The following is a 57,671-nucleotide window of genomic DNA, read 5'->3' on the forward strand; positions in this document are numbered from 1 at the left end:
ATGTGGCGCGGCCAGATCAGCTTCGAGTCGCCGATGCTCTTCGCGCTCGGCTTCATGGTGACGTTCCTGTTCGGTGGCCTCTCCGGCGTGCTGCTGGCCGCCCCGCCGATCGACTTCCACGTCTCCGACTCGTACTTCGTGATCGCGCACTTCCACTACGTGCTGTTCGGCACGATCGTGTTCGCGGTGTTCGCCGGCATCTACTTCTGGTTCCCGAAGATGTTCGGCCGGATGCTCGACGAGCGCCTCGCGAAGATCCACTTCTGGCTCACGATGATCGGCTTCCACAGCACGTTCCTCGTGCAGCACTGGCTCGGCACCAAGGGCATGCCCCGCCGCTACGCTGACTACCTGCCCGGCGACGAGTTCACCTTCCTGAACACGTTCTCGACCGTGGGCTCGTTCGTGCTCGGCATCGCCACGCTGCCGTTCGTCTACAACGTGTGGAAGTCGTACAAAGTCGGCAAGCTGGTCACCACCGCCGACCCGTGGGGTCACGGGAACTCGCTGGAGTGGGCGACGACCAGCCCGCCGCCGCTGCGCAACTTCGACCGGATGCCGCGGATCCGCTCCGAGCGGCCCGCCTTCGACCTGAAGTTCCCCCACCTGGCGGCTGGGGAGCAGTCGATCGCCGGGCCGCCGGAGGGCGGTGCCCGGCCGCTGACCAGCGAGTCCGACGGTGGGGCCCGCTATCAGGAGGACATCGCCACCGACCGCGACCGCTGAGAAGCACCACCGGCCTCAGATGTCGTGCGCCCACCAGTTGATGTCCGGCAACTCGATCCACATGTCCGGCTCCCCGTCGAGTGACCGGGAGTCGGGCAGCCGCAGGCCCGCCGACGAGCAGCAGTACGCAACGGCCCGGCCACGGAACAGATAGGTCCGCAGGATCTCGCCGGCCGGGTCGTCGGCCGCGGACCAGCCTCCACCCGGATGCAGGTCCCAGCCGACCACCACGCGGTCCCGGAAGATGCTGCCCTGGTTGCCGCTCTTCGGGTTCGCGTACATCCCGAAGGTCTCGGTCCCGGCGGAGAGACGGCTGTTCACCCCGGGCATGCTCGCGCCGTAACCCCAGCGCTGGCTGACCACGCAGCCGCCCGGCACCTCGGTCACGCCGAGGATCCGCATCTCGTCGTCGTCGGCGTCGTCCGGCTCCTCGAAGTCGGTCAGCACCTCCGCCTCGAGGCGCCGGACCACCGAGGCCGCGTCGAGGCCCCGCACACAGGCGACGCTGAGCCCGTCCCAGTAGAAGTCGCCGAGCACCTGGATCAGCCGGCGCGCCTCGGCCACGGCCGCCGCCTCCTCGCCGGTCAGCCCGGGTTCTCCCGGTGGCGGCGCGAAGAGGCCGCCGGCCGGCCCGGCCAGGCTGAGCCGGCCCGGTGACCAGCCGCCCATCATCGGCCGCCACGGGTCGGCGCCCGCCACGACCAGCGCCTGCGCCACCTCGGGCTTGTCGGCCTGCACCGCGACCCACAGCGCGGTCCGGCCGTCCAGCACCGCGTCCACGTCGCTGCTGCGCCGGGCCAGTTCCGCGACGACCTCGGCGGTGCCGTACTCAGCGGCCAGGTGCAGCGGCCCGGTCAGCCCGATCCGCGCGTCCGGATCGGCGCCGGCCGCCAGGCTGTCCCGGATCTTCTGCAAGTCGTCCCAGAAGCCCCAGGAGCTTCCCGGCCATCCCCCGTCAGTCATGTCCATCGATGATAGGGATCCCCGCACCGGCGCGTGGCCCCGCCGGACCGGGCCGGTGCCGCCGATCCGACGTAGCCTGGATCCGGTGAGCACCACGACCGCCGTCTTCGACGACCGCTTCGCCCGCGAGCTCCCCGAGCTGACCCTCGACTGGCAGGCCGGGAGCTTTCCCGAGCCACGTTTCCTCGTGCTCGACGAGGACCTCGCCGCCGAGCTCGGCCTCGACCCCGCCCATCTGCGGCCCACCGACCTGTTGACCAGCCCGCACCCGGTGGCGCAGGCGTACGCCGGCCACCAGTTCGGCGGCTACTCCCCGCGTCTCGGCGACGGCCGGGCCCTGCTGCTCGGCGAGGTCGGCGGCCGGGACGTGCACCTCAAGGGCTCCGGCCGCACGCCCTTCGCCCGCGGCGGGGACGGCCTGGCCGCGGTCGGCCCGATGCTCCGCGAGTACGTGATCAGCACCGCCATGCACGCGCTCGGCATCCCGACGACCCGCACGCTCGCCGTGCTGGCCACCGGTGGCACCGTCTACCGTGAGTCCCCGCTGCCGGGGGCCGTCCTGGTTCGCGTCGCCGCCAGCCATCTGCGCGTCGGCAGCTTCCAGTACGCGCGCGCCACCGGCGATCTCGGCCTGCTCCGCCGCCTGGCCGACCACGCGATCGCCCGGCACTGTCCGGAGACGGCCGGCGACTACCTGGCCTTCTTCGACGCGGTGGTGACGGCGCAGGCCCAGCTGATCGCTCGGTGGATGCACGTGGGCTTCATCCACGGCGTGATGAACACCGACAACATGACGATCTCCGGCGAGACCATCGACTACGGCCCGTGCGCGTTCCTGGACGCCTTCGACCCGGCCACCGTCTACAGCTCGATCGACCACGCCGGCCGCTACTCCTACCGCAACCAGCCGGCGATCGCCGCCTGGAACCTGGCCCGCCTGGCCGAGTCGCTGCTCCCGCTGATCAGCGACGACGAGCAGCGGGGCGTCGCCCTGGCCACGGCGGCGCTGGAGAAGTTCAAGCCGCAGTACCAGCAGGCATGGACCGCCGGAATGCTCGCGAAGCTGGGGCTGCCCGCCGACGCCGAGGCCGGGGAGCTGATCGACGAGCTGGTGACGTTCATGCAGGACGCGAAGGTGGATCACACGTCGTTCTTCCGTACCCTCGCCTCGGCAGAGACCAGCGAGGCCGCGCCGCCGCTCCCGGCCGGATGGATCGCCCGCTGGCGTGCCCTGGGCCCCGACCTCGATGCCATGAACCGGGTCAATCCGGTTTACATCCCGCGTAATCATCTGGTCGAGGAGGCGCTGGCCGCCGCCACCGCCGGCGACCTCCGCCCGGTGCACCGTCTGGTCGAGGCCCTCGGGTCGCCTTACCAGGAACGACCCGGCCTGGAACGCTACGCCGAGCCGGCCCCGAAGGCCTTCTGCGACGGCTACCAGACCTTCTGCGGAACCTGATCAAAAGCCAGATTTCGTACGAGACAAACAGGGTCCCCTGGCTACCCGCTTTTCTGATCGCGACACCGGGCCGCAGCGCGGCCGCCGGGCTGAAGCGGGTGGTCACCCTCAGCCCGGCGGCCGCCGCGGTCAGGCCCGCATGACCGTGGCGATCGGGATCCCGGCCGCGCGCAGCGCCGGGACGAACCCGCCGAGCACGCCCGCGATGATGCCGGCGATGATGCCGGCCACGCCCGCCTCCCAGGGGAACTGCACGTCCCGCAGCATCGGCTCGGACTGACCGACCAGCATCGACACCACTTTCAGCCCGGCCACGCCGGCACCGATCGCCGCGCCCGCCGTCAGCAGGCCGGTCAACAGCGTCTCCGCCAGCACGATCCCGGCGAGCAGCAGGCGCGGTGTGCCGACCGCCCGGCGCAACGCGAACTCCTCCACCCGCTCGCCGACCGTCGCCAGGCCCACGTTGAGGATGCCGGCGACGCCGATCAGCAGCACCAGGCCCGCCATCGACAGGAAGATCAGCCGCATCAGCGACAGCTGCGACTCCATCTGCTTGTACGACTCGACGGTCTGCACGAACGTCTCGACGCCGACGCCCTTGAGCTTGCTCATCAGCACCTGCTCGACCGGGCTGTCCGGGCTGAGCAGCACCTGCATCTGCGCGCCGGCGTTCGGGTCGGCCATGCCCGCCGGTGACAGCCAGTTCGACAACTCGTCGAGCCGCACATATGCCCGGGGCTGGTAGTCGCCGTCCTCGACCACCCCGATGATCTGCGGGGTGAGGTTCGCGGTGGCGCCCTTGAGCCGCATCTCGGCGGGCACCTGATGCCGCTGGAAACCCTTGGCCGCCTCCTCGTTGATGACCAGTTTCGGGGCCAGCGCCGGCACCGAGTCGAACGTCAGCCACTCGCCGGACGACGGGCGCAACGGCCGGAAGGTGCGCAGCTCGCCGGTGAGCGCGCTGAGTCGTACCTCGATCGCCGCGCCTTCCGGCCCGGTGCTCGTCGGCTCGCAGTCGTTCGGCCCGGGACCGTAACAGATCGTGCCGCCGCCCCAGTCCTCGTCGAACGGCGAGGCGCCCTCGTTGACCGGCCGCACGTTCGGCTCACCGATGATCGCCTGGGTGGTGAGCATCGCGACCGCGTCGTCGCGCCCTTTCACCGTGTCGGTGACGATGGTGCCGAGCTTGTCGTTCGGCATCACCTCGACCAGCTTGGTGCCGTCGAAGCCCTGCGTCATCTCGGCGTCGGCGAGCAGCGCGCGCTCGGCGATGCTGGCGCCGGCCTGCACGGTGACCACGGCGAGCACACCGAGGAAGAGGCTCACCATCGACAGCAGTGTGCGCAGCTTGCGCGCCCGGATGCCCTGGATGCCGATGATCAGCGCGGACCGGTAACTGCCGGAGAGCCGCCTCATACCCGCACCTGCTCGGTCAGCACACCGTCGACCAGGTTCATCGTCCGGCCCATCCGGGCGGCGTGGTCCCGGTCGTGGGTGACCAGCACCAGGCAGCAGCCGCGGGCGGTCACCGACATCAGCGCGTCGATCACCGCGGTGCCGGTCTCGGTGTCCAGCGCACCGGTCGGCTCGTCGGCGAGAAGCACCTGCGGGTCGCGGACCAGCGCCCGGGCGATCGCCACCCGCTGCTGCTCACCGCCGGACATCTTGGCCGGCCGGCTCTTCGCCAGATGCGCGATGCCGACCTGCTCGAGGGCCTCCATGACCTGGGCGCGGCGCTGCCGTCGCGGTAGCCAGCCCTGGCCGTTGACCAGCGCCATCGCCACGTTCTGCGCCGCCGTCAGGTGCTTGAGCAGGAAGAACCGCTGGAACACGAACCCGAAGTGCGAGCTGCGCAGCTTCGCGGCCCGGCGCTCCGGCAGCCGGCTGATGTCCTGGCCGCCGAGCAGATAGGTGCCCTGGTCGGGGCGGTCGAACAGGCCCAGGATGCTGAGCAGGGTGCTCTTGCCGGACCCGGACCGGCCGACGATCGCGACGCTCTCGCCGGGCAGCACGGTCAGGTCGACGCCGTCCAGGATGGTCCGGGGCTGCTCCTGGCCCTTGAGCACCTTGGTGATCCCGGTCAGCTCCACGAGCGGTGTCACCGGGGCCGTCATTCGGTCGCCCCCGGATCCGGCTGAACCTCGGCCTCGGGCAGGTTCGGTCCGGGCACGGCGATCGTCTCGTCGCCCTTCAGACCCTTCTTGATCTGTACGACCTTGCCGTCGGTCAGGCCCAGCTCGACGTCCACGGTCCGGCGCGTCCGGTCCGCACCGACAATGTCGACCTTGCCCTTGCCCTGCGTCCCGGCCACCGCCTCGACCGGCAGCACCATGGCGTTCTTCGCGCTGTCGGTGACCAGGTCCAGGGTGACCGCGGCACCGTTGATCAGCTTGACGTTCTTCGGCGCGGTGCAGACCAGCCGCAGCCCGGTCTCCTCCGAACCCTGCGGCCCGGCATCGGCCGGCTCGGTGCTCTCGGTCTCCGGCGCCGGAGCGGCGGACGCGCCCGCGGCGGGCTCTTCCTTCTTCTCCGGCGGCGGCTCCGGGACGGTCCCCGCCGGCAGCGCCGCGATCGTCCCGCGCGGCCGGCACTTGAACGGTCCCGGACCGTTCTTGATCTGAGCCTGCACCGACTTCACCGCGCCGGAGATCCGGTACGCCTGCGCGCTGTCGATCTCGGCCACGATCCCGTAGCCGGCGTGCCGCGCCGAGACGATCGGCATGCCCTCGGTGACCCGGGCCCGGTCGTCCATCAACCGGCCCGCCATCGTCGAGTTCGCCGGGATCCGCACCTCGTTGGGGTGGCCGTCCTGCCACACGGTGGCCACCCAGACCGGGTCGTCGTCCGCCGACTTCGACGGCTTGAAGTCCCGGTAGCGCACCTCCCCGTCGAGCGGCGACACGATCCCGAACACCGGGTTGATCGTCACTTTCCCGGCCAGGCTGATCTTGTTGCTCAGATCCTGCTTGGTGGGCTGCACGGTGGTCAGCACCGTGCCGCGCTGTTCCAGTCCCGGCGTCTGCGGCGCCTCGTCACCGGAGGAACACCCACCGGAAGCGAGAGCCACCGCCGAAATCACCGCCCCTATGCGGGCCAGCCTGCGTTGATCCACGGTTTCCTCTCCCGACGCGGTCCCAGAGCGCCACGGCCGTCAACGATGATCTCCGATCGGCGACGCGGCGCAGGAGACGGTACAGGTTCGACGCAACCCCCGCGTATCCCGTCTTCGTGTCACATACCCCACCTGCCGCTCCGCCTCGCTCTGCGCCGCCCAGCCCCGCGCCCCGCCCGCGCCCGCTCAGCCCAGCCGCCCGCCCCGCCCCGCACCCCGCCCGCGCGCTCTCAGCCCAGCCGCGCGCCCCGCCCTGCACCCCCGCCAGCCCAGCCGCGCGCCCCGCCCTGCACCCCGCCCGCGCCCGGTCAGCCCAGCCCGCGCGCGCCCTCGCCCCGGGGCCGGACGCGGCCCCGGCCGACTCCACGCGTGCGCAACAGCCGTGGGGACCGGCTCGTGCCGTCAGGACGCACCACGCTCGGAGGGGCTGCAGTTCGAGCGGGCGGTGATCAGCCACAGTCTGCCTGTGCACGGCGGGCCGGCCACCCGGAGGTGCCGCGGTGAGAAACGGCGAAGGGAACGCGACCGCCCCACTCCCCGGCCGGGATGCGCCGGGGGTGGGGCGGTCGCGTTCTGTCAGGCGCCGGAGCGCTGCATCTCCACGCCGATGGCCACGGCGTCGAAGTCGTCCTCCAGCACGCTGATGTCTTCGACGGCCTCCCAGCGGGTCATCGCGCCCCGCGAGTCGGTCTGGAAGACGTAGCACCGGCCGGCCTCGCCGATCAGCACCCCGTACTGGTTGTCGTCCTCCCCGCTGATCAGGCCGGCCAGCAGGGTGTCGTCGAGCTCCAGGCCCTGCGCGGTCACGATCCGCCGGATGTCGGCGAAGTCGCTGTCCTCGCGCATCAGCTCGGTGAGTTCCTCGACCTCGAGGCGCTGTTCCTCAATCGTCATTTCAATCCCGTCACGAGCGGTATGCCCTTCGGCAGCAGTCTCTTCTGGCACCAGGAGCAGGCGGGCCGGGTGGCGCCCATCGCGTCGATGTGCCCGCCCATCGCCTTGGCGGCCCGGTAGAGGTGCATCTCGGCGTCGTTGATCCGCGGCAGCAGCGCTGCCAGACCCCGGGTCACAGGGTATCGGACGTTGATCGCGGTGCCCCGCAGCCCGGGCCGCACGTAACCCTTCACGCCGGCCTGTGCGACAAGCATCGCCGTCGATCCGTCCGGGAAGGTCACGTGCGCCGCCGCGAAGGTCGTGTTGGCCTTCTCCCCGGGCTTGAGCTTGCCCTTCATGTCGGCGATCTTGGCGCGGACCTTGTCGGCGGGAGTGCAGTTGTGGACCAAAACCGGCGCGTCGCCGGCGACCACGTAATAGGTCTCGGTCTCGCTGACCGTGAGGTTGTAGACGGTGGTGCTGATCGACCGCTCCGCCGACCGGGCGACCGTGACCTCGGCGCCCGCGGAGTCCCGCAGCCTCTCGCCGTCCTCCAGCTCGGCCGCCGGCACCCAGCCGCGGTCGAGGCTGTAGAACTTGTGTCCCGCGGTGGTGGTGAGTTGGGCGGGCGGGCCGCCGCCTCCGGCACCCGCACCGACCAGCGTGAGGTCGATCAGATCCCGGTCACCGGAACCCACCACGGTGGCGGTGACCTGCTGCGGCTCGGTTTCGCCGCTGCGCGGATCGGTGGCCTGCACGGTGTCACCGGGTTCGAGCTTCTCGATCGGCGCGGTGCTGCCGTCGGCCAGCAGGACCGCGGTGCCCGCCGCGAACGAGTTGGAGGTCAGCCGCTTGGCGTTGCCCTGCGCGACCTCGCAGCTCTCCCCGGTCTCGGTCTTGCGTTGCTGCGCCTTCTTGGCGTCGGCGGCCTTCTGCGACGTGGCCTTCGCCTTGCCGCCGGCGTCCTTGGCGCCCTTGGCCGCCTTCGCCGCCTCGTCCGCGTACTTCTTGCTGTCCGCGGCCTCGTCGGCGGTCTGGGTGGCCTTCTTGATGTAGCGCGGGATGGCGCTCAGGGCGTTCTTCGCCGATTTCAGCCGGCTGTACGAGTCGATCAGCCGCCGCCCCACGCCGATCGCCTTGATGGCGACCTTCGCGGCCTTGAACATCTTGCCCCACGGCACCGCCTGCAGCGCCGTCGAGATGCACGCGACGATGTCGCCCTCGGTGATACAGGCCCTGGCGTCGTTGAAGCCGACCAGGTCGAGGATCAGATTGACGATCTCGTCGCCGATCTGCTTCACGAAGCCCTCGGCCTCGTCCACGATCTTCTTGGCGTTCAGCCAGTCCGGGTTGTCGGTCTCCTGTTCGCCCTCACCGCCCGCCGGGGTGTTGGCGTCGGTGCTGGACGACGAGGCGGCCGGGTTGTTCATCCGGTGCTCGGCGGCGGTGACGCTGCCGTAGTAGACGCCGCCGGAGTCCGGGTCCTCGCCGCTCGGGTCGGTGAGCACGGTCGGCCGGGCATCGGTGTACGAGTACGTCGACACCGCCTGGTCGGTGGCCGGCTGCGCGACCGGGTCCTTCGCCGCGAACCGGCCGGTGCCCGGGTCGTAGCTGCGGGCGCCCATCGCGTACCGGTCGCCCTGGCTGACGTCCTGATAGGTACCGGCGAACTGCATCGGGTTGGCGGGCGCCCCGGCGGCGACCTGGGTGGTGCCGCGGTCGACCCCGAACGCGTCGTAGTCGTAGCTCCATTCGCGCGCGCCGGCCGCCGACACCACCCCGGCGACGCCGCCGAGGAAGTCCCGTAGGTAGGAGTGCGCGGTGAGCGAGTCGGCGCCGGGCACGAGCATCGCCAGGGGCTGCCCGAACGGGTCGTACAGGTAGTTGCGGGACACGCCGTCGCTCTGGCGTTCCTGGGCGAGCAGCGGGCGCTCGGCGTTGACGTCCCAGCTCCAGCGCTGGGTGAGCCCGGCACTGGCGGCGGATATCCGGTTGCCGGCCGCGTCGTACGAGTACGTCGTGGTCCGCCCGTCCACCGTGGACGAGGTGAGCGTGTGGTCGAGCGCGTAGGTGAATCGGTCGGAGCCCGCCTCGACCTGGTTGCCTTCCAGGTCGTACCCGAACGCCCGGGTGTTGATCCGGGTGCCGGTGACGCTCTCCCGGGTCAGCTGGTCCGCGGCGTCGTACTGATAACTGGTCGTGGTGTTCTCACCCGGTGCGACCCGGGTCATCTTCGTCCGGTTGCCGACCAGGTCGTACGTGTAGTCGGTGCGTTCGGCGACCGACCCGGCACAGCTCTGCGCGCCGAAGCACTCGGCGGTCAGCCGGTTCGCCTTGTCATAGGTGAAGGCGGTCGCCTCGGTGACCGTCGGCTGCCCCGGCTCGCCCTTGGTCTCGACGATCCGGCTCGGGTTGCCGACCTTGTCGAGCGTCAGGTCGAAGGCCGACAGCGTGGTGTCGCCCTTGGCCGCCTCGATCCGGGTCATCCGGCCGGCCCGGTCGTACTCCCGGCTCTCGGTGATGCCGGTCGACGCCGGGTAGGTGATGCCGGTCAGGTTGTCGGAGACGTCGTAGTCCAGCTGGTACTCGGCGCTGGACCCGCCGCGGGAGGCGGTCAGCGTGCGGACCCGGTCGCCCTCGTCGTAGGTGGCGCCGATCGTGGTGCCGTCCGGGTACGACCGCTGGGTGATCCGGTCGGTGCTGTCGTAACGGTAGGAGAACGTCTCGGCGCCGCGGGTGAACTCCGTGAGCCGGTCCGTGGTGTCGAACTCGTACGTCTGCACACCCGCCGGGTCGGCCGCGCTGACCAGGCGGTTCTTGGCGTCGTAACCGAAGGAGTAGGTGGTGCCGCCGGCGCCGAGCTGCTTGGTGATCAGCCGGCCGACGTTGTCGTAGGTGTACGAGATCGTCCGGGCCGGCCGGTTCGGGTCCGGCCGGCCCTCCTCGACGATCCGGGCGGTGACCTCCTCGACGAGGTTGGAGTCGGCGTCGTAGACGTACTCCCGGCGCCGCCCCAGCGGATCGGTGGTGACCGTGGCGCGCCCGGCCCGGTCGTACTCGGTGGACGCCACCCGGCCGAGCGGGTCGGTTCGCTTGATCACCTGGCCGTTGGCGTCGTAGCCGTAGACCAGGGACTGCCCGGTGGCGGCGTCCGGGCCGGTGACCGCGGTGAGCCGGTCGGCGTCGTCGTAGGCGTACCGGGTGGCGTTGGTGTTGGCGTCGATCTCGGCGGTGACCCGGTTGTTGGCGTCGTAGGTGACCCGCGCGACGTTGCCGAGCGGGTCGGTCACCGACGCCGGGTTCCCGGCCAGGTCGTAGGTGTACCGGGAGGTGTAGTCGCCCGGGTTCGCGCCGGTCGCATTGCCGCGCGGCTCGGTCACCGCCACCACGCGACCGTCGTCGTCGTACGCCGTGGTGACGACGCCTCCGGTCGGGGTGGTCTGCCGCACCGGGTTGCCGGCGTCGTCGTACTCGATGCCGGCCGCGCCCGCGCCCGGGCCGTCGCTGCCGGTCCGGCGGTTCGCGTCGTCGTACGAGTTGGTCAGCTTCTCGCCGCGCTCGTTCGTCATCTCGACGACGTTGCCGTTGTTGTCGTAGCGCACCGAGGTGCCCTGTTTGAACTGGTCGCGCTGCTCGGTCGGCCGGTCCAGGGGGTCGAAGGCGGTGTCCACCTCGACCCGCTGGCCACCGGAGCCGTACGGCCGGTCGGCGCGGATCAGGTTGCCGTTGTAGTCGTAGTGGAAGACCGCGGTGAACAGGTCGCGCTGCGCCGGGTTCGCGTTGCCGCGCGGCGAGGTCTCGGTGGCCACCCGGCCGTTGCGGTCGTACGTCCAGCTGGTGGTGTTGTCCTCGCCGTCGGTCACCGACAGGCGCCGGCCGCCCGGGGTGTACCGGGTGGCGGTGACGTTGCCGACCGGGTCCTTCACCTCGGTCAGGCGGCTTGCCTTGTCGTACGTGTACCGGCTGGCGTTGCTCAGCGGGTCGGTCTCGACGACCACGTTGCCGAGCTCGTCGTACGTGGTCCGGGTCGGCTGGGCCTTGCCCGGCTCCCACAGCTCGGTGATCTGGCTCTGGGCGTTGTAGACGTACCGGGTGCGGTAGGCGTCCTTGTTGCCGCCGGACACGGTGCCGCGCGGGTCCACCACGGACGCCATCCGGCCGGTGCCGTCATAGGTCATCTCGGTGCGCCGGGCGGTCGGCGAGATCTCCGCGGTGCGGTTGCCGTGGACGTCGTACTCGTAGCGGGTGACCTTGCCGCGCGGGTCGGTGCGGGTGAGCTGGCGGCCCCGGTCGTCGTAGGTGTACCGGTAGCCGGTGTTCTGCTCGGGGTCGAGCTGAGCGACCATCTCGTTGAACTGGTTGTACTCGTACTTCCAGGTCTTGCCCCGGCCGTCGGTGAACTCGGTGAGGTTGGTCCGGCCGTCGAACGTGCTGGTCTCGGTGAAGGCGAACGGCTCGGGAGCGGTCCGCGCGACCGGGCTGCCGTTCTCGTCGAACCGGGTCTCCTCCTGATTGCCCTTCGGGTCGACGACCAGGGTCTTGTTCAGCTTCCCGGTGTACCGGTGGTTGACGGTGTCGTTGCCGCCGTTCTGGCTGTAGAGCAGGACGTTGTTCTTGTAGCCGTCGGTGACGGCCACCCCGTCCGGGTCGGTGGTGACGGCCTTCTGCTCGGACGCGTACCAGACGAACGTGGTCCGGCCGCCCTCCGGGTCCAGCTGCTCGGCGACCCGGCCGGCGGCGTCGTAGGTGTTGCGGATCAGCTTGCCGCCGCGCGCGTCGGTGATGTCCGCCATCCGGCCGGCCGCGTCGTAGCCGTAACTGGTGACGTGGTTCAGCGGGTCCTGCGTCTTGAGCAGGCGGCCGTCCTGGTAGTCGAACTGGGTGGACCGGCCGTCCGGCAGGATGATCTTCGTGATCAGGCGCAGGTCGGCGCGCGACTCGAAGCGCACCACCCGCCCGGAGGCGTCGGTGATCGTGCTGAGCAGGCCGCCGGTGGTGTAGGCCAGGGTGACCCCGTGGCCGCGGGCGTTCTTGATCGACTCCAGCCGGCCCCCGGCGTCGAACCGCAGGACCCGCTGGTCGGGCGGGACGAGCTGCCAGCCGGAGCCTACTTTGCTCAGTCTGGCGCGTACCCCCGCGGGGTTGTCGAAAGATCCGTCCGCACCCGCGGTGTAGACCGCCTCGGAGCCGTCCTCGGCACGCACCCGGACCGCGCCGTTGTCGGCGGCGATCACCCGGATGTCGTAGGACGAACTCCAGCCGGCGCCGAACATGCCGGTCGCGGAGTTGCCGGAGGAGTAGTAGCGGGCGTGGTTGAACGGGATGCCGTAGGACGGGATCGCGAAGTCCTTCTCCACGCGCAGGTACGCGCCGGTGGCCGTGTTCACCGTCGCACCACGCAGCGCCTGCGCCGTCACCGTCGAGCCGAGCACGGTCGCGCACCCGCATCCCGCCGCCTGACCGGCCGGCAGCGCGGGCACGTCGTCGGTCTTGCGCGGTTTCGCCGGTGCCGAGGCAGCGCTGGTCAGCTCGGTGCCGTCCACCGCGATCTCGGTCACCGTGACCGTGTACGTCCGGGCCGGGTCGAGCACCCAGCCGTCTGCCGCGCCGAAGCTGCGGCACAGCAGCGCCGGACTGAAGCACCGGTTCAGATCGGGCTGGCCGAGCACGGCGGACCGCTGCTCGGCGCCCGACTCCGTGTCGGTCACCGTGGCGAACCAGCGTCCCCACGAGGTCGGATCACCCGGGTTGATCTCGGCGTCCCAGTAGACGACGAGCGACGTGTCGCCCAGCAGGAAACCGGGCCGCGCGATCGGCCGTCCGGGCAACGCGGCCTGCCGCGCCGCCACCCGGCGTGCCGCGGCCAGCGCCTTCTGCTTCCGCAACGCCTTCGCGCCGGCATCGGGCACGCCTGCTGGCCCATCGGCTTCGATCCCCGGTGGTACGGGCGGAGCACTCGCCCCGTCGGGCAGGCCGTGCCGCGGAGTGGCTGTGGCGGGCAGCGGGCTGTTCACCGGCCCCGCGCCGGGCGTGGCGACCGGCGCCGCCAGCGCGGGATCCAGAGGTTGCACGACCAGATAGGACGCCAGAATGACGCCGGTCAGGGCATGACAGAGCATGCGGAATCGACTAGACACGCGCACCGAGACACTCCCCCGTGTAGGTGTTGCGTTGCAGTCCGCGTTGGACGATGCTCCATCGACATCTGTCGACGCATCCCCCGAAGGGCTGATTGACTTCCCTGTATGGGATCGCTCCCAAATCAGTTTTGTCGTACCCCTCCGGCATGATGCGCGGCATGGATCGCTGGCTGTCCCTGGTGCCCGAATCGACCTCAGGCCGACCTTCCCCCGGCTTCGGTCCCGCTATCACCGACCGGACCATCCTGCGGCGGCAGTCGCCGCTGACCCGATAACGGAGCTTCCCTGTGCCCGACGCCCTTGTCCGCGACGAGACCATGACCGGCCGCGAGCTCGACTCGTGGCTGCTGCCCGACCTGCCCGACAAGATCACCGCCCGTGACCTGATCCGCCTCCGCGTCCGCGAGGAGGTGGCCCGGCTCAACACGACCGACGACGCCCCGGCCGAGGGGATCGACTGGGAGGCCGAGGCCGATGCGGCCTGCGCCACCTTCCGCAGCAACGGCTTCGTGATGCTCACCGGTGACCGTCAGATCGAGGACCTCGACGAGATGGTGGACCTGCGCCGGGACAACGAGATCGCGTTCATCCGCCGGCTTCCCGTGGTGGGCGGGTGATGCTCGGCGCCCTCTGATCCATTCACGCCGCGGCGCCCGCCCCGGCCGGTAAGGCTGCGGCGGTCGGACCGCGGCGTGGTGGGACCGGGACATGCCAGAATCGATGCCCCGGCCGTGGAGGTGTCATGGCGAGTCTCAAGGTCATTCTGGGCACGCTGGCGGTCGGCGCCGACGTGGGCGGGCGAGCACTCAGCGGGGCCTACGCCGAGCTCCGGGATGTGCTGCGGAGTCGCCTGTCCGGCTGGGAGACCGAGCACCAGGCCCTCGACGCGGTGGAGTCGGAGTCCGGCGTGTGGGAGGTGCAGCTCGACGGGGAGGCCCCCGGTCCGGGCAGCACCATGCCGTGACCCACCGGCCCGTCGCCGAGGGCGACGGGCCGGTGCTGTGCTTCGTGGGCGGCTATTTCTTGACGAGGTTGCGCAGGGCGGCCACCGCGGCCCGGTCGCTCACCTGGGCGTAGATCTTCTTGTCCGGGCCGACCAGCACGAAGTACGGGCAGGCCCGGTCGTCACCCGACATCGCCTTGTTGAGGAGCAGCTTGCCGGTGGCGGCCTCGTACACCCGCAGGCGCCAGCTGGCCTTCATCAGCGAGACGTTCAGATCCTTGGGGTCGTCGTACTTACATGTACGGATCTTGGCGCCTTCCTTCTCCCGGTCGAGACAGGCGACCATCTGCACCTTGGCGGGCGACTCCGGCGCCCAGGTGTTCTTCGCCGTGTTCGACAGCCCCTCGGAGAAGTAGTAGGTGCCGTTGTTGCTCCGCACGCCGTCACCGTCGTCGACCAGCAGAACCACCGGGTGCGGGGCCTTGCCGGCCCGCTTCGGCTGCTCGGGGTAGTAGACGTTCTCGTCGCACACCCGGTTGAGGTCGTAGACCTTGTCAGCCGGGTACGCGCTGGCCTCCGGCCCCTCGTCGGTGGGTTCCTCGTCGGTCACCTCGGGCTCACCGTTACCGATCGTCGGTTCCTGGCCGAGACCCCCGGTCGCGCCGGGCCCAGGATCGGCCGGGATGGTGACCCGCGGCTTCCCGGCGGTGTCGTCGGACGACCGCAGCGCGACGATGGTGCCCGCGGTGCCGATGCCCGCGATCAGCACCAGCACACCCACCACGATCGCCGCGATGAGCCCGCCCCGGCCGCGGCGGGGTGGCTGCGGCTGACCGAAGGGCGGCCCGAACGGCGGCTGACCGGGACCACCCGGGCCGTACGGCGGCTGGCCTTGACTGCCCGGGCCGTACGGCGGCTGGCCTGGACCACCCGGGCCGTACGGCGGCTGGCCGGAACCACCCGGGCCGTACGGCGGCTGGCCCGGCCCGTACGGCGGCTGGCCGGGGCCATGGGGCGGCTGGCCGGCGCTGCCGGGACCGTAAGGCGGCTGGCCCGTCGGCGGCGGGAACGGCGGGGGCCCGGCCGGGTTGCCGTAAGGCTGGCCGCTGGACGGCTGCCCACTCGCCGGGCCGCCGTAGGACGGGCCGCTTGCGGGTGCGCCGTACTGCGGCTGACCCGCGGCGGTCGGGTAGGGCGCCGGGAAAGGCGGTGGCGTGCCCACACCGGGAGCGGCCGACGGAAACGGCGGCGGGAACGGCGGAGTGGGCTGCTGACCCGTGGGAACCTGGCCGGGCGAAGCGAACCCTGGAGACGGCGGCGGAAAGGCCGGCGACGGCGGCGGGAACGCGGGCGCCGCACCCGGCTCGGTGATCCGGGCGGTCGCGTCGGTGGGCGGTGGAACCGTGCCGCCGGTGAAGCCCGGTTCGGTGAAGCCCGGTTCGGTGACGCCCGGGCCGAACGGACCGGCCGGAGGGAACGGGCCCGCGGGAGCCGGCGCCTGCCCGGCCGACAGAACGTCGGAAATCGACGCGGTCGGTGCCGCAGCCGGATCCGGGTGCGGCGTGGGCCGAGCCGCCTCGTCCGGTGTGCCGGGCGACGCCGGATCGTTCCCGCTACCAGTCATTTCTTTTCCTCCCCCGTCAACGCGAGGACCGACTGTATCGAAAGAAGTCACATCACCCTCACCCAGGGCCTCGCCATAATTCGGGCATGACCCCACCGAGGATCGATGCCGGCCCGCTGGTGCTGCGGCCCTTCCGCGGGGACGACATCCCGTGGGTGCACGAGGTGTCGCTGGACCCGGCGGTGCAACAGTTCGTCGAGCTGCCGTCGCCCTATCTGCGGGAGCATGCGGAGTTCTTCGTCGACCGGATGTGCATCGCCGCGTGGGAGACACGGGACCGGGCCGAGTTCGTGGTCGAGGACGCGGCGACCGGGAACCGCCTGGGCCGGGTCGGGTTGGGACTGACCAGGATCGGTCTCGGACAGATCGGCTATTGGATGGCACCGGAGGCGCGGGGACGAGGCGCGGCCACCGAGGCGGTGCGCGCCCTGTGCCGGTGGGCATTCGCCGAGCTCAACCTCGAAATCGTCGAGTGGCGTGCCGAGGTGGGCAACCGCGCGTCGCGCCGAGTCGCCGAGAAGGCGGGCTTCCGCGTCGAGGCCACGCTCCGGCGGCGGCTGCGGCACCGTGGCAGTCTGGTGGACGCCTGGATCGGTTCGCTGCTCCCCGAGGAGACCAAATGATCATAATCGCCGGCGAACTGCACGTCGACCCGGCCGACCGGGACCACTATCTGCGCGCCGTCGCCGACGTCACCCGGCTGGCACGGGAGGCACCGGGGTGCCTCGACTTCGTGCAGGCGCCGGACCCGCTCGACGTCGGCCGCATCAACGTCTACGAGCGGTGGGAATCCGACGACGACGTGCTCCGCTTCCGCGATTCGGGCGGCCCGGAGCCGGCCCTCCCGGCGATCAGGGCTGCGACCGTCAGCAAATTCCGGATCTCCGGCGTCGAAGCACCGTAGGCGCAGAACCCATGCTGCTGCGTACGGTTCACTATCGCGTCCTGAAGTCCTCCTGGGGTATCTGGATCGACCTGACCGCTCGGGCCTCGTTCACCGTCGGCGCCGAGGATCTGCGGGTGGCACCGGCATGGCCGCTGTGGCTCGACTTCGAAGGCCCAGCCGCGCAGCTCACCCAGCCGTTCCGCGAGGAACTGCGGACCGGACTCGCCGCGGTCGCGCCCGAACTGTGCGCCAAGGTAGGAGATCAGCCGGTCACTGTGATCGTCACCGAGGTCACCTCGCCCGAGACCGACTTCCAGGCCGAGGGTCTGGCGGTGGCGATGTGCCGCTGGACGGAAGAGGAGTTCGGCCTGCCGCACCGGCAGATCGAAGAGTCCTACGACCGGGCCACGAACCGCTACAACTTCACCTGGCGCTGAGCCCGCTCACCAGCGCCCGCCACAGGCGAACGCCACCGCGTCCCCGAACGTCTCACCGCCCGTGCCCGCTCCGCCGCCGCACCGCCCTCAACGTCTCGACACCCGGACCCGTACCGCCCTCAAACGTCTCGACACCCGGACCCGCACCGCCGTGATCGAGCCACCCGAACGTAGCCCGGCCGCCCGGACGTCACGGGCCGTCCAATTCGTCGATGTCGCCGAAGTCCCCGCCGTCGCCGGACTCGAAGCCGCCGCCGACGTCCTGGAAACCGTCAACGATCACGCCGCTCACCAGGAACGCGACGACCGCGAAAGCCAGGAACACCAAACCGAAGACGATCGTGACAACGAGCCGCCCACTGCCCGTGCGCGCCGATGTCACCTCGCTCGGCTTCTCCCGGTCGTAGCAGATCTCGATCTCACTCCCGACGATGTGCGACCGGAACCCGTCGAGATCGGCAACCGCAGCCGTCACCTCCTGCCCCATCGCAGTACGGAACGTCACGACCGGCCGATACGAAGTCTGCCCGCCCGACCACGACTCCATCTGGTTGTCGACCACGCGCGCGCTGACCCGCTCGCCGGTGGAGGCGAGCGCACGCTGCCTGTTCCACCGCATCAGCCCCACGACGATCAACGCGGTCCCCACCAGCGCGGGAACACCCACGACGAACGCCGAAACGACATACGGCAACCAGGACAACCCGTCGATCATGGCGCGACTGTAATGCACCGCCCACACCCCGTAGGCGCCTTCACCACCATGGCCGACGCCACCATGACCGACGCCACCAGCGGCGGGCCGAGTCACCACCGGCCGAGGGGTCCGAGCGCCACCGGCGGCCGAGCCACCCCGGCCGAGCGATCCGAGCGCCACCGCTCGACGTCGGCGCCAACCCCGCCGCGTCACCACGAGGCGACCGGGCTTCCAGGACGACGGTGCTGGCGTCCTCGCCGAGCGACAGCGCCGGCGCCGTCGTCAGGCGACGCCGGCGGCCGACGGTGATTGCCACCGGACCCGGTCGGACAGGCCTGCCTTCTCGAACGCGTCGGCGAGCTGCGCCCGGCCCTCCGTGAAGTGCGCCCAGCCGTCGTAGTGCACCGGGACGATCTGCCGCGCCCCGAGGATGACGGCTGCCTCGGCGGCCATGGCGCTGTCGAGGGTGAGCAGCGCGTCATCCAGGAAGTCCGCCCGCACGGCTCCCGCGAACAGGATCGCGGTGTCGACGGATCCGAACCGCTCGGCGATCTGCCGGACACGGTCGAGCGAGGCGTTGTCACCACTCACATAGACCGTGGGCAACCCGTCACCGGTGAGCACAAAGCCGGTCACCTCACCGACCAAGGGCTCCGACCCCTCGGGACCGTGCAGCGCGGGCACAGCCGTCACTCTCATGGTGCCACCGGCGGGCCGTCTCAGCTCGACCGACGCCCACGGGGTCAGACCGCGGGTGGCACCGCCCAGGCGATCCGCCGCACTTCTCGTCGTCAGGGTGAGCGGCACGCGAGAGAGAAAGGCCCGCCCCCCGTTATCGAGGTTGTCGGGATGCTGATCGTGCGACAACAGCACCACATCGATCGGGCCGAGCTCCTCCGCAGTGATCGCCGAGGGCGCCGTCTTGGTCAGAGAAACGCCCCTGAGCAGCGGATAGTCGCCGGGACGGTCGAAAGTCGGATCGGTCAGAAAGCGCAAGCCGCCGTACTCGAAGGCGGCGGTCGGACCGCCAAACACCCGGACGTCCATCACGATGCTCTCCTCACGGATAGAACTTCCTGTATCCGTGACGCTAGCGTCTTGTCACGGATGAGAGCAACCTCTAACGTGAGAGTCGTGGAAGAAGTGGTCTATCCCCCGACAGCGCCGGGCGCCGAGTCCTATCCCGCGCTGGACCTGGCGGACAGCGTGCTCACCGCGCCGGGTGGGCACGTGCTGGATCTGCTGGAGACACCGGAGGACGCCGCCCGCTGGCTGAGAGAAAGGAGCCTCGTTCCCGCCGACGCCCGCTTGCAGGACGTCTGCGCATCCCGTTTGCGGACCCTGCGAGGGCACGTGCGCACGCTCATCACCGCTCGCATCGAGCGGACCCTGCCGCCGCATGAAGCCGTGCACGCGATCAACGACGCCTTGAGCCGGGTTCCGACGGCTTCCGCGCTGCGCTGGGAGAGCAGTGCCGGCCCTTACCGGGTGACCCCGCACCCGACTGACCAGATCATCGACCATGTCTTGGGCGTGTTGGCCGCCGACACCGCCGACTTGATCACCGGCGATGACGCCGACCGCTTGGCCGCCTGTGTCTCCCCGCCGTGCACGCGCTACCTGCTCCGCAACGGCCGCCGTCAGTGGTGCTCGACCCGCTGCGGCGACCGGGCCCGCGCCGCCAGGGCTTACGCCCGGCGCAGCGCTCAATCATCTGACCCCTGACCCGGAGAAGCGGCGCGGTTCGTGGGCCCGCCGGTCCGCACGAACCCGATGAGCCGCGCGTCTCGATCCGGTGGTCACGGCGTGGGGGCCAGGACCAGAGCGCCGTCGCCGACGGTGAAGGTGCCGCTGGATGTTCGGGCGAAAGGAAGTGGTGCGGTCAAGGCGGTGGTGGTGAAGGTCAGATGGGCTGGGCCGGGCAGTTTGTGGGCGTGGAGCAGCCAACGGCCCTGACCGTCGGGCGCGGTGTAATTGATGAGCGCGTCGGTGGCGTAGCGGAGCAGCGTCAGCTGGGCGTGAGCGGGGAGGTCAGTGCTGTCGGGTCGGCGAGAACTGGGCCTGCCGTCGGCGAGACGGCGTTCGAGGTGGGGGCTTGCGGCGATCCACTTTTCGGCGAGGCGTTGGAACGCAGCGTCGCGGGACGAGCCTCGGGTGGTCGAGATGGATCGGAGATCGGCGCCCGCGTCGGTGAAGGCCCGGCTGAGTTCGGTCAGAGGGACCTTGCCCACGACGTGTGCGTAGCGGACCGCTCGGATTTCCATCATCGCGGTGTGGACGGCGAAGGCGGCGTTGGTTGCACCCGCCCCGAGGCTCGGGCCGCGGGGAGCATCACGACGGTCGGGACGGCGGGAAGGAGGAGTGCAGGCGTCTGCGGTACGGCCTGCTCGGGAGAGGTGCCAGTCGTCGTCCTCGATCCAGACCTCGGCGGACTCGGCGTGCAGCAGCGTGCCGGCGCCGAGCCTGATCTCCACGCCCGGCGGCGACGGGGCACCGGGAGGGGACGCTGGAGGCCGGACGAGCGGGTTGCCGGGTCGTGCGGCTCCGGGGCGGACATCGAGCACTGCACCAGTGGTGTCCTGGCTGGTGAAGTCGACTTTGCGGAGGTCGGTCATCGAGATCGTCAGCACGGGCGCGCGGAAGGCGTTCGGCGCGGCGTAGCGGCGGGGTGCCGTCAGCATGAGGACGGCGGTCAGGGTGTCTGCGGCGCGTTCCACGCGCACCGAGGACAGCACCGCCTGAGACAGGTCGTAATCCTCGGCCAGAGCGTCGGCCTCGGCCGCGGTCAGTGGCTGGAGGGTGGGCCGGACCAGGCCGCGGTAGTCGCGGTGGATCGAGCGGCCGGCGGTGGACGGGCCGAGAATGCGGTCCAGCCGAAAGCCGGCCAACCGACTGGCGCCGCCAACTCCGGCGACCTCAGCCCGCTCGGCCGCGGCGGCCGCTCGCGCCACTCCGGCCGCCCCGCATTCGGCGAGCATCCAGGAGCGGCGCTCTTCGCTGAATTCTGCCATCCATCGCAGGCAAGCGCGGGCCCGCCGCTCACGCAGCCAGCCGGGGCCGCCGGTCAGGATGCTGAACAGCGGGAACGTGTTGTTGTCCCACACGTCCGCCAGGCGGGCAACCTCGAGGCGGTCGAAACGGCGGCCGTCCTCGGCCAGTTCGCCGACTCGGGCGAACGAGCGGTCCAGCAGCATGGCGAAGGCCGGCAAGGCGACTTGTCGGTACATCGCCGCCACCCTAGTGACCGCTAACCACTGATGCGTGAATGTCCACAATTGACTATCGTCGGTGCGGTCCGATCGTCGGACGCAAAGGAGATGATCACCGATGCGACGCGGGACAGCTGTGCTGGCGACCATTCTTGCCGTGGGGCTGGGCACGCCGGGGGCGGCACATGCCATCGCCAACGGGGAGCCGGTGCCGGACGGGAAATATCGGTTCTCGGTCAAGTTGACGATGACGGGGATTCCCACCGCGGCCGGCGGGAAGCGCAACAGTGCCTGCTCGGGCGCCCTGGTGGACGCCGAGTGGGTGATCACGGCCGGGCACTGTTTCCGGGACGCCAACGGTGTGCGGGTGGAATACCCGGTCGCCGACCTGACCACGGCCACCGTGGGGCGCACCGACCTGACCGGCACCGGCGGGCACGAGGTCAAGATTGTGGCGGTGCGGCAGTCGCCGACCGCGGACGTGTCGCTGGCCAAGTTGGAGACCCCGATCCGGGACGTGCGGCCCATCCGGGTGGGGCGGCACGCGCCTGAGGTGGGCTCCGTGCTGCGGTTGACCGGGTACGGGTCGTTGACCAGTGTGAATCCGACCCCGGCGACCCGGCTGCAGACCGGCAAGATGTCGGTCGTGTCGGTCAGCGAGTCGGTCGTCGGGCTGAGCGGGCGGTCGCCGGAGCCGGACACCACCCCGTGTCCGTACGACTCGGGGGGCCCGTTCTTCACCCAGACGAAACGTTCCGGGCCGACGCTGGTGGCAGTCGTCAGCAACGGGCCGAGTTGTCCGCACACGGCGGTGGAGAACGCGGCGCGGACCGACAACATCAGCGGGTGGATCCGCGACGTGATCCGCTGACGCGACGGTTCGATCGGGTGGCCGGTCCGCCAGGCACAACGGCCGGCGCGGGCCGGCCACTCCATGCCCGGCTCACAACAGCGGCGCGGGCATCAGAAACGGGACCACGGGACCACGGCAGCGCGGCGCGGGACCGGCGATCACGCGGGCGGGCGGTCCAGCATCGCGAGCAGCTTCTCCACGGTGTTCCAGTTCCGCACGGTCACCGAGGGGCCGCCCTTGAGCTTGCCGAGGGCCTTCATCAACGGGCTGTTCTGCTGTCCGCCGGGCAGCCACAAGTACATCTCCGAGCCGTCGACCGCATATCGCTCGTCACCCCAGTCCGCCGGTGGCAGCGGATCCGGCAGCGGACCGTCGGCGAATGCCACCACGTGCCGGGATCCGTCGGTCGCCACCGGCCCGAGCGGGTTCAGCGCGACGACCCGCGCGATCTCGTCACGGCTCCGGACGATCACCTCGATCGGCATGCCGAAATGCTCCGACAACTCCGCCCCGAGCATCAACCCGAGCAAGGCCGAAGCAGACGACGCGGGCGCAGGGGCGGGTGCGGGCGCGGAGTCAGGAGCGGGCGCGGAGTCAGAGCCGGGGGCGGAATCAGAGCCGGGCGCGGAGTCAGAGCCGGGCGCGGAGTCAGAGCCGGGCGCGGGCGCGGGCGGCGACACCCCGTCCCAGGACAGCACCACGTTCCCGCTTTGCAGCAACGTGCCGACCTGCCCGTACCCCCGCTCGGTCAGGAACTCCCTCAGCTCGGCCATGCCGACCCGCCGCGACCGCCCCAGGTTGATCCCCCGCAACAGGGCCGCGTAGCGGACCATCTGTCCCTCCGAAACGCCAAAGATGCCGAAGACACCCAAGATTTCGGCCCGAAAGGCGGGCCGCGGGCCAAAACCGGACTTTCGTGTCGCACGATATCCGGGACAAGGGATCATGGAGGGGTGAGTGGCCGTACCTTCGGGATCCTGTCGCCTTTCGTCGGAGGCGACTATTACGGCGCGATCATCGAGGGGATCAACGCCGCGGCCGCGGCCGGCGGCGACCGGGTGATGGCGGTGCAGACGCTCGACCCGGGCGCGCACAGTGCGGATCGCAGTGGTCTGCCGGATTTTCAGCGGCCGCTCGCGTGGGAGCACTTGTCGGGGCTGGCGATTCTGCCCGGTGCGGTCGCCGCCGGCTACGCCACCGCCGCGCGCCGGGCCGGGCTGCCGGTGATCTTCGTGGCTCAGGACGCGGCGGACACCGGCGCGTCGGTGGTGCTGGCCGACAACCGGTCGGGGGTACGGGCAGCCGTCCGTCACCTGATCGAACACGGGCATGAGCGGATCGCGTTCGCCGGGTATCTGGCCCATTTCGATTTGCGGGAGCGGCACGAGGGCTACCGGGAGGGTCTGCTGGCCAACGGCCTGTCCCCCCGCCCTGACCTGCTGTTCGACACCGGTGACAACCATGAGAGCGGGGGCGAGGCGGTCGCCGACGCGCTGATCCGGGCCGGGATGCCGGCGACCGCGATCGTGCTGGGCACCGACCGGAACGCGATCGGGCTGATCGACCGGATGATCGCCGCCGGTTACCGGGTGCCCGAGGATCTGGCGGTCGTCGGGTTCGACGACATCGCGGACGCGGCCTATCTGCGGCCGGCGCTGTCCAGCGTGCGGCAGCCGCTCGACGAGGTGGGTGCGGCGGTGTTCGATCTGTTCGCCGAGCTTCTCGAGGATCCGGCGGCGCGCACCCGGCGCGTTCCGACGGTCTTTCAGCGGCGCAACTCGTGCGGGTGCCCGAGCACCGGGCTGCCGGTCTCGGAGCCGTACACGCGGGCGCTGTTCGGCCAGGTGCAATATCTGCAGAGCACCTTGAACATCCAGTACGAGCTGGGCATCGAGCTGCTCGGCACCCAGCAGCGTGACGCCCGCACGCTGGAGTGGCTGGGGCTGACCCCGGCGCTGGCCGGTTGTCTGGGGTTGTGGGACGACGCCGAGGAGGACCAGCTGCGGCTGGCCGGCGGGTTCCGGATCGCGGTGGGCGCGCCGGAGGCCGTGCTGCCGGTGGCGCAGTTCCCGCCGCGGGAGCTGTTCGAACTGGCCGACGGCGCGGCCGGGGACATCGTCTTCGCGGTGCCGATCCGCAGCCGGGCCAAGGACTGGGGGGTGCTGGCCGCGGTCGGCCGGATCCAGTCGACCACGCCGCCCGGCCGCGAGATGATGAACCATTCGGGGGCGCTGCTGGCGCAGTCGCTCGACTATCAGGTGATGATGGCGGCCCTGCGCGAGCAGGAGGAACGGTTGCGCACCGCGGCGCTGCGCGACCACCTGACCGGCCTGCCGAACCGGGTGCTGCTCGAGGACCGTCTCGCGCGGGCGGAGGCCCGGGCGGCACGCGAGCCCGGCTACCGGTACGCGGTGCTGCTGCTCGACCTGGACGGCTTCAAGGCGGTCAACGACTCGCTCGGGCACGCTGCCGGCGACCTGCTGCTGATCGAGGTGGCACGGCGGCTGACCGCCCTGCTGCGGCGCACCGACACGGTGGCCCGGCTCGGCGGGGACGAGTTCGTGGTGCTCATCGACGGGCTGGCGGAGCCGGACGCGTACCGGACGGTGTCCGCGAGCATCGAGACCGCGGTGGCCGAGCCGATGGTGATCGACGGCCGGGCGGTCCAGGTGGGGGTGAGCATCGGCGTCGCGATCTCCGGGGACGGCACGGTCGACTCCGACCATCTGCTGCGGGAGGCCGACGCCGCGATGTACCGGGCGAAGTCGGCCGCCAGAAGGCGCTGAGATCCGGCACAGGGTACGGTCGGCGCGTGCGACGGCTGATCATCACGCTGCTGGTGGTGTGCCAGAGCACGCAGAGTCTCATCTTCGGCGGGCTGGCGCTGTTCCTTCCGCTGATCCGCGCCGACCTGGGGCTGAGCTTCACCCAGGCGGGCATGCTCGCGGCGGCCGGCAACCTGGTGTACGCGCTGATGCAGGTCCCGTCCGGTTACCTGGCCGACCGGTTCACGCCTCGGCGTCTGTTCCTGATCGGGTTGCTCGGCACCAACGTGCTGGCCGCGGCGTTCACGGTGCTCAGGTCGTACGAGATGCTGCTGGTGAATCAGGCTTTGTCGGGGTTCTTCCGGGCCTTGGTCTTCGCGCCGGGTCTACTGCTGATCAGCCGGCAGTTCCCGTCCGACCGCAGGGCGACCGCGATGGGGCTCTACGTCGCCGGCGGCTTCTCGTCGAACGTCCTGCTCAGCTCGCTCGGCCCGCTGCTGGTCGGCCCGCTCGGCTGGCAGGTGCTGTTCGTGCTGTTCGCCGCGGGTGGCCTGCTCGCGCTCGCCCTCTACTGGCGGGCCGGGCGGGGCGACGAGCCGGCCGCGCCGAACGCCGCCCGGATCGGAGAGCTGCCCGCCCTGCTCCGGCATCCGATCGTCTGGCTGACCGGCGTCATCCAGTTCGCCCGGCTGGCCGTGGCGCAGGGCTTCACGTTCTGGCTGCCCACCTATCTGGTCGTCGACCGCGGCCAGTCGCTGGCCGCGGCCGGGCTGGTCGCCGCCCTCGGCGCCGCGGTCACCGCGCCGGCCAACTTCTTCGGCGGCTACCTCTCCGACCGGATCGGCCGGCCGCTGCTGGTGATCGGTGGTTCGCTGGCCGCGCTCTCCCTCGGGCTGGTGCTGCTCACCTATGTGCCGGGGATGCTCGGCGTGCTGATCGTGGTGGCGATGATCTCGGTCTTCGTGCAGGTGTACTTCGGTCCGTTGTTCGCCGTGCCGCTGGAGGTGCTGGGCGCGGAACGGGCCGGCCTGATCAGCGGCTTCGGCAACTTCTGCGCCAACCTCGGCAGCTTCGCGTTCGTCTACGCCCTCGGCGCGGTCAAGGACGTCACCGGCTCGTTCCGGATCGGTTTCCTCAGCCTGGCCGGGCTGTGCGTGGTCGCGCTGGTCGCCACCTGGCTGGCCCGTCCCCTCGTCCGGCGTGCGAAAGAGAGGGCGGTGACCTAGGTTCCGGGGCGGCGGCGCAGCCGCACCAGGTAGATCTGCGCGATCACCACCAGCGCCAGGAACGTCCCGCTGATCACCTGCTGCCAGTTGCTGTTCACGTTGCCCACCTGGTTGATCAGGTTCTGGATCACGCCCAGCAGCAGGACCCCGGCCACCGTCCCGGCGACGGTTCCGGCCCCGCCGGTGAGCAGCGTGCCGCCGATCACCACGGCGGCGATGGCGTCCAGCTCCATCCCGGCGCCGAGGACGGTGACCCCCGACCCCAGCTTGGCCGCGTTGATCGCCCCGGCCAGGCCGGCGAGCAGCCCGGACAGCACGTACACCGAGACACGCACCCGGCGAACCGGCAGGCCCATCAGCGCGGCGGCGTCCGCACTGCCGCCGACGGCGTAGGCCGAGGCGCCGAACCGGGTACGCGCCAGCACCAGCATCCCGGCCAGCACGACGACCGCGACCAGCCACACCTGGTGGCCAACCCCGAACAGCGAGCCGGTGCCGATCGCGCGGAACGTCTCGTCCTCGACGAGATAGGTGGTCGAGCCCTCGCTGCTGATCGCCCGCATCAGCCCGCGGGCGCCGAGCAGCGCGGCGAGCGTGACGATGAACGGCGCCATCCCGGTGTACGCGATCAGCGTCCCGTTGACCACGCCGATCAGCCCGCACACGGCCAGCGGCGCCCCGAACGCCGCGAGCACGCCGTACTGCGAGGCCCAGGCCGCGAGCACGCCACCGAGGACGTACAGCGAGCCGACCGACAGGTCGATCCCGCCCGTGATGATCACAAACGTCATCCCGAGCGCGATCAGCATCGGCGGCGCGGCCGCCACCAGGATGGTGGCCGCGTTGTCCCCGCTGCGGAAGTTCGGGAACGCGAGGATCGAGACGAGCACGACCAGGGCGAGTACGGCGGCCGCGCCCTGCCGCTGGACGGCGCCGACGATCGCGTCGGTGCGCTCGGCCCGCCGGTCCGGAATCGCGGCGACCATCGTGGTCATCGGGTCCCCCTCTCCCGCGCCACGTAGACCGCGACGAGGATGATGACGGCCTGCACCATCTCCGCGGTCGACGGCGGCAGATTGTGTTTGATCATGGTGGCGATCACGAGTTGCATCAGCAGCGCGCCGGCCACCGTCCCGAGCACGCGCACCTTGCCGCCGGTCAGCGGCGTGCCGCCGACCACCACCGCGGTGATCGCGGACAGCTCGATCAGCAGGCCGACCGACGAGGCGTCACTGGACTGGATCCGGGCCACCGAGAGCAGCCCGGCGATCGAGGCGAGTACCGCGCACAGCACGTAGACCGTGATCAGCACCCGGTCCACCGGGACGCCGGCCAGCTCGGTGGCCGGCCGGTTGCCGCCGACCGCGAGCAGGCGGCGGCCGAAGACGGTGCGCCGCACCACGAACGCGACCACCAGCACCAGCAGGGCCGCGATCCAGACCAGCACCGGGACGCCGAACAGGTCGCCCGAGCCCAGGAAGATCAGGTCCTCGTTGCGGACGTCCTTCAGCTGGCCCTCGGAGATCACCACGGCGAGACCGCGGCCGCCCACGAACAGCGCGAGCGTGGCGACGATCGGCTGCAACCCGACCTTCGCGACCAGGGCGCCGTTGATCAGGCCGACCGCGACGCCGGCCAGGATCGAGACGCCGATCGCCGCGAGCACGCCGTACCCGAGGTAGAGCGGGATCAGCGCCGCGGCCAGGGCCATCACCGAGCCGACCGACAGGTCGATGCCCTCGGTGCCGATCACCAGGGCCATCCCGAGCGCGACGATCACGATAGGCGCCACCTGGATCAGCTGGATCCGCAGGTTGCTGCCGGTCAGGAAGTTCGGGGTGAACGCGATGTTGTACGCCACCAGCAGGGCGATGGCGAGGTAGACGCCGTAGCGGGCGAGGCCGCCGAGCGCGATCGGCCGGCGCGCGAGTGTCAGCGTGGTCATGCGGCGGGCTCCGGTGCGGCCGAGGCAATCGTGTTCAGCAGTTCCTCGGTGCTGACGGCGGCGCCGGTCAGCACCCCGGCCACGGCGCCGTCGCGCAGCACCACGACCCGGTCCGAGCCCTCGACCAGTTCCTCCGCGTCGGACGAGACCAGCACGACGCCGAGCCCTTCGGTGGCCAGCTCGTCGATGAGGGCCTGCACCTCGGCCTTGGCGCCGACGTCGATGCCGCGGGTCGGCTCGTCGAGCAGCAGCACCTTCGGCTCGGTGGCGAGCAGCCGGGCGAGCAGCACCTTCTGCTGGTTGCCGCCGGACAGGTCGCCGACCCGCTGGTCCGGGCCGGACGCCTTGATCCGCAGCCGGGACATGAACGTCGCGACGACCTTGTCGATCTTGGCGTCGGAGACCAGCCCGAACCGCGACATCCGCGGCAGGACGGCCAGCGCGATGTTGTCGCGCACCGAGAGACCGGGCACGATCCCCTCGGCCTTGCGGTCCTCCGGCTGCACCGCGATGCCGGCCCGGACCGCCTTGACCGTGGACGGCCTGCCCAGCGGCCTCCCGTCGACCTCGATCTCGCCACCGTCCATCGGGTACGCCCCGGCGATCGCCTTGATCGTCTCGCTGCGGCCGGCGCCGAGCAGCCCGCCGAGCCCGACCACCTCGCCCGGCTGCACCTCGAAGCTGATGTCGTGCAGCCGGTTGCGGCTGGTCAGCCCGGACACTGTGAGCACCGACCCGGTCCGGGCAGCGGTCTCGTGCTCACCGGCGAAGGCGGTGAAGCCGTCGTCCATCTCGCGACCCAGCATCAGCGAGACCAGGCGGATCCGCTCCAGTTCGGCCAGCCGGCCGGTGTGCACCAGCCGGCCGTCGCGCAGGATCGTCACGGCGTCACAGATCCGGTAGAGCTCGTCCATCCGGTGCGAGACGTAGACGATGCCGATCCCCCGGGCGTGCAGGTCACGGATGACACCGAACAGCGTCTCCACCTCACGCGGTTCGAGCGAGGACGTCGGCTCGTCCATGATGACGACCTTGGCGTCGACCATCACCGCACGGGCGAGCGCGACCATCTGCTGCGCGCCCAGCGGCAGGGCGCCGAGCGGGCGGCGCACGTCGGCGGTCACCCCGTAACCGGCCAGCAGGTCGCGGGCCTCCCGGTCCATCCGGGACCGGTCGACCAGGCCGAGCCGGTTACGGGGCTCGCGGCCGAGGAACAGGTTCTGCGCCACGCTCATCAGCGGGACGAGGTTGACCTCCTGATAGATGGTCGAGATCCCGGCCCGCTGGGCGTCCATCGGGGCGCCGAACGTCACCGGCCGCCCCTGGTGGCGGACCTCCCCCTCGTCGGGCTGATACACCCCCGTCAGCACCTTGATCAGCGTCGACTTGCCGGCGCCGTTCTCCCCCACCAGCGCGTGCACCTCGCCGGGCCGCAGCGTGAAGGACACCTCGTCGAGGGCCCGCACGCCGGGGAACACCTTCGAGACGCCGGAGACCTCGAGCAGCGTCATCCGTCACCTCCCGTGCGAAAAGCGCCGGCGCCCGGGACGGCCCGGGCACCGGCGGAACAGATCAGTACGCGCTGCCGATGTCCGTCTTGGCGTTGCTCTCGTCGTACGCCCGGTCGGAGATCACGATGTCCTGGCCGACCGGCTCGCCGCCGAAGAACGACGCCGCGGTCTGGAAGGCGAGCGGCCCGAACCGCGGGTTGGACTCGATCACCGCGGAGATCCAGCCGTCGACGATGCCCTGCACCGCACCCTTGGTGCCGTCGATCGACACGATCTTCGCGTCGCCGGCCTTCTTGCCGGCGCCCTTGAGCGCGGTGATCGCGCCGAGCGCCATCTCGTCGTTCTCGCCGTAGATCCCGTTGATGGTCGGGTTCGACTGGAGCAGCTGCTCGGTGACCTTCTGCCCCTCCTCGCGGGAGAAGTTGCCGGTCTGCTCGAACGTGACCTTGATGTCCGGCGCGACCTTCGCGATCTGCTCCTTGAACCCGCTGGTCCGCAGCGTGGTCACGTTGTTACCGGGCGCACCGAGCAGGATGGCCACCTCACCCTTGTTGCCCAGGGCCTTCGCCATCTCGTCGGCGGCCCGCTTGCCCTGCTCGGCGAAGTCCGAGCCGATGAACGTCAGGTAGTCCTTGCACGCGGTTGCGTTGATCTTCCGGTCGATCGTGATGATCGGAACCTTCTTCGCCGACGCCTTCGCGAACACCGAGTCCCAGCCGTCCGAGTTCAGCGGCGCGATGATCAGCAGCTGCACGCCCGCGTCGATCATCTGCTCGACGTCGCTGATCTGCTTGTTGAACTGCGAGTTAGCGTTCGTCGCGGTCAGGTTCGTGATGCCGAGCTTGGCGGCCTCGTCCTCGATCGACTGGGTCTCGGCGATCCGGAACGGGTTCGTCTCCTTCTCCGACTGGGAGAAGCCGACCTTCGCCGTCTTCAGATCGACCTTCGTGGCGCCGTACTGCTCCAGCGTGCACGTCGCCGCGCCGGGCGCCGCCGACTGCACAACCTGACTGGCCTCGGGCGCCGGGCCCGCGCCGGCCGAGGGGCTCTCCTCGCTCTTCGCGCAGCCGGCGCCGGCCACGGTGAGCACCAACCCGAGAGCGAGGGCGGCCCTGCGGTGCTGAGTGGATTTCGTCAACATGGCTCCTCAAGAACGAACAGCAAACCACGCGGTTGGGAACGTCTTCACGCATGTTCAAACACATCTAGGCATCGGAAAACTTTGTTTGTCAAGGTCGGCGCCGGATTCCGCAACTGCGGCGCACATCGATGTCCAGTGCGTAAAAGCCGTGTTCCCGGCCGTCACTCCCCCACGTGATTGTGAACGCGCACACTTGCTTAGTCCCTGATGGACAGCTCCAGTGATCAATGTTCGATTTCGTTCACACGGCTCCGGTGGAGGGCGGTGAGTGCACGACGGCGTGATCGAAATGCAATCAAGATCTTCGACCCGTGGGGTACGACCTACCACTCCCGGACAGCCACAACTCCCGCGCCACGACGCGAGCCGCTGCCCCGCACGGCTCTGCCGCGACCGCCGGGCTGACCTGCCACCCGGCCTCCGAACACCCCACCCCGCGCCGTCCCGTCACCCCGTCGGCCGTCGCGTCGCGCACTCGCCGGCGCGCCCGTCCCGCCTCGCGGGCAGCACCGAAGGGGCGACTGCCGCATGCGGAGTCGTCAACGCATCACCCTCGACGCCGCCACCGGCGGCCGGCTCACCGCCGCGCAGCGTGTGAAATTGCGGCTCGTATACGGGCGCAACTTCACACACAGGATGCACCAACAGCAGCGTGTGAAATTGCGGCTCGTATATGGGCACAACTTCACACGCTGTTCGGGGCGCGTGGAGACCGGGACGGCGCCGGTGGCTGGAGTGGGCAGCTCGGCCCGGCGGTCGCGGCAAAGGCTGCAACGGCAGCTAGGTCGCGGGGTGGCGCGGGACGCGTGGCGGAAGGCTAGGGGCGTGGCGCGTACCAGAAAGGGTGGATGAAAGGCCGCGCCGGATCACTCGGGGTGACCGAGTGGCGCGGCTTCAGGGTGGTTGGCCGGCGCCGGGTCAGGGTGACCCGGCGCCGCGGCGTCAGCGGGTCGCCGGGGCGGGGGACGCGGCGGTGACCAGTTCGCCGATGCCGGCGGCGGGCAGCGGCTTCGCGAAGTGGTAGCCCTGCGCGTGTTGGTAGCCGAGTTCGGCCAGGCGGGCGGCCTGGCCGGAGTTCTCCACGCCCTCCGCCACCAGGTCGAGGCCCACCGCGTCGGCCAGGGCGATCACCGCGGCCGGCATGGTGTCGCGGCGGCTGGTGTCGGTGCCCTGGGTGAACGAGCGGTCGAGTTTGAGCTGGTCGACGGGGAGTTCGTGGAGCAGGGTGAGCGTGGACTGGCCGGTGCCGAAGTCGTCGAGGGCGATGCGGATGCCCATCCGGCGCAGGTCGTCGAGGCGGCTGACGGCATCACCGAGAGCGACGGCGGTGCTTTCGGTGATCTCCAGGGTGAGGCGGTGCGCGGGCAGGCCGGTCTCGGCGAGGATGGCGGCGACCCGGTCGACGAAGCCGGCGTCGCGCAGCTGGCGGGCGCTGACGTTGACGTTGAGGACGCCGGGCGCGCGGTCGCCGAGCTCGTCGCGCCAGGCGGCGAGCTGGTGGCAGGCCTCGCGGAGCACCCAGTCGCCGAGCGGGACGATCAGGCCGGTGCGTTCGGCGACCGGGATGAACTGGACCGGCGGCACGACGCCCTGCACCGGGTGCGCCCAGCGGACCAGCGCCTCGACGCCTTTCAGGCGGCCGCCCTCGAGGGCGACGATCGGCTGGTACATCAGGAACAGTTGACCGTCGGTGATCGCGTGCTGGAGCTGGGCGCCGAGCGCGGCGGTGTCGGCGATGGAGACGGCCATGCCCTCGGTGTAGCGCTCGACGTTGCTGCCGCCGCCGTGCTTGGCGGCGTACATCGCGATGTCGGCCCGCCGCAGCAGGTCGGCCGCGTCCTCGCCGGCGTGGCCGTCCGCGAGCCCGATGCTGGCGCGGACCAGCAGCTCGTGGCCTTCGGCGAGGACCGGCTCGGCGAGCGCGCCGATCATCCGGTGGGCGGCGGCCTCGGCGGCGTCGGGGTCGATGCCGTCGAGCACGACCACGAACTCGTCGCCGCCGAGCCGGGCCACGGTGTCCTCCCGGCGGACCGCGGCGTCGAGGCGTTCGGCGACCGCGACCAGCAGCGCGTCGCCGACACCGTGACCGAGCGTGTCGTTGACGGTCTTGAAGTCGTCGAGGTCGATCAGGGCGACGCTGACCGGGCGGCCGGGGTCGTCGCCGGCCAGCGCCGCGTCGAGCCGCTCGGTGAACTTGGCGCGGTTGGGCAGGCCGGTGAGGGTGTCGTGGGTGGCGCCGTGGTCGAGGCGGGCGACCAGGCCGGCGTTCTCCCGGAACACGGTCTGCTGGCGGGCGACGACGAGCGCGGTGAGCACCACGGCGACGGCGGCGATCGGCAGCGCGTCGCTGTGGCCGGTGGCGATCAGGTTGATCAGCAGCGCGTCGACCGCGGCGATGGCCAGGTAGGGCAGCCAGACCGGCAGGCGGCGGGCGGCCGGGCGCGGCTGGAGGCCGGCGAGACCGGCACGCGCCTGGGTGCGGGCGGCGGTCACGGCGCAGAGCATGGAGACCGGCAGGGCCAGCTGGGCGGACGTCAGCCACGGCGCGTCCATGATCAGCCCTTGGCCGGACGAGAGGACGGTGCCGACCAGCAGCGCGAACGCGAGGATCGGCAACACACCGCGCGGCAGGTGACCGCGGCCGGCCAGGGCGACCTTGCCGAAGGCGTAGAGGGCGACCAGGTTGAGCGCCAGGATCACCGCGCCGACCGCGACCGCCGCGGCGCCGTAGTCGGCGCGCTCCACCAGCGGGCGGGTCACGTAGTGCCAGGAGAAGGCGCCGACGGCGAGCAGCACGACGAGCGCGTCCAGGCCGACCCGGAGCAGGTCACCGCGGCCGGACAGGCGCAACGGCAGCCGGGCCATCGCCCACACGTTGGAGCCGATGGCGCCCGCGTAACCGATGCCGGCCACCAGCGAGACGTGGGTGGCGGGCAGGCCCAGCACCAGGGCGTCGTAGAGGTTGGCAGCCGTGCCGACGAAGGCCAGGACCGTGCCGGCGGCAAGGTGGCGGTAGAAACGGCGGGTCATCGGCGGCAGCTCCGGGCGCCGGGCCACCGCGGTCAGCGAGAACCAGCCGACCACGGCGGACAGCAGCGCGGGGAGCCAGAGCAGCAGGGCCGGGGTGCGCAGCGCCGGCACGTTCAGGGCGAACACCAGCGCGGCGGCCAGCGTCAGCAGTCCGGCGATCCCGACCGGGCCGCGCACCGAGCGCACCCGTGCCGTGACTTTGCTGCTCATCCGTCTCCCCGGTCGCCGGTCTGCTGGCGGATCTCCTTTCGGCCGGGCCGGCGGTCACATGAAGCTTTCTTACACAGATGTACGGGACCAGAGCTGGTTGTAGCCGCTGTTGCAGGTGTGGTGACCGATGTCCGCGCCGTCGGCCGTGCCCGAGCTGATCACGTCGAGGCACTTGCCGGAGTGCCGGGCGACGAGGCGGAAGTACCCGTTCAGCGACTGCCACTGCCACTGCTGGTTGGCGGCGCTGCCACAGGTGTACTGGATGATGTTGGCGCCGTCGGCGGTGCTCCCGGACGCGACGTCGAGGCACTTGCCGCTGTTCTGGTTGACGATGGCGAAGTAGCCGCCGCCGGCGTCGCGGAACTCCCACCTCTGGTTGCCACCACCGTTCCAGCCCCACTGCTTGACCTCGGCGTTGTTCGCGATCGACGAGTCCATCACGTCCATCACCTTGCCGCTGTTGCGGTTCGTGACCCGGTAGGAGGTGACCGGATTGCCGGTGACCGTGCCGGCCGCCGCGTCGACGGTGATCGTCGGGTACCAGGTCAGGCTCATGCTGGTCGCGGACGGGAAGGTGATCGGCAGCCAGACGTACTGCGAGTCGTTGACCGGGCCGCTCCACGCGCCGGCCCAGCGGTCGCCCATGTAGAGGTAGCTGTCGCCGACCTGCAGGACATATGTGGGCTGTGAGCGGAAGGTGGTGCCGTCGCCGACGTCGGTCCAGCCGCTCCACGGGCCGGCGATGCTGCTCGCGGTCGCGTACTTCGCCTGGTTGGGGCTCCAGCCGGTGGCCCCCGAGGTGAGCAGGAAATAGGTGCCGCCGCGCTTGAACATGGCCGGCGCTTCCCGGTGCGCGTCGTTCCAGAAGTTGCCGACCAGACCCGAGACGTTGAGATAATCGCTGGTCAGCCGATAGATGTGCAGGTCGTAGTTCTCATCGGCGGCGGAGATCATGTACGCCGTGCCGCCGTCGTTGTAGAGCGTGATGTCCCGGGACATGTGCGTGCCCAGCGGCCGGAACGAGCCGTGGTAGGTGTAGGTGCCGTCGATCGTGGCGCTCGACGCGACGGCCGCCCGGGCCTCGCTGTAGTCCCGGCCGTTCTCCTTGTGCATCCACATCACGAAGCGGCGGGTGGCCGGGTTGTAGATCACCTTGGGGCGTTCGATGTTGGCGCCCTGCAACTCGGACGAGGCGGCCGGGGTGAGGACATTGTTGCGGAACTCCCAGGTGCGCAGATCGGTGGAGCGGTAGACGGAGACGGCCCGGAAGGTGTTGTCGGCGTTGCGGTTCTCGCCGAACCAGTAGTAGTAGGCGCCCTCCTTGAGGACGCCGCCCCCGTGAGCGTGAACAGCGTTGCCGCTGGAGTCGCTGAACTGCGTGCCGTTGGTGATCGTGACCGGGGCGGCGTGGGCCGCCGCCGGGATCACGAGCGTGGCTGCGACCAGCAGGGCGCCGGCCATCACCCGTATCAATTTCATGCGCGCGGCCTCTCTCGCAAAGATACCGGTCTATATGTTGCAGGAATGTTAACGTAACCATGAACGGGTAACACGTCAACGGCCCCGCCGGGCGGGTGGCGCACTGCCGACACCTCGTTGACTGCCGGCTCGTTCGCGCGCACGGTGAGGACTTCGGTGACCACGTGAACGGTCTCGCGAGAAATGAGGACGGAATACCTCGTGCCGGAAGCTGAGCGCCTCAAGATGGTCGAAGCGTTCCTGCGCGAGGTCGTACGCTGACCCGCACAGAGGATCGACGGGAGGCTGCGGTGACCGGGACGACGGTGGCGGAGGTGGTGGCCGAGCTGGCCGCGCTGGAGGACCCGAAGGTGCGGGCGGTCAACGAGCGCCACGGTGACGACCACGGCGTCAACCTCACCAAGCTGCGCGCCGTCGCCAAGGGGGTCAAGACGAACCATGAGCTGGCGCGGGAGCTCTGGCGGACCGGTGACACCGCCGCCCGGCTGGTGGCCCTGCTGATCTGCCGGCCCAAGCTGTTCGGGCGCGACGAGCTGGACACCATGCTGCGGGAGGCCCGCTCCCCCAAGGTGCACGACTGGCTCGTCAACTACGTGGTGAAGAAGAGCCCGCACGCCGAGGACCTCCGCGTCGCCTGGACGGACGACGCGGACCCGGTCGTGGCCAGCGCCGGGTGGGCGCTCACCGTCGAGCGGGTGGCGAAGAAGCCCGAGGGCCTCGATCTGCCGAAGCTGCTCGACGTCGTCGAGGCCGAGATGAAGGACGCCCCCGACCGGCTGCAGTGGGCGATGAACCACTGCCTCGCCCAGATCGGCATCGAGCACGCCGAGCACCGCGACCGGGCGCTGGCCATCGGGGAGCGCCTCGAGGTGCTGAAGGACTATCCCACTCCCCCGGGCTGCACCTCGCCCTACGCCCCGATCTGGATCACCGAGATGGTCAGCCGCAAGTGAGCAGGTCCGGGCAGCGACCATGAAGGGCAGCCTGACGGAGAGTTCCACCATGCCCTGACCGATCCGCAGGAACGGCGCCCATTCCCGTCCGTCAGTACTGCGGTGAGGGAAGGGGTGAGCGTGACGCAGACAGTTCCGGTCCGGGTCGGTGCCGTCGAGGTGCTGGTCGAGGTCACTCCGACGGCGGGCTCGCAGCAGACGTCCGCTGCCGGCCGGGCCGCGGACCATGTGGCGGGCGCCTTCGAGCGTGCCCAGACAGCCGTCGAGGAGATCGCGGTCTCGACGGCCCGGACGGTCGGCCGCATCTCCCGCCGGGTGGGAAGTCCCGAGCTGGTCGAGGTGGAGTTCGGCGTGAAGGTGTCGGCCAAGGGCGACGTGATCGTGGCGGGCTCGTCGGCGGAGGCGTCACTGAAAGTGAAGATCCTCTACGGCACGCAACCTGGATCAACCTCTCCGGATCCCGCTTCGCCGGGGGAAGAACGGACATGACCGACGGAGTACGGGTGACCGGATTCGAGTTCCTCGGCTGGGTCGCGGGAGCCGACGAGATTCCGGTCGGCACCTGCTTCCAGATCGAGCCCGGGGTGCTGGTCACGGCCTGTCACGTGGTCGCGGACATCGGCGACGTGGTGCGTGTCGGTCCGCTCGGCGGCGGCGGGGCCTGCGACGCGACCGTGCTCCGCACCGACGAGGTACACGACTTGGCGCTGCTGCGCGCCGAGCGCCCCCTTCCCGGGTCCGGCGGGCATGTGACCGTCTCCGACAGCGTGTCCCTGAACGAGGCCGTGACGACCGCCGGCTGCCCGACGGTCGAGGACGACCAGCACGCCTACGCGTTGATCGCTTCGGGCGGGCACTGGCGCGGTCCCGCCCTGCGCGACGGGGTCCTCTGGTCCCGCCTGCAAGCGGACGCCGTCATGCCCGGCATGAGCGGCGCGCCAGTCCTGCGGGTTTCCGACAGCGCCGTGGTCGGCGTGGTCTCCGGCCGCTACAACTCCCAGGACGGCTGGCTCGCCGGCGCGGTGTGGGTGTCCCGCGTCGAGGACCTTCTCCCCCTGCTCGACGGCGTCGCCTCCATCGAGCTCGACCAACCGGTGCCACCGGGCGGACTGCTGGATGTGGTGCTGACGGTGACGGGGACTGAGGTGCGTCTCTCCGGCTGCGGGGAGGACGTGACCGGCACGCACAAAGGCGTCCAGTCCGGCCTGGCCAACGCGCTGTACGACGTGCGGCGGGAACGCGCTCGCCCCCGCGCAGCCGTTCGCGATCTGACGGGGGCCGGCGAGACCGTGGGCGTGGTCTCGCTGCGGCACGCGGGCGAGCTGATGGCGGAATCATTCCTGCCACTACCCGTCGCTCAGGCACTGGCCCGGGTGCTGCGCCGGGCCGAGCGGGCACATGCTCCGGTCCGGGTGGGAGTGGAGGCACCGGACGCGTGGTTCCTGCCGTGGGAAGCCATGTCCGAACCGGTGAGCGGCCGCCCTCTGGTGCTGCACGACCTGGTGTCGGTGTACCGGCGCGTGCCGGCAGCCGGATCCCGGTCCGCTCCGGCCGCGGGCCCGCTGCGCATCGTGGTCGCGATCGCGTCCCCGGAGTTCGGCGGCGGCCCCCTGCTGGATTACGAGCGTGAACTGAGCAGCGTGCTGGACGCGGTGCACCGGGCCCACCGCAGCCGGGCGACGGTACGCATCGTGCCGTTCGCGACGACGGCCGCGCTCCGCGCCGTCCTCGACGAGGACACCACTCACGTGCTGCACCTGTCCGCCCACGGCGCCCCGGGCATCCTGCACCTGGAGGACGAGCGGGGCAACGCGCGCGAGGTGGACCCGGAGACCCTCATCCGGGAGGCGATCCCGGAGGGCCGGATGCCCCGGGTCATCTCCCTGGCCGCCTGCTACACCGACGTCGACGGCGAGGACGGAGCCGGATCGTTCGCGGCCCGGCTGGCCCAGCGCGGCGCCGGCGCGGTCATCGCCACCCAGACATCGGTCACCGACGTGTACGCCACGCGGCTCTTCGCAGCGGTCTATGCCGAGCTCGCCGGCTCCGCGTCACCGGACGTGGTCGCGGCGGTTGCCCGGGCCCGGCGCCGCGTGCAGCAGGATCTGGTGGCCGGGCCCGATCCGCTGACCCGGACGGTCGCGGGCATGGACGAGTGGAGCGTGGTCAGCGTCCTGACCGCCGCCCCCTCGGTGACCGTCGTGGACACCGTCGCCACACCCGAGCCCCGCTTCGAGTCCGTGCCCGACCTGGGCGACCTGCTGGCCCGCCCGGTCGGTCAGTTCGTCGGCCGCCGCCACGCCCAGCGCACCCTGCCGGGCCTGCTCGACGACGACGGCGTCTCGGGCGTCCTGCTGCACGGCATCGGGGGAATCGGCAAGACCACGCTGGCTGCCGAGGTCGTGCGCCGCCTTCTCGACACGACCCCGGAGTGGCGACTCGTCACCGTGATCGGCCCGATGACCGTCGACGGCGTGCTCACGGCGGTGGCGGCCGAGGCACGCCGCTACCTCCTGCTCAGAGAGCAGTTGGAGGGATACCGCGCGGCCGCTGTCCAGGCGGCCGGACGCCTGGATCTGCCGTGGCAGGACCGCTTCGAGCTGCTGCGCGACCAGGTTCTGGCCGACATGAGGATTCTGGTGGTGCTCGACAACTTCGAGGACAACCTCGCCCACGACCCGGGCGGGAACTCCCGCTGGTCGATCAGCGACCCGGCCCTGGCCGGATTGATCGCCGCTTGGCTCGCCAGCCCTGGCCGTAGCCGCCTGCTGGTCACCTGCCGGTACAGATTCGGCCTCCCCGGCGCGGCCGCTGACCGGCTGCACGACTACCAGGTGCCGCCCCTGAGTCTGGCCGAGACCCGCAAGATGCTGTGGTCACTGCCCCACCTCGACCGGCACGCGGCCGACACCGACTCGCAGAGACGGATCTGGCGGACGCTCGGCGGCCATCCTCGCGCCCTGGAATACCTCGACGCGCTGCTTCCGGCCGACCAACCCGGCGAAGGCCGGTTCGCCGACATCACGCGGCGCCTCCGCACCGCCGTCGAGCAGCGGCTCGGCCCGGACCAGACGACCGAGTGGCTGGGACAGAAGCGCACCCTGGACGCCGCGCTCGCTGAGACCGTCACCCTGGCCGCTGACGACGTCCTGCTCACCGAACACCTGCAACGCCTCGCCCCGGTCGACGGCGCGATGAAACTGCTGGCCGGAATCAGTGTCTTCCGCGAGCCGGTCGACCGTGCCGGGCTGCTCCATCACATCGGCATCGCTGCGCCGGGCGCGGCAAGGCCCTCCGGCGTCGAAGAAGAAAGCGAGCGCATTCAGGAACTCCTGGTCGGCTATGGACTTGCCATCGATCAGCTTTCGGCGGCGCTGGCACCGGACAGCCCGCTCACCCCAACGGACCGGGACCGTCTCGTGCGCCTGCTGACGTCGGCCGCCAGGCTGCCGGAACCTCCGTTCGTCGCACCTGAGGGGATGACGGAGCTGGTTCAGGAGCTGTGCGCGACCAGCCTGGTCACCGCCCTTGCCGACGGCCGGGTGGTGATGCACCGATGGACCGCTTCCGAGCTGCACCGCCGCTGGAACAGCGAGCACCACGCCGAGTCGATACTCGCGCCGGTGGTCACCGCTCATCTGGCGGCCGCGTCATATTGGAGTTGGCGAGCGGCCGCCTGGCCGCAGGATGAGGTCGCCGGCGTCCATGACTTCGAGGAAGCCCGTCATCATCTGCTCGCCGCGGGCGATTCGGACGCCGCCGCCAGCGTCACCGGGCACATCTGTCTGAAGCTCCATACCTGGGGAGCCTGGGACCGGGAAGTCAGCCTGATCCACGACACCCTGCGTTTTCTACCGGCCCGCTCGCCCCGCCGTTTCGCCTGGTACCACCAACTCGGCATGCTTGCTCACGAGCGCGGTGACTACGACGAGGCAGAGCGCCGATACCAAGAGGCCCTGAACGGATCCGAAGAGCTGGGTGACCGGGAGGGAATGTCCGCCTGCAATCACCAACTCGGCATGTTGGCGCATTCACGCGGTGACTACGCCGAGGCTGAACAGCGCTATCAGACAGCCCTGACCATAGATTCGAGTCGTGGTGACCGAGACGGAACAGCATCCACCTACCAACAGCTCGGCAGGCTCGCGCAGGACCGCGGTGACTACGACGAGGCCGAACGCCGATATCGCCAATCTCTGACCATCAAGGAGGAGTTAGGCAACCGAGCCGGAATGGCCATCACTTACGGTCAGCTCGGCTCGCTCGCCTATCACCGCGGTGATCAAGCGGAGGCCGAACACCGATACCGACAAGCGTTGACGCTCTTCGAGAAGCTCGGTGATCGGGTCGGCACTGGCAACCTCTACCACCAGCTCGGCGTTCTCGCGCACGACCGCGGCGACTACGAGGAAGCCGAACGCCTCTATCAGCTGTCCCTGACCATCGATGTGGAATTGGGCAACCGGGCCGGCACCGCCATCAGCTACCAGCAGCTCGGCGTTCTCGCACACGACCGCGGCGACTACGACGAAGCCGAACGCCTCTACCTTCGGTCCCTGAGAATCAGTGGCGAGTTGGGCAACCGGGTGGAGATAGCCGCTTCCTTGAGCCGGTACAGCGATCTGCGCGCTCGAACGGGTAACTTCGCCGAGGCGGTGGCATTTTCTGTACGAGCCCTGCTGATCTGGGCCGAGCTCGATCTTCCCCAGGCTGCTGCCGGCATCGCTCAGATTCGCCACCTGCGTACCGAGCTCGACGAGGAGTCCTTCCTCCAGGCCGTCGCAACCGTTCTCGACGCTGAATCCGCCCAAGCGTGGGTCAATGCACTGAATCAGGCAGATGCGCGGGAGCGCGATAATGCCGAATAGGTTCGAGATTGTCAGCCGGAAGTGAGCAGCTCCCACTCCGCCAGCTGGGTCTCCGCCGCCCCGTGGTTCGCCGTCACCACGAGGCGGTACCGGGAGTAGGCGGCCGGGGCAGACACCACGAACGCCCTCGTCTGCCGCCGGTCGGCGAAGTCGAGATTCGTCCGGGTGTCCAGGCCGGTCCAGGTCACGCCGTCGGTGGAGCCCTGCAACGTCCAGCTCCGGGGGTCGCGGCCGGGGAAGTCGTCGGCGGAGGTGAGCGTGTACTGCCGCACGGTCGTCGCCGCCGGCAGGCGCGCCTCCAGGGTCGCCGTGTTCGCGGCGGTCAGCCACTTGGTGAGTGACGTGTCGTCGGCCAGTTTGTCGCGGCCCTCGTTCGGCGCGTTCTCGCCGCTCGCGACGAGCGTGCTTCCGGTGACCCGGTCGGCCAGCGGCTTCGGTGCGGCGCTCCCGGAGGTGAGCGACGGCGGCACGTCGGCCGCGCCGGTGCCCCACGACGACGGCGCCGGGCCCATCGTGAATCGCAGCGTGCCGCCCGCGGTCAGGTCGGCGTGGGTCAGGTAGTTCCTGGTGTGCGGCACGCCGTTGAGGGTCGCGCTCTGGATGTAGCGGTTCGTGTCGCTGACGCCGGGCGCCTCGACGGTGAACGTCCGGCCGTTCTCCAGCGTGACGGTGGCGCGCGGGTGCAGCGGCGCGCCGATTGTGTAGTCGGTGCTGCCCATCCGCGCCGGGTAGAAGCCGAGGGCACTGAACACGTACCACGCGGACATCTGACCGTTGTCCTCGTCGCCGAGGTAGCCGCCGCCGGTGCCCGCGCCGGAGCCGTACAGCCGGGTGAGCACGTCCCGGACCCGGGTCTGCGTCTTCGCCGGGGTGCCGGCGTAGTTGTACATGTAGAGCATGTGGTGGATCGGCTCGTTGGGGTGCGCGTACTGGCCCATGTTCGTGTCGTAGGCCTCGCGCATCTCGTGGATGACCCCGCCGTAGGAGCCCGGCAGATAGTCCCGGGACGCCGCGAACACCGAGTCGATCTTCGCGGACAGCGCGGCCCGGCCGCCGTACAGGTTGGCCACGCCTTGCGGGTCCTGCGGCGCCGGCGTCGCGTAGTGCCACGGGGCGCCCTCGGTGAACTCGTGCCCCCACTCGTTCGGCCGGAACGCCGAGTCCGCCGTACGCCAGGAGCCGTTGCTCTGCTTCCCGCGGAAGAATCCCACCGACGGCGAGTACAGGTTCGCGTAGTCGAGCGCCCGGTTCTCGAAGTACTGGGCGTCCTCGGTGAACCCGAGCGCGCGGCCGAGCTGGGCGATCCCGAAGTTGTTGGTGGCGTCCTCGATCGTCCAGGAGGCGGACTCGCCGCGGACGTCGGTCGGCACGTACCGCTTGAACGTGGAGACCTCGACGCCCTTGCGGCCCCGGGACCCGGACGGGGAATGGACGCTCGCGTTCTTCACCATCGAGGCGTACGCGGCGCGGTAGTCGAAGTTGCGCACGCCCTTCACGTAGGCGTCGGCGAACGCCAGGTCCTGGTTCGTACCGACCATGATGTCGATGTATCCGGGCCCGGACCAGCGCGGGGTCCAGCCGCCATTCTTGTACGCGTTGACGAACCCGTCCAGCATCTCCCCGGTCCGGGTGGGCGTGAGCAGCGTGTACAGCGGCCACACCGCCCGGGCCGTGTCCCAGAAGCCGTTGTTCACGTACATCTGGCCGTCGTGCACCTGGTTGTCGTACGGGCTGAGGTACCTGCGCACGCCGCCGACGTTCTCCGACATGTTGTTCGGGTACATGAACGCCCGGTACATGTTCGAGTAGAACGTGACCATCCGGTCGGTGGGCGCCCCTTCGATGCGGACCCGGCCGAGCGCCGTGTCCCAGAGGGCCGCGGCCTCCTCGCGTACCGTGTCGAAGCTCTTGGTCCCGACCTCCTGCGAGAGGTTGGCCGTCGCCTGGGCGACGCTGAGGTACGAGGTCGCCATCTTCAGCGAGACCTGTTCACCGGCGGTGGTGGCGAACCGGATCCAGGACGTCACGCCCTGCCCGCTGACGCTGCCGGTGGCCGCGATCGGCTTGTCGACGGTCGCCGAGAAGTACATCCGCGGCGCCTTGTGGTCGAGGTACCCGGTGATGGTGCGGGCGGCCGCGTTCACCGTGATCCAGCCGCCGACCTTGTCGATGGTGTCGAAGACGATCACCGCTTCGGAGGTGGCCGGGTACTGGAAGCGCATCACCCCGGCATGATCGGTCGGCGTCATCTCGGCGGTGATCCCGTACGTGTCCAGCCGGGTCTTGTAGTGGTGCGCCTTCGCGATCTCGTTGCCGTGGCTGAACGCCGACCTGCGCGCGTCCGGTGTGGTGCGGACCGCCCCGGTCATCGGCATGACCTGCAACTGGCTGTAGTCGCCGATCCACGGGCTGGGCTGGTGACTGATGCCGAAGCCCTGCACGGTCGTCGCGTCGTACTGGTAGAGCCAGCTGTCGCTGTTGCCGTTCGTGATCGGCGTCCAGAAGTTGAAGCCGTTCGGCACGGTCGTGCCGGGGAACGTGTTGCCCCGCGAGTAGCCGGGCTCCGAGTGCGAGCCGCGGCGGGTGTCCACCAGGTCGGAGAGGCGGGCGGGCGCGGCGGCCGTGCTGATCGTCAGGTCGTCGAGGTAACCACGGAACGTCCCGGTGTTGGCGGGCTGGTCGTACCCGATGAGGATCCGGTCGATGGTCCGGCCCGCGACGACGTCACCGATCGCCGAGCTGACGTAGTTCCACCGGTCGAAGCCCAGCACCGAGCCGTCACCCTGGAAGGCCGGGTGCAGCCGGATCCCGAACTGGTCGACGGCTCCGGAGTCACGCAGCGTGCTCCCGTCGGTGAAGACCAGGTCGACGGCCACGTCCAGGTGCCCGCCGGACTGCGGGTAGAGCCAGTAGGACAGCGTGCTGGCGGCGGTCACCGGCAGATCAACATCAAAGATCCGGTTGTACGAGTACGACGAGGTGGCGCTCAGATCGTTGCCGGAGAACATCAGCGCCGACGTCCCGCCGTGTGCCCGTTCGGCCCGGGGCGCGGTCTCCATGCCGGTCAGCCCGCAGCAGTAACCCCCGACCCCGGCGCTGCGCTCGACACTGTTCTCCCAGGTCAGCTGCGGCTCCCCGGCCTCGAACCCGGTGGCGAAGTCACCGGGGGCCGCCGCGACGGCCGGCGCGCCGATCAGGAGGCCGGCTACCAACAGTAGGGCCGAGAGCGCTCTCCCGAGCATGACCATGGCGACCCACCGTTCACGAGAAGGGGATGACACCGCCCCCGAACAGTAAAGTTTCCATTTAATGCCGTCAATGATTCGAGCGCTCGTCGTTGTCGCCCATCTGCTCCATCACGGAGGTCAGCACCCGCACAGCAGCTTCGTCGGCGACGGCGCTGAGAGCATCGAGGAACGCGTCCTCGCCGAGTTGCGCGCGGAGATCACGGAGCCTCAAGAGATCTGTCCCGCTCTGGACGACGCCGATACTCGTCCGAAGCATGAAAGCCCGTGCGTAAAGGGCTGCCGCCTCGGCAAGGTCGCCGTGCTCCTGGGCGAGCGTCCCGAGTTGGTGGAGACTGATGGCGACACCGGCACGGTCCTCGAATTCCTCCTTGAGGGCGAGCGACTGGCGATAGAGGCGCTCCGCCTCGGCGAGGTCACCCCGGTCCTGGGCGAGAACGCCGAGCTGGTGATAGCTGCTGCCCACACCGGGCCGGTCGCCCAGCTCCTCCTTCATGGCAAGTGACTCCCGGTAGCGGCGCTCAGCCTCAGCCAGATCCCCCTGATAGTGAGCGATGATGCCGAGTTGGTGATAGCTGCGGGCAACACCGGCCCGGTCACCCAACTCCTCCGCGATGGTCAGCGATTGCTGATATCGGGCCTGAGCCTCGGGATAGTCACCCCGGCGATGCGCGAGCATGCCGAGCTGGTGGTATCCGGCGGCCATGTTGCCGCGGTCGTTCAGATCCTCGAGCGTGGTGAGTGCTTCGCGGTAGAGGCGCTCGGCCTCGACGTGATCACCTCGATATTGCGCGATCATGCCGAGCTGATGGTGGGTGCGGGCGATGCCGGCGCGATCACCGAGGTCTTCGAAAAGGGCGAGGGCCTGCTGATGGCGTCTCTCGGCCTCGGCGTAATCACCACGCTTCTGCGCGAGGATGCCGAGCTGTTGGTGACTGAGGGCCGTTTCGGCACGGGCTGGCTCCGCGCCGAAGGCCGCGGCGACCTTCTCGGCGCGACCGGGAAGCGAGGCGAACCTGTCCAGCTCGGGCCAGCGGCGCCGCCAGTCCAGGTAGGTGGTGGTGGCGCCGCGGGCCCGGCGGCGTTGCTCCACCGAAGTCAGGAACGCAGGCATGATCGCGCTGCCGATGACGCCGGCGTTGCGGGGCCGTAGCCCGCCGCGCCGGTCAGCCAGCGAGGCGGCGATGCGGTCGGCAAGGTCGTCGTCGAGCAGGTGCCCGGCGGCGACCCGCGGAACCTCGAGCGAGAGACGGACCGAGTGACCCGGGGCGACGAGGGCGAGATGCAGCATAATCTGCGCCAGCCCCTGCTGTTGATCCCCTCTGAGCGGCGCAATCGACCCGTCCGGGAGCCGTGGCGGCTTCACCATGTCGTCGATGGCCCGGTCGATGCGCGCGAGAAGATCGCGCGAGAAGATCTCCCACGACGGTGATGCCGATGGTTTCAGTACGACGGACTCCACGGCCGGCGTCAGGGAGTAGAGGAGCAGCAGAACCCGAGCGGTCATGATCGCCGGATTGCGCCGGCCGGACACCAGGGTCAGGCGGTCCGCCGTCACCCGCTGGACAAAACCGGCTTCGCGCTCGATCGACTCGGCGATTTCCACAGCCCGCTCCCCGATCGAGGCTGCCGCATCGAGGCCCTGGAACAAACGCTGCACCGTGAAGTCCTCGTCCGGCTCGATCGCCGTATCCCAGCGCATGACGGTCTGCTCCGCGACCCGGCAGACGATGCCGGTCTCGGCCATGGCGAGTTGCAGGAACACCTCGTCGAAGGCGAGGTCCCACGCCCTTCGATCGAGATCACCATGACTGCCACGGTAGGACTGCCACCGTTCCCGGGCCTCCAGAGCCAGGCGCATCGCGGCGTCGTAACCGGCTCGGGTGTCCCGTTTGGACTCGACGAGGGCGGCCGCGCGCAATGCACCGAGCGCTCGCGGGGCGTAATGCGGCCAAGGGAGCTTCCGGGCCGCCTCAGCCATCCGGTGCACCATCACGGCCGAGCTCCGGCCGACCTCACCGGCCGGGGTGATGAGATGGTCGAAGCCGGCGGGCACCTGGACCAGATGGTGCCACGAAACCTCGTAGATGAGCCAGCCCATCAACGGCAACAGCTCCCCCAGTTCCTCCGGAGGGCCGGCGGCGCGATGCGACGAATACCGGAGGCGGTATTCGTCGATCTGGGTCTCGATCAGGGTTTCGACGTCGTCGGACAGACCGCCCCCGGCGCGGATCGTGCTCGCCAGTTCGTTCAGGCGTTCGGCCGGGATCAGGGCGTCATCGGCCGCGGCCGCCGCTCGTGGGGTGGGTCCGAGGAAGAAGGTGATCGGACGTACGGCGTACCGCACCGCCCGGTCTCCGGCGGCGGCTGTCGGCTGAGCGGCACCGGTCGTGATCTTGGTGAGTGTGCGTTCCAGCATCGATGACGGCTTGGCCGGCGCCGCGCGGATCCCCCGCTGTTCCAGGATCCCCATCTCCTGCGGCGCCGTGGTGATCAGGACCAGGATGGTCTCCGCGCGTGCCCGGGACGAGTCGAGTCGCTCCGGCCAGGCCAGAGGGAGACCCTGCAGGCGACCCTCGGAATCGGCCCCGAGGACGAATTCGACGCCGGGTGCCATCGCGACACCGCCGGGATCGGCGGCGGTCAGGAGGGCGACGCGGGCGGCCACGCCGACATCGATCAGGGAGACGAACACCGTCTCCGCTCCCGTGTTCCGGATGCGGAGGTAGATCCGATCGCCGGCGTGCACCGTCGCGCCGGAGATCGGGAGTGGCTGGGGTTCCCCGCCGGTCAGCCGTCCCCACTCCAGCCTCATCGGCGGGTCGAACGCCCACCGCGGATCCTCGGTGAGGGTTCGCAGGGCGTGCGCACGTGCCAGCCGTTCCAGGTCGGCCACGACCAGGCGCAGCCCGGTGCCGTCGGCGCGGCGCGGGTCCTGCACCGGCCCGGTGATGTCATGGATGCTGAGCAGGCCGGCATCGTCGGCCCGGACCGCGTACGTGTACGGTTCCCCAGCGGCGGCAGGTCGTACCAGGCGACTCGCGGCCATCGCCTCCAGCAGGCCCTCGTGAGCGGGCACCTTGATCGGCGTCGCGACGGCGACGGCCCGGGTGCGGTACGCCCGGGCGCCCCGGGGAACGGCCTGGTTCCGGGCGGGCCGGGGCTCGGCCACAGCAGCCACCGGTGTCAGAGCCACCACTTCCGCCGTGCACAGGACGCCCTCGTCGTCGGGTCCGGCCGCGCCGGGCGGCATGATGGCGAACTCGTCCCCGACCTGGATGCCGAGCAGTGGGGCGCCGTCCAGCAGCAGCGTGCCGTCCGGAGCGGGCGCGACCGGCAGAGAGGTCTCCGGCTCCGCCTCGACGAGCTGGAACACCACCCGCCGGGCCGGGCCGACGACCATGGGACGCTGCAGCGGGAAACGGTCGAGGACCCGGCGGCGCACCCGATCCATCACCACGGCCCACGTGACGGCGCGATCCTCCGCCTCGTGCAGCGCCCGGACCAGGGCTTCGGTGAACGCACCGTGAGGGACACCGTCCACCGGCGCTTCGAAGACGGGCTGGCCGGGTCCGGACGCGAACAGTTCGACGACCTCCGCCGCCCGATCCCGGCCCGGGACGCCGGCGTCGTCGCCGAACGCGGAACACTCGAACGCCACTGTCACGTTCGGCGTCACCGCGGCCAGCCGTTCGTGCCACGCGGTGAGTTCGGCGGGTGCGAGGACCAGCAGCCCGTCGCCGTCAGGACTGGCCGGTGCGACAGGGCAACTGACATAGACGAAGACGGTGTCGTCCGGCTGCGTCGCGGCGATCAAGTCCTCGTACGCCTGGCTGATCGCCTCTCTCGTCGCGTCCGCGTCGAGTCGCAATCTGGTGTCGAAGCCGTGCCGCCCGAGAATGGACTCCATCGCCTGCAGGTCGGCAGCCACACCCGACGAATTGGGGTACGGCACACCGATCAGCAATGCCGCACGCCGGGCGGCGCGAGCCCCTGCCGGACGCTGACGCACGGCAGCGCCCGGACGGCGCCCGACGAACGGCGCCGGCGCCGGCGCCGCACCGGACGGCTCGACGCAGTGAGGCTGCGCGGCCGGGGAGGCGATCTCGACGACGGTGGAGCCGGATGCCGGAGCGCCGGCGCCACCCGGGTGGACCGCCAGTTCGACGGTCCGGAACGGCAGGCCGCCCTCGGTGAGGAAGGTCAGGCGCAGCTCGCCGGACCCGCCCGGCGGCGGCTCGCGCAGGGCCCGCACCACGAACTCGACCGGGCCGTAGGTGCCGCCGAAGCGGTGCAGTACCAGCCCGGTGCTGCCGAGCGCCTCGACGCTGAACGTGCTGCCGCCCTCCAGGACGCAGCCGACCACGAACTCCTCCCGCTCGTACGGCCACCCACTCGACTCGGCGAGCACGATGTCGGCGGTGACCAGGTACGCCTGCCCCACTGTCACCTCGCGCGGCCAGTTCACCACCGGCTGGATCGAGACGGTCACGCCGCCTCACCCGCCGACGGCCCGTACACGTGCAGGGTGGTGTCAGGATGGCCGAAGCAGACGTACATGAAGCTGAAGAAGAAGTCCGCGTAGTTCTCCTCCCGCGGCGCCTTCCCGTCGGCGAGCCGGGCCGCGTACCGGGCCCGGTGCTCGCGCAGGAAGCCGGCGATCCGGCGTTTCTCGCTCCCGGCCTTCAACAGCTGGTAGACGAACTCGTGGGTGTGGTCGACGTCGACATTGCCGAGGGTGGCGACCACGGTGGCGGCCCCTTTGCGGAGGAACAGCTCGGCGAAGCTGCGGTTGGCGACCGATGACTCCGGCCCGACGGGAACCGCCTTCGCCGTGTTGCAGGCGTTCAGGATGACGACCGGCCGGGAGCCGCGGACCGCCGGCATCGACTTCTGGTCCAGCTCGTTGAGGGTGATGCCGGCCAGCCGGAACTCGTTGGCGTTGCCGGCGTTCACCCCGTGGCAGTGCATCATCAGCAGGGCGAACCGAAGTTCGGTGCGATCGAGTTCGGTCAGCAGATCGTCCATGTGCCGCAGCGCCGGCGATCCGTAGGGCTCGGCCATCCGGGCCACACCGCCGAGCGCCCCGATGTCCGCCGTCTCCATCAGCAGCATCGAGCCCGCCGAGGCGACGAGTTCGCCGGTGAACCGGTCGTGTCTGCCGGGCTGCAGGATCGAGGTCCACCGAACGATGTCGATCATGGCGCCGAGCCAGCCGGCCGGCTTGCCGTCGCCGTAGTCGTCCAGATAGTAGAGCTCCCACGGGATCTGCGAGCTGGTCATCGTGTCCCACACCAGCAGGCGCAGGTCGTCCGCGCCGCCGTCGAGCAACCGGTCGATCCAGCCGCGCAGCTGCAGGAGCTCCTTCCACCAGCTGCGGATCAGGTCGTGGTCGGCCTTCCAGGAGCGCCGCTCGGCGACCTGGAAGAGGCTCACCCCGATGTCGACCTGGTTGCGGGTCTCCACCGACTCGTACCGGCGGCCGTCGAGGTGGAAGCTCAGGTGGAAGCGGCGCCGGTCGTCGTGCCCGGGCGCGTCAGTGACGGACAGCAGGGCGGTTCGCGGCGGCAGCGACCGGTCGAGCACCGAGGTCGACTCCTCGAACATCACGGCGTCCGCGGCGGGTGCGAGGGCGTCTGTGGTGGGCGGCTGCGGTCGTACGACCCCAGTCAGCTCCGGCGCGGCGCCGCTGTCGGCGCGCATCGCGGAGTGCAGGCCGGTCACCCGGCGCCCCCCGCGCCAGAGCTCCCCGGCACCGGGCGGACAGTGCCGCCCAGTGCGACGGCCAGCTGCGCCGGCAGGTGCGGGTACTGGTCGAGTACCGGCGCGACCACCTCGGCCCGAACACGGGCCAGGGCGGCGACGTTTCCGGCAGCCCGCACCGCGTCCCCGACGCCCTGCGCAGCGACGCGCCCGGTCACCTGTCGCTCGGCGCTGCCGTCCAGGGGCACGTTCCCACGGCCGTCGGTCACCACGACCAGCCGTGCTGTGCGCGCCGCCGCCCACCCGCGGTGCATGAACCGGCGCAGTTCCTCGGCGGCCAGATCGATCGCTGCGGCGAGCGGGGAAGCCTTGCCCGGGAGGCGGTTGAGTGAGGCCACGACCCGGCGGTCCACGATCGAGCGGCCCCGGTACCGCTCCGGCCGCAATTCGTCGAGGCTGCCACGATGCCCGAACTCGATCACCGAGACCGCGGCCGCGTTCTCGTACGCCCAGCGCAGATGCGGCGCGAGGCCCGGCGTGCCGTCCCAGTCCCGGCGAACCGTGTGGTCCAGCACCAGGACCAGCACACGCTGCGGTCGCTGTTCACGCCGGTAGGTCCGCAGATCCGGCCGGGCTATCCGCAGCGGGCCGACGGTCCCACCGTGTGAGGCGGCTCGGGCCCGGGTCCGCCAGAGCGACCGGAACAGCGTCGGGACCACGGCGAGGTCCCGCAGGCCAGTGCCCGGCTCATGCCCGATGATCGGGCCACGATACCGCTGCACGGCCGTTCCAGGCCCGGGTGACCAGCGCAGCGAGCGCGGCTCCGGGACGCTTTCCGGATCGTCCTCCGGGTGTAGCAGGTCCGCCGGCTCGAGATCAGCGGAGTCCCCGCCGGCGATCTCCGGCGTCGACAGCAGCGCGGATTCCGTGGCGCCGGGATCGGGCTCGAGCGCCGGGCTGTCGTCGATCGGTTCGGCCGGTTCGGCGGCCGTTTCCCCCGGCACGGGGTCCTCCGTGGGTCCAGCCGGCTCGGACGGCTGGACCGGGGCCACCGGTGGCAACCCGATGACCTCCGCTGCGAACGTGACATCGGCCGGTGTCACGAGCGACGCGCCGCGCCGGCGGGCGACAGCCCGGGCGGTCCGCGCCAGCGCCAATTCCCGGCGGACCCCGGGATGCGCTCCCCGCACGGCGGTCACCAGATCGAGCACGTCGTCCGCGACGGTGGCCGAGGCCGGGATCCCAGCATCGGCAGAGCCGGCAAGCCGGGCACCGGCCTCCGCCGGCCAGGGACCGGGGCGCCGCCCGTCCCACCGCACCGGGAACCGGTCGAGCAGGTGCGGTGACACGGCGGCCAGGTCGGCGCCGGAGCAGGCCGCGAGCCACTGGGCACGTGGCTGCCAGCGGGCGCTCGTGCCGTGCCGCTCGGCATGCACCACACCGGCGCCGATCGTGCTGACCGCCGCACGCGAGACCGCCGCGCCCGCCCACGCGAGGTCGGGCACCACGATGAGCGGCGCCGGGCGGTCCGGGTCCTCGACGAGCAGTCCCGGCCGCCGGGCGACGGTCGGCGCGCCGTTCACCACGCGCGGGCCCCAGTGCGGCCAGAGCGTCTCCTCGGTGGCGTGCGCGCCCACCACGACAAGTCGCGGGCGGACGCCCTCCCGCCGGCCGATCGCCTCCGCCAGAGCTTCGGCGTACTCGATCAGCAGCCGGCCGTCCAGGTCCACGAACAGCAGGCCGGTGAGGCCCCGCTCCAGAGCCGCGCAGCTCAGCAGGTCCGCGATGTCGGGCGGCGCCACAGCGGATCAGTCCGTCCGGCCCGCGAGCGCCGCGTCGACGCGCCGGTCCTCCTCCGGCCCCCAGGGCCGCAGCGTGCCGGAGTCGACGTTGGGACGCCGGTGCAGCAGCGCGAGCCTGGCCACGCCACGGCAGTGCTCGACGGTGACCTCGGCCGCCTCGTCCAGTGCCGCGCAGGCCCGGGCGGCGTGCAGCATCGCCAGTTCGCCACGATGCCCCACCACGTGGAACTCGGAGGCGACCGCCGCGCACGCCTCCAGGACGGCGTCGCCGCACTGCACACCCGGGTAGCGGTCCCGGGCCGCGGACAGGCGGGCCGCCAGCGCCGCGTCCCGGGCGCGCGCCTCGACCATGAACTCCGACTTCGGATCGTCGCGGTGCAGGTCGTAGTCGAGCAGCATGCGCAGGATCCGGGCCCGGCTGGCCCGGTCACCCGCGTCGGTGACCGTGACCACCAGCCCGAACCGGTCGAGCAGCTGCGGCCGCAACGGGCCCTCGTCCGGGTTCATCGATCCGACCAGGGCGAACTCGTGCCGCTCCGGCCGCCGGTCGGCGTTCTCGCGCTGGACGGTGAGGATGCTGGTGGACGCCGGGTCGAGCACCAGGTTGACGATGTGGTCATCGAGCAGGTTGATCTCGTCGATGTAGAGCATCCCGGTCTTCGCGGCCTGCTCGATGAGACCCGCCTGCCATTCGGTCTCCGGTTTGTCGCCGAGCAGCGCGTCGACGCTGTAACCGCCGAGCACCCGGTCGTCGGTCACGCCGATGGGCATGGTGACCGGGAGGTCCCCGAAGACCAGCCGGCCGAACGCGCGGATGGTGGTCGACTTCGCGGTGCCACGCTGACCGGTGGCGAGCACACCGAGGCGGCCGACGTACGCGATCTCGAGCGCCCGGCGCAGCTCCTCCTGCCCGACGATCAGCGAGTAGGGCAGCAGGTCGATGGGCGCGGGTTCGGCGAGTGGGGTGCCGGCGGTCACGGAGCCCCTCCGATCTTCAGGCTGAGGTCGGTCGGTCGTGGCTCGTACGCGAATGTCTGCGGGATGCCCTGGCGCCAGAGGTCGCAGAGCCCGCGGTGCAGCTCCCGCTCCTGCTCGGAGTCGGTGGGCCGGGGCAGCCCGAAAGCAGCACCGAAATCGATGTGGTGCAGGTCGAAGGTGGCCCGCACGCTCTCGCCGTACGCGAGCGCGGCCCGCACGGCCCCCCGGTAGGCGACCACTGCGACGGCTGCGGGGGCGAGCGTCAGAAGCAGCCACCATCCGGCCTCCCGCAGGATGATCAAGCTGCCGGCTGCGGTGAAGGCCGCGGTGACCGCGAGCCGGGCAGCGTAGTCCAGGGTGGTACGGCGATCGTCCACGACTGCTTTCGTCGCCGGGCCGAGCTGGGGGTACAGGCGTGGCCAGGCGACCACCGCGTCGAGGCCGTAGTCCCGGCCGGCCCGGTCCTCCACGGCGGCCAGGACATTGCCCAGCCGGGTCGGCCGGACCAGTTCGTCCAACTCCGGGTACCGGTCGCGCAGACGCTGCCCGGCCAGGCCGGCGGCAAGCACCGCTGCCGGCAACACGGACGTGGGTACGGCTCGCTCCGTCAGCCTCTTCTTGCGCCAGACGTGCCAGGCGCGGGCCGGTCCGCTCAGCCAGGCCGGCCAGGCGCCCTCCAGGAACCGGACGATGCCGAGCTGGAACGGCACGAGCAGCAGGCCGATCAACAGCACGACCAGGGTGATCAGGACGACCTGGGTGGCGGTCAGGTCACTGGCGACCTCCCAGGCACGCTTGAACGAGGTCCCCGGACCGCCGTCGGCCCAGATCAGAACGAGCAGGAACAGCGAGGCCGCGTACGTCGGGAGGTAGCCGACCAGGAGGAAGCGGTTGCCGAGACCGGCCGTGGGCGCGGGCGGGGACGGAAGGGTCACGAATTCACCTTCATCCGCCCGTGCGGGCAGAACGGCACGCTCCGCTCGTCGTAATAGGAGCAGTGCTGCCGGGAACCACACCTCGCCGAGGCGCAGACGAAGGTGATCAGCCGGTAGTCGCCGGAGTGGCCGGGCAGTGTGGCGCCGTCGCTGGACCCCGGGTCGAGAGCGGATCCCGGTGCGCCGTCCGATCCGGCGTGTCCCAGGTCCCGGAAGACGGTCTCCCGGCCGGCGACGCCGACCGGGTGGCCGCCGACTCGTACCAGAATGCGCTCCGCCTCGGGATGGGCCTCGAAGGAGCCGCGCAGACGCCGTCGCATGCCCGCCGGGTCCGTATCAAGGTCGAAATCCTCCACCCACAGGTCACCAGGAGCGTCCTGGTCCAGGACGGTTGCGTAACGTATGCGCAGTTCGGCGACCGGTACCTCCGTCAAGCGGCCCTCCTCGGCTGATGTGAGATGGAATGCTACCGGTCGGGCCCGAACGTCACAGTCGGCGCAAAGGCTGATCCGCCGAAACTGCCTGCCCGGCATGTCATCAAACGGCGAGGGCGGAGGCGTTCTCCTGCCGTGACGTTCGAAGAGTTCGTTTCCGCCCGCCTGCCGGCCCTGGTGCGTTACGCCACGGTGGTCACCTGGGATCCGCATCTGGCCGAGGACATCATCCAGAACGTGCTGGTACGAGCGCAGGCGCGCTGGCCACGGATCAGCCGGATGGACGCGCCGGAGCCCTACGTGAAGCGGATGGTCGTCAACGAGTTCCTGTCGTGGCGGCGGCGCCGGGCGGCGCAGTCGATCCCGCTCACCACCGCGTCGCTGGACGGGATCCTGCCGTCCGCGCCGGACCAGACGGCGCGGCACGACGAGCGGGACGCGATGATGCGGCTGATCGCCGGACTGCCGCCGCGTCAGCGGGCGGTGATCGCGTTGCGCTTCTACGAGGACCTGCCGGTGGAGGAGATCGCGGAAGTCCTCGGCTGTCGAACGGTCACTGTCCGAACCCATCTGATGCGTGCGCTGGCAGCGCTGCAGAACGCGCTGCCGGCCACGCTCGTCACCTCCGGGGAGCAGCCGTGACCAGGAACCTCGAAGACCTCATCCGGGCGGCACAGGACCGCCGGGCGGAACAGGCGGTGAGCGCCGACCGGATTCGGGCCGCGCTGCCCGTACAGCTGAGACATGCTCAAAGCCGGCGGCGTCTCGGCGTGCTCGGCGCAACCGTCGCCGCGGCTGCCGTGGCCGCGGCCGTCTCCGTGCCCGTGCTGGCGCTGCGTGACGATCCGGTGGTGACCGCGCAGCCCGGCGCCGTCGTGTCCCCGCCGGCCTCCGCCGCGATCGAACCCGCCACCGCGGCCACCGGCGTTCCGCTCGGTTACCGGCCCGGGTGGGTGCCGGCCGGCTTCGCCGAGAGCGTCCGGCAGACGATGCGGGCCGAACCGGGCGACGCGTTCGGGCCGACGCTGGTGCGGGTCTGGAAGACGTCTGTCGGGCCTGGCGACCCGTGGGGCAGCGGCAGCGGCGGCGAGCTGACTCTTTATGTGCGCACCGAGACGGACAAGCCGGAGCAGGCGATGGACACCAGCGGGCGGGCGGTCGACGTCAACGGGGTCCGGGGCTATTACTCGGCCGCCAAGGGTGAGCGGAAGACAACACTCAACTGGTCGCCCGGGGAGCACACCGTGCTGACGCTCGCCACGAACGGGGTGGCCCTCGCCGAACGCGACCTGCTGCGGATGGCCCGCTCGGTGCGGCCCGACCAGCGGACCACGTCCGTTCCGGTACGCGTCACCTGGCTCCCGTCGGGCTGGTCGGTCACCTCGACCATCGTGAGCGGTCCGTCGGCGCAGTCCTGGCGCGGTGAGGTGATGGCGGCGAAGGACGCGCCGGGCGTCAAGGTGGAGGGCGCCGGGGGTGACCTGTCCGTGGTGGTGGGCACGGTCACCGACGCACCGGACGGCGGCGCGACGCTGACCGTTTCCGGCCGGCCGGCGCGGCAACCGGTGCGCACCGACGCACCGGGGGCGACGCTGAAGTACCTCGTCGTGGACCTGGGGGCGGGCCGCCTGATGACACTGGTCGGATTCGGCCTCACGCAGGACGAGTTGACGCGGGTCGCGGAACAGGTCGAGATCGAGCCGGCCGGCCTGGAGTGGCTCAACCGCTAGGCAGCACGGCACGGTCGGGCCGGCGGCGCAGGCCGCCGGCCCCGGCATATAGTCGCGCGGTGAGTTCAGAGCCGGTTCGGGAGGCGTACTCGTCGGCCTCCGATCTCTACATCAGCCTGTTCGCCTCCGGGGCGCACAGCCATCCGGACGACCTCGCCCTGTTCGAGCGGCATCTGATCGGCCGCCCCGGACCGGTGCTCGACCTCGGCTGCGGGCCCGGCCACCTCACCGCCCACCTGAGCTCTCTCGGCGCCCACGCGATCGGCGTCGACATGGTGCCGGAGTTCATCGCGCACGCCCGGGCGGCCCATCCGGGCGTCGACTTCGAACTCGGGTCGATGCGGGACCTCGGCGGTCGTACCGCCGCAGGGATCCTGTCCTGGTATTCGTTGATCCATTTTCCGCCGGCGGAGGTCGACGAGGTGCTCGCGGAGTGGCGCCGGATCCTCGTGCCGGGCGGGCGGCTGGTGGTCGGCTTCATCGACGGCGACCGGGTGGAGGCGTTCGACCACAAGGTGGTGACGGCCTATCGCTGGCCGGTGCCGGCCCTGTCGGAGCGGCTCGCGCTCGCCGGCTTCACCGAGAGGGAACGCCTCCAGCGACCCGGCGAACGCCCCGGCCGCGCGGCGGCCGCCATCGCCGCGGTCGCGGTCTGATACCTGGCGGCACAGCGGCGGGCCGGCGGCAATCAGCCGCCGGCCCGCCGTCACCCGGGGACGTGATCAGGCAGGCAGCCCGCCGACCTGGGTGTTGACCCAGGCGCGGATCGCCGGCAGGTCGCCGTAGATGGACGGCCCGGTCGCGCACGTCGAGTTGTTGTTGCCGGCGCGGCTGGTCACGCCGATCAGCGCCCAGCGGCCGCTCACCTGGCGGACCTGCGGGCCGCCCGAGTCGCCGTAGCATGCGCCGCTGTTGCCGTTGGTGTTGTTGGTGCAGATCTCGTACGCCGCGTTGATGCCGGAGCAGCGGTTGTCGGCGACGATCGAGGTGTTCAGCTCGTTGGCGATGCGCGGCGCGGAACCACAACCGCGGATCGGGCACGTCTGGCCCCAGCCGATGATGCGGGTGGCCGTGCCGACGGCGCCGGACGAGGTGGGGATCGGCGCCGGGGCGTGGGTGACCGACGACGCGAGCTCGAGCAGCTTCACGTCGATCGTCGGGTGGTTGACGCCCCGGCGGACCGCGACGACGGTGCCGCCGCTGGACCGGTCGATGCTGCCGACCCGCACCGAGGAGGGCGTCGGGCAGTGCTTCGCGGTGACGGCCCAGTTCGCCTTGATGAGCGAGCCGGTACAGCCGGAGACGTAGACCATGAACGAGTAGTTCTGGCTGGCCGGCTGACCGCCGACGACCAGGATGCCGGGATCGGGATCGGGCGGTGCCGCCATGGCCGCGGCCGGCGCGAACATGCCGGCGACCACGACGGCGGCAGCCAGGAGGATCCGGGGGATGCGCATGTGAGCGTCCCTTTCTGCCTTGCGGGGGAACGGGCGGTTGCCCGGACCGACGGTAGCCAGAAAGTGACGCTCATCGATACATCCCAAGCGGTGCCTCTGCCCGGGGTGATGGTGCGCGGGCCCCGCTGGTCAGCCCCAGATCTCCTGCGCGGTCCCGACGATCAGGCGCAGTTTCGCGACCTCCTCGTCGTAACTGAGCACATTGCCCTCGACCGTGGACGAGAACCCGCACTGCGGCGACAGGCAGAGCTGCTCCAGCGGGACGTACTTCGCGGCCTCGTCGACGCGCCGCTTCAAGGCGTCCTTCGACTCCAGCGCCCCGCTCTTCGTGGTGACC

The 57,671-nt window shown here is 70.7% G+C and carries 43 protein-coding genes (1 of these 43 running past the window's edge); 17 read left to right on the plus strand and 26 right to left on the minus strand.

Annotated features, from left to right (window positions below):
• A partial coding sequence (locus AC0NH5_RS07790) for a cytochrome c oxidase subunit I (protein WP_474401407.1) occupies window positions 1-726 on the plus strand: 726 nt, incomplete at its 5' end.
• A 15-nt stretch (window positions 727-741) separates the two neighbouring features.
• On the opposite strand, the gene AC0NH5_RS07795 is transcribed toward AC0NH5_RS07790, so the two are convergent.
• Window positions 742-1,689: an ankyrin repeat domain-containing protein gene (locus AC0NH5_RS07795; RefSeq protein ID WP_474401409.1), complete on the minus strand. Its 948-nt coding sequence runs from the start codon at window positions 1,687-1,689 to the stop codon at window positions 742-744.
• A gap of 85 nt (window positions 1,690-1,774) precedes the next feature.
• Between AC0NH5_RS07795 and AC0NH5_RS07800 the strand changes: the two genes are divergently transcribed.
• On the plus strand, window positions 1,775-3,148 hold the full coding sequence (locus tag AC0NH5_RS07800; protein ID WP_474401410.1) for a protein adenylyltransferase SelO: 1,374 nt from the start codon (window positions 1,775-1,777) through the stop codon (window positions 3,146-3,148).
• Window positions 3,149-3,277: 129 nt separating this feature from the next.
• Here AC0NH5_RS07800 and AC0NH5_RS07805 read toward each other — a convergent pair whose 3' ends face one another.
• The 5 genes from AC0NH5_RS07805 to AC0NH5_RS07825 all read right to left on the minus strand — a co-directional run bounded on the left by AC0NH5_RS07805 (window position 3,278) and on the right by AC0NH5_RS07825 (window position 13,252).
• Window positions 3,278-4,564, minus strand: a complete 1,287-nt coding sequence (locus AC0NH5_RS07805) for an ABC transporter permease (protein ID WP_474401412.1) — start codon at window positions 4,562-4,564, stop codon at window positions 3,278-3,280.
• Entirely contained in the window at window positions 4,561-5,250 is a 690-nt protein-coding gene (locus AC0NH5_RS07810; RefSeq protein ID WP_474401414.1) for an ABC transporter ATP-binding protein, read from the minus strand. Before AC0NH5_RS07810 ends, AC0NH5_RS07805 begins: the two co-directional genes overlap by 4 nt.
• Before the next feature lie 8 nt (window positions 5,251-5,258).
• The gene (locus tag AC0NH5_RS07815) at window positions 5,259-6,215 is read right to left on the minus strand and encodes an efflux RND transporter periplasmic adaptor subunit (RefSeq protein WP_474401416.1); all 957 of its coding nucleotides are present in this window, start codon (window positions 6,213-6,215) and stop codon (window positions 5,259-5,261) included.
• A gap of 621 nt (window positions 6,216-6,836) precedes the next feature.
• Window positions 6,837-7,154 carry a hypothetical protein gene (locus tag AC0NH5_RS07820; RefSeq protein ID WP_474401418.1) on the minus strand — a complete coding sequence of 106 codons (318 nt, stop codon included), beginning with the start codon at window positions 7,152-7,154 and terminating at the stop codon, window positions 6,837-6,839.
• Complete coding sequence (locus tag AC0NH5_RS07825) at window positions 7,151-13,252, minus strand: DUF6531 domain-containing protein (RefSeq protein WP_474401420.1); 6,102 nt, start codon at window positions 13,250-13,252, stop codon at window positions 7,151-7,153. The genes AC0NH5_RS07820 and AC0NH5_RS07825 overlap by 4 nt, the downstream gene beginning before the upstream one ends.
• A 308-nt stretch (window positions 13,253-13,560) precedes the next feature.
• On the opposite strand from AC0NH5_RS07825, the gene AC0NH5_RS07830 reads away from it, so the two are divergent.
• On the plus strand, window positions 13,561-13,890 hold the full coding sequence (locus tag AC0NH5_RS07830; RefSeq protein ID WP_474401421.1) for a hypothetical protein: 330 nt from the start codon (window positions 13,561-13,563) through the stop codon (window positions 13,888-13,890).
• 125 nt (window positions 13,891-14,015) lie between these two features.
• Window positions 14,016-14,237 (plus strand): hypothetical protein, encoded by a 222-nt coding sequence (locus AC0NH5_RS07835; RefSeq protein ID WP_474401423.1) that lies wholly within the window; start codon window positions 14,016-14,018, stop codon window positions 14,235-14,237.
• 52 nt (window positions 14,238-14,289) lie between these two features.
• On the opposite strand, the gene AC0NH5_RS07840 is transcribed toward AC0NH5_RS07835, so the two are convergent.
• Window positions 14,290-15,840, minus strand: a complete 1,551-nt coding sequence (locus AC0NH5_RS07840; RefSeq protein WP_474401424.1) for a hypothetical protein — start codon at window positions 15,838-15,840, stop codon at window positions 14,290-14,292.
• 86 nt (window positions 15,841-15,926) lie between these two features.
• Between AC0NH5_RS07840 and AC0NH5_RS07845 the strand changes: the two genes are divergently transcribed.
• From AC0NH5_RS07845 to AC0NH5_RS07855, 3 genes are read left to right on the plus strand one after another with little or no spacing between them, the layout of a single operon-like run.
• On the plus strand, window positions 15,927-16,463 hold the full coding sequence (locus tag AC0NH5_RS07845) for a GNAT family N-acetyltransferase (protein ID WP_474401425.1): 537 nt from the start codon (window positions 15,927-15,929) through the stop codon (window positions 16,461-16,463).
• Window positions 16,460-16,744 (plus strand): putative quinol monooxygenase, encoded by a 285-nt coding sequence (locus AC0NH5_RS07850; RefSeq protein ID WP_474401427.1) that lies wholly within the window; start codon window positions 16,460-16,462, stop codon window positions 16,742-16,744. Before AC0NH5_RS07845 ends, AC0NH5_RS07850 begins: the two co-directional genes overlap by 4 nt.
• 11 nt (window positions 16,745-16,755) lie before the next feature.
• A complete protein-coding gene (locus tag AC0NH5_RS07855) occupies window positions 16,756-17,163 on the plus strand; it encodes a hypothetical protein (RefSeq protein ID WP_474401428.1) in 408 nt (135 codons plus the stop codon).
• A 190-nt stretch (window positions 17,164-17,353) separates the two neighbouring features.
• Here the strand turns inward: AC0NH5_RS07855 and AC0NH5_RS07860 are convergent, their stop codons facing one another.
• The gene (locus tag AC0NH5_RS07860; protein WP_474401430.1) at window positions 17,354-17,878 is read right to left on the minus strand and encodes a DUF3592 domain-containing protein; all 525 of its coding nucleotides are present in this window, start codon (window positions 17,876-17,878) and stop codon (window positions 17,354-17,356) included.
• Window positions 17,879-18,142: 264 nt separating this feature from the next.
• Window positions 18,143-18,907 carry an MBL fold metallo-hydrolase gene (locus AC0NH5_RS07865; RefSeq protein ID WP_474402367.1) on the minus strand — a complete coding sequence of 255 codons (765 nt, stop codon included), beginning with the start codon at window positions 18,905-18,907 and terminating at the stop codon, window positions 18,143-18,145.
• Window positions 18,908-18,967: 60 nt separating this feature from the next.
• On the opposite strand from AC0NH5_RS07865, the gene AC0NH5_RS07870 reads away from it, so the two are divergent.
• Window positions 18,968-19,585, plus strand: coding sequence for a CGNR zinc finger domain-containing protein (locus tag AC0NH5_RS07870; RefSeq protein ID WP_474401431.1), 618 nt, complete (start codon window positions 18,968-18,970; stop codon window positions 19,583-19,585).
• A 74-nt stretch (window positions 19,586-19,659) separates the two neighbouring features.
• Here AC0NH5_RS07870 and AC0NH5_RS07875 read toward each other — a convergent pair whose 3' ends face one another.
• Window positions 19,660-21,096, minus strand: a complete 1,437-nt coding sequence (locus tag AC0NH5_RS07875; RefSeq protein ID WP_474401433.1) for a hypothetical protein — start codon at window positions 21,094-21,096, stop codon at window positions 19,660-19,662.
• Window positions 21,097-21,187: 91 nt separating this feature from the next.
• Here AC0NH5_RS07875 and AC0NH5_RS07880 point away from each other — a divergent pair, with 91 nt between their 5' ends.
• A complete protein-coding gene (locus AC0NH5_RS07880; RefSeq protein WP_474401434.1) occupies window positions 21,188-21,940 on the plus strand; it encodes a S1 family peptidase in 753 nt (250 codons plus the stop codon).
• 140 nt (window positions 21,941-22,080) lie between these two features.
• On the opposite strand, the gene AC0NH5_RS07885 is transcribed toward AC0NH5_RS07880, so the two are convergent.
• Entirely contained in the window at window positions 22,081-22,755 is a 675-nt protein-coding gene (locus tag AC0NH5_RS07885; protein ID WP_474401436.1) for a DUF1697 domain-containing protein, read from the minus strand.
• 120 nt (window positions 22,756-22,875) lie between these two features.
• On the opposite strand from AC0NH5_RS07885, the gene AC0NH5_RS07890 reads away from it, so the two are divergent.
• Both AC0NH5_RS07890 and AC0NH5_RS07895 read left to right on the plus strand, forming a co-directional pair.
• The gene (locus tag AC0NH5_RS07890) at window positions 22,876-24,708 is read left to right on the plus strand and encodes a diguanylate cyclase domain-containing protein (RefSeq protein ID WP_474401437.1); all 1,833 of its coding nucleotides are present in this window, start codon (window positions 22,876-22,878) and stop codon (window positions 24,706-24,708) included.
• Between the two features lie 26 nt (window positions 24,709-24,734).
• Window positions 24,735-25,913 (plus strand): MFS transporter, encoded by a 1,179-nt coding sequence (locus AC0NH5_RS07895; protein ID WP_474401438.1) that lies wholly within the window; start codon window positions 24,735-24,737, stop codon window positions 25,911-25,913.
• On the opposite strand, the gene AC0NH5_RS07900 is transcribed toward AC0NH5_RS07895, so the two are convergent.
• The 6 genes from AC0NH5_RS07900 to AC0NH5_RS07925 form a co-directional block, all read right to left on the minus strand.
• On the minus strand, window positions 25,910-26,908 hold the full coding sequence (locus AC0NH5_RS07900; protein WP_474401440.1) for an ABC transporter permease: 999 nt from the start codon (window positions 26,906-26,908) through the stop codon (window positions 25,910-25,912). The genes AC0NH5_RS07895 and AC0NH5_RS07900 overlap by 4 nt on opposite strands.
• Window positions 26,905-27,858: an ABC transporter permease gene (locus AC0NH5_RS07905; protein WP_474401441.1), complete on the minus strand. Its 954-nt coding sequence runs from the start codon at window positions 27,856-27,858 to the stop codon at window positions 26,905-26,907. Before AC0NH5_RS07905 ends, AC0NH5_RS07900 begins: the two co-directional genes overlap by 4 nt.
• A complete protein-coding gene (locus AC0NH5_RS07910; RefSeq protein ID WP_474401442.1) occupies window positions 27,855-29,369 on the minus strand; it encodes a sugar ABC transporter ATP-binding protein in 1,515 nt (504 codons plus the stop codon). Before AC0NH5_RS07910 ends, AC0NH5_RS07905 begins: the two co-directional genes overlap by 4 nt.
• A 61-nt stretch (window positions 29,370-29,430) precedes the next feature.
• Window positions 29,431-30,507 carry an ABC transporter substrate-binding protein gene (locus AC0NH5_RS07915; RefSeq protein ID WP_474401443.1) on the minus strand — a complete coding sequence of 359 codons (1,077 nt, stop codon included), beginning with the start codon at window positions 30,505-30,507 and terminating at the stop codon, window positions 29,431-29,433.
• A 945-nt stretch (window positions 30,508-31,452) separates the two neighbouring features.
• The gene (locus AC0NH5_RS07920) at window positions 31,453-33,750 is read right to left on the minus strand and encodes a putative bifunctional diguanylate cyclase/phosphodiesterase (RefSeq protein ID WP_474401444.1); all 2,298 of its coding nucleotides are present in this window, start codon (window positions 33,748-33,750) and stop codon (window positions 31,453-31,455) included.
• A 69-nt stretch (window positions 33,751-33,819) separates the two neighbouring features.
• Window positions 33,820-35,229 carry an RICIN domain-containing protein gene (locus tag AC0NH5_RS07925; protein ID WP_474401445.1) on the minus strand — a complete coding sequence of 470 codons (1,410 nt, stop codon included), beginning with the start codon at window positions 35,227-35,229 and terminating at the stop codon, window positions 33,820-33,822.
• 290 nt (window positions 35,230-35,519) lie between these two features.
• On the opposite strand from AC0NH5_RS07925, the gene AC0NH5_RS07930 reads away from it, so the two are divergent.
• From AC0NH5_RS07930 to AC0NH5_RS07940, 3 genes are all read left to right on the plus strand, one after another.
• Window positions 35,520-36,182, plus strand: a complete 663-nt coding sequence (locus AC0NH5_RS07930) for a DNA alkylation repair protein (RefSeq protein ID WP_474401446.1) — start codon at window positions 35,520-35,522, stop codon at window positions 36,180-36,182.
• 120 nt (window positions 36,183-36,302) lie between these two features.
• On the plus strand, window positions 36,303-36,671 hold the full coding sequence (locus AC0NH5_RS07935; protein WP_474401448.1) for a CU044_2847 family protein: 369 nt from the start codon (window positions 36,303-36,305) through the stop codon (window positions 36,669-36,671).
• A complete protein-coding gene (locus AC0NH5_RS07940; RefSeq protein ID WP_474401449.1) occupies window positions 36,668-41,050 on the plus strand; it encodes a tetratricopeptide repeat protein in 4,383 nt (1,460 codons plus the stop codon). The genes AC0NH5_RS07935 and AC0NH5_RS07940 overlap by 4 nt, the downstream gene beginning before the upstream one ends.
• An 11-nt stretch (window positions 41,051-41,061) precedes the next feature.
• Here the strand turns inward: AC0NH5_RS07940 and AC0NH5_RS07945 are convergent, their stop codons facing one another.
• The 7 genes from AC0NH5_RS07945 to AC0NH5_RS07975 all read right to left on the minus strand — a co-directional run bounded on the left by AC0NH5_RS07945 (window position 41,062) and on the right by AC0NH5_RS07975 (window position 54,147).
• Entirely contained in the window at window positions 41,062-44,298 is a 3,237-nt protein-coding gene (locus AC0NH5_RS07945; RefSeq protein ID WP_474401451.1) for a GH92 family glycosyl hydrolase, read from the minus strand.
• Between the two features lie 67 nt (window positions 44,299-44,365).
• Window positions 44,366-48,787, minus strand: a complete 4,422-nt coding sequence (locus AC0NH5_RS07950; RefSeq protein ID WP_474401453.1) for a tetratricopeptide repeat protein — start codon at window positions 48,785-48,787, stop codon at window positions 44,366-44,368.
• Window positions 48,784-50,019, minus strand: coding sequence for a CHAT domain-containing protein (locus tag AC0NH5_RS07955; RefSeq protein ID WP_474401455.1), 1,236 nt, complete (start codon window positions 50,017-50,019; stop codon window positions 48,784-48,786). The genes AC0NH5_RS07950 and AC0NH5_RS07955 overlap by 4 nt, the downstream gene beginning before the upstream one ends.
• Window positions 50,016-51,800, minus strand: coding sequence for a hypothetical protein (locus tag AC0NH5_RS07960; protein WP_474401457.1), 1,785 nt, complete (start codon window positions 51,798-51,800; stop codon window positions 50,016-50,018). Before AC0NH5_RS07960 ends, AC0NH5_RS07955 begins: the two co-directional genes overlap by 4 nt.
• Before the next feature lie 6 nt (window positions 51,801-51,806).
• The gene (locus AC0NH5_RS07965; RefSeq protein WP_474401458.1) at window positions 51,807-52,778 is read right to left on the minus strand and encodes an AAA family ATPase; all 972 of its coding nucleotides are present in this window, start codon (window positions 52,776-52,778) and stop codon (window positions 51,807-51,809) included.
• A complete protein-coding gene (locus AC0NH5_RS07970; protein WP_474401460.1) occupies window positions 52,775-53,713 on the minus strand; it encodes a hypothetical protein in 939 nt (312 codons plus the stop codon). The genes AC0NH5_RS07965 and AC0NH5_RS07970 overlap by 4 nt, the downstream gene beginning before the upstream one ends.
• Entirely contained in the window at window positions 53,710-54,147 is a 438-nt protein-coding gene (locus tag AC0NH5_RS07975) for a hypothetical protein (RefSeq protein ID WP_474401462.1), read from the minus strand. The genes AC0NH5_RS07970 and AC0NH5_RS07975 overlap by 4 nt, the downstream gene beginning before the upstream one ends.
• 135 nt (window positions 54,148-54,282) lie before the next feature.
• On the opposite strand from AC0NH5_RS07975, the gene AC0NH5_RS07980 reads away from it, so the two are divergent.
• From AC0NH5_RS07980 to AC0NH5_RS07990, 3 genes are read left to right on the plus strand one after another with little or no spacing between them, the layout of a single operon-like run.
• Window positions 54,283-54,789, plus strand: coding sequence for a SigE family RNA polymerase sigma factor (locus AC0NH5_RS07980; protein ID WP_474401464.1), 507 nt, complete (start codon window positions 54,283-54,285; stop codon window positions 54,787-54,789).
• Window positions 54,786-55,877, plus strand: a complete 1,092-nt coding sequence (locus AC0NH5_RS07985) for a hypothetical protein (protein WP_474401466.1) — start codon at window positions 54,786-54,788, stop codon at window positions 55,875-55,877. Before AC0NH5_RS07980 ends, AC0NH5_RS07985 begins: the two co-directional genes overlap by 4 nt.
• 59 nt (window positions 55,878-55,936) lie before the next feature.
• The gene (locus AC0NH5_RS07990) at window positions 55,937-56,533 is read left to right on the plus strand and encodes a class I SAM-dependent methyltransferase (protein WP_474401468.1); all 597 of its coding nucleotides are present in this window, start codon (window positions 55,937-55,939) and stop codon (window positions 56,531-56,533) included.
• Window positions 56,534-56,599: 66 nt separating this feature from the next.
• Here the strand turns inward: AC0NH5_RS07990 and AC0NH5_RS07995 are convergent, their stop codons facing one another.
• Window positions 56,600-57,334, minus strand: a complete 735-nt coding sequence (locus AC0NH5_RS07995) for a S1 family peptidase (RefSeq protein ID WP_474401470.1) — start codon at window positions 57,332-57,334, stop codon at window positions 56,600-56,602.
• Window positions 57,335-57,463: 129 nt separating this feature from the next.
• A protein-coding gene (locus AC0NH5_RS08000) for a 5-methyltetrahydropteroyltriglutamate--homocysteine S-methyltransferase (RefSeq protein ID WP_474401472.1) crosses the window boundary here: on the minus strand, window positions 57,464-57,671 show its 3' portion. The gene runs 914 nt beyond the window's last position; 208 of the gene's 1,122 nt are visible here — the last part of the coding sequence; the start codon falls outside the window, past its right edge; it ends in the stop codon at window positions 57,464-57,466.

The organism is Actinoplanes sp. 13, from assembly GCF_056134165.1.

Bases quoted from the DNA above. Each gene is read 5' to 3' on its own strand.
- AC0NH5_RS07835 (WP_474401423.1), top strand. From the start codon at position 14,016: ATGGCGAGTCTCAAGGTCATTCTGGGCACGCTGGCGGTCGGCGCCGAC.
- AC0NH5_RS07870 (WP_474401431.1), top strand. From the start codon at position 18,968: ATGAGAGCAACCTCTAACGTGAGAGTCGTGGAAGAAGTGGTCTATCCC.
- AC0NH5_RS07900 (WP_474401440.1), bottom strand. From the start codon at position 26,908: ATGACCACGATGGTCGCCGCGATTCCGGACCGGCGGGCCGAGCGCACC.
- AC0NH5_RS07880 (WP_474401434.1), top strand. From the start codon at position 21,188: ATGCGACGCGGGACAGCTGTGCTGGCGACCATTCTTGCCGTGGGGCTG.
- AC0NH5_RS07865 (WP_474402367.1), bottom strand. From the start codon at position 18,907: ATGGACGTCCGGGTGTTTGGCGGTCCGACCGCCGCCTTCGAGTACGGC.
- AC0NH5_RS07885 (WP_474401436.1), bottom strand. From the start codon at position 22,755: ATGGTCCGCTACGCGGCCCTGTTGCGGGGGATCAACCTGGGGCGGTCG.
- AC0NH5_RS07845 (WP_474401425.1), top strand. From the start codon at position 15,927: ATGACCCCACCGAGGATCGATGCCGGCCCGCTGGTGCTGCGGCCCTTC.
- AC0NH5_RS07840 (WP_474401424.1), bottom strand. From the start codon at position 15,840: ATGACTGGTAGCGGGAACGATCCGGCGTCGCCCGGCACACCGGACGAG.
- AC0NH5_RS07860 (WP_474401430.1), bottom strand. From the start codon at position 17,878: ATGATCGACGGGTTGTCCTGGTTGCCGTATGTCGTTTCGGCGTTCGTC.
- AC0NH5_RS07925 (WP_474401445.1), bottom strand. From the start codon at position 35,229: ATGAAATTGATACGGGTGATGGCCGGCGCCCTGCTGGTCGCAGCCACG.
- AC0NH5_RS07940 (WP_474401449.1), top strand. From the start codon at position 36,668: ATGACCGACGGAGTACGGGTGACCGGATTCGAGTTCCTCGGCTGGGTC.
- AC0NH5_RS07805 (WP_474401412.1), bottom strand. From the start codon at position 4,564: ATGAGGCGGCTCTCCGGCAGTTACCGGTCCGCGCTGATCATCGGCATC.
- AC0NH5_RS07855 (WP_474401428.1), top strand. From the start codon at position 16,756: ATGCTGCTGCGTACGGTTCACTATCGCGTCCTGAAGTCCTCCTGGGGT.
- AC0NH5_RS07945 (WP_474401451.1), bottom strand. From the start codon at position 44,298: ATGGTCATGCTCGGGAGAGCGCTCTCGGCCCTACTGTTGGTAGCCGGC.
- AC0NH5_RS07920 (WP_474401444.1), bottom strand. From the start codon at position 33,750: ATGAGCAGCAAAGTCACGGCACGGGTGCGCTCGGTGCGCGGCCCGGTC.
- AC0NH5_RS07995 (WP_474401470.1), bottom strand. From the start codon at position 57,334: ATGCGCATCCCCCGGATCCTCCTGGCTGCCGCCGTCGTGGTCGCCGGC.
- AC0NH5_RS07910 (WP_474401442.1), bottom strand. From the start codon at position 29,369: ATGACGCTGCTCGAGGTCTCCGGCGTCTCGAAGGTGTTCCCCGGCGTG.
- AC0NH5_RS07825 (WP_474401420.1), bottom strand. From the start codon at position 13,252: ATGCTCTGTCATGCCCTGACCGGCGTCATTCTGGCGTCCTATCTGGTC.
- AC0NH5_RS07820 (WP_474401418.1), bottom strand. From the start codon at position 7,154: ATGACGATTGAGGAACAGCGCCTCGAGGTCGAGGAACTCACCGAGCTG.
- AC0NH5_RS07795 (WP_474401409.1), bottom strand. From the start codon at position 1,689: ATGACTGACGGGGGATGGCCGGGAAGCTCCTGGGGCTTCTGGGACGAC.
- AC0NH5_RS07905 (WP_474401441.1), bottom strand. From the start codon at position 27,858: ATGACCACGCTGACACTCGCGCGCCGGCCGATCGCGCTCGGCGGCCTC.
- AC0NH5_RS07850 (WP_474401427.1), top strand. From the start codon at position 16,460: ATGATCATAATCGCCGGCGAACTGCACGTCGACCCGGCCGACCGGGAC.